59 protein-coding genes (2 of these 59 only partly in view) are annotated in these 57,671 nt (G+C 45.5%); 15 read left to right on the forward strand and 44 right to left on the reverse strand.

All coding sequences use genetic code 11. The annotated features are described in order from the left end of the window. From MNQ98_RS19035 to MNQ98_RS19095, 13 genes are all read right to left on the reverse strand, one after another. Positions 1-556, reverse strand: partial view of a serine hydrolase domain-containing protein gene (locus MNQ98_RS19035; protein WP_241929670.1) — the 5' end (the start) only. Its footprint begins 1,388 nt before the window's first position; only the first 556 of its 1,944 coding nucleotides appear in the window; the start codon lies at positions 554-556; the stop codon falls past the left edge of the window. Positions 557-745: 189 nt separating this feature from the next. Continuing rightward, complete coding sequence (locus MNQ98_RS19040) at positions 746-1,546, reverse strand: SDR family oxidoreductase (protein WP_241933975.1); 801 nt, start codon at positions 1,544-1,546, stop codon at positions 746-748. A 108-nt stretch (positions 1,547-1,654) separates the two neighbouring features. Next, on the reverse strand, positions 1,655-2,281 hold the full coding sequence (locus MNQ98_RS19045; protein ID WP_241929671.1) for an ABC-2 transporter permease: 627 nt from the start codon (positions 2,279-2,281) through the stop codon (positions 1,655-1,657). Beyond that, a complete protein-coding gene (locus tag MNQ98_RS19050) occupies positions 2,253-3,167 on the reverse strand; it encodes an ABC transporter ATP-binding protein (RefSeq protein WP_241929672.1) in 915 nt (304 codons plus the stop codon). The genes MNQ98_RS19045 and MNQ98_RS19050 overlap by 29 nt, the downstream gene beginning before the upstream one ends. A 2-nt stretch (positions 3,168-3,169) precedes the next feature. Further along, positions 3,170-3,547: a GntR family transcriptional regulator gene (locus MNQ98_RS19055; RefSeq protein ID WP_241929673.1), complete on the reverse strand. Its 378-nt coding sequence runs from the start codon at positions 3,545-3,547 to the stop codon at positions 3,170-3,172. 368 nt (positions 3,548-3,915) lie between these two features. After that, complete coding sequence (locus MNQ98_RS19060) at positions 3,916-4,653, reverse strand: hypothetical protein (RefSeq protein WP_241929674.1); 738 nt, start codon at positions 4,651-4,653, stop codon at positions 3,916-3,918. 104 nt (positions 4,654-4,757) lie between these two features. Then, positions 4,758-5,510, reverse strand: coding sequence for a vWA domain-containing protein (locus MNQ98_RS19065; protein ID WP_241929675.1), 753 nt, complete (start codon positions 5,508-5,510; stop codon positions 4,758-4,760). A 26-nt stretch (positions 5,511-5,536) separates the two neighbouring features. Beyond that, positions 5,537-7,645 (reverse strand): serine/threonine-protein kinase, encoded by a 2,109-nt coding sequence (locus MNQ98_RS19070; RefSeq protein WP_241929676.1) that lies wholly within the window; start codon positions 7,643-7,645, stop codon positions 5,537-5,539. Between the two features lie 151 nt (positions 7,646-7,796). Next, positions 7,797-8,072: a WXG100 family type VII secretion target gene (locus MNQ98_RS19075; RefSeq protein WP_208919036.1), complete on the reverse strand. Its 276-nt coding sequence runs from the start codon at positions 8,070-8,072 to the stop codon at positions 7,797-7,799. A gap of 147 nt (positions 8,073-8,219) precedes the next feature. Next, positions 8,220-8,732 carry a WXG100 family type VII secretion target gene (locus MNQ98_RS19080; RefSeq protein WP_241929677.1) on the reverse strand — a complete coding sequence of 171 codons (513 nt, stop codon included), beginning with the start codon at positions 8,730-8,732 and terminating at the stop codon, positions 8,220-8,222. A 27-nt stretch (positions 8,733-8,759) separates the two neighbouring features. After that, a complete protein-coding gene (locus MNQ98_RS19085) occupies positions 8,760-9,566 on the reverse strand; it encodes a hypothetical protein (RefSeq protein ID WP_241929678.1) in 807 nt (268 codons plus the stop codon). Positions 9,567-9,582: 16 nt separating this feature from the next. After that, positions 9,583-13,578 carry a type VII secretion protein EssC gene (gene essC, locus MNQ98_RS19090; RefSeq protein ID WP_241929679.1) on the reverse strand — a complete coding sequence of 1,332 codons (3,996 nt, stop codon included), beginning with the start codon at positions 13,576-13,578 and terminating at the stop codon, positions 9,583-9,585. Positions 13,579-13,668: 90 nt separating this feature from the next. Next, positions 13,669-13,980, reverse strand: a complete 312-nt coding sequence (locus tag MNQ98_RS19095) for a hypothetical protein (RefSeq protein ID WP_241929680.1) — start codon at positions 13,978-13,980, stop codon at positions 13,669-13,671. A 385-nt stretch (positions 13,981-14,365) separates the two neighbouring features. Here MNQ98_RS19095 and MNQ98_RS19100 point away from each other — a divergent pair, with 385 nt between their 5' ends. The 4 genes from MNQ98_RS19100 (at position 14,366) to MNQ98_RS19115 (ending at position 16,565) form a co-directional block, all read left to right on the forward strand. Continuing rightward, a complete protein-coding gene (locus MNQ98_RS19100; RefSeq protein ID WP_208919026.1) occupies positions 14,366-14,605 on the forward strand; it encodes a hypothetical protein in 240 nt (79 codons plus the stop codon). A 241-nt stretch (positions 14,606-14,846) separates the two neighbouring features. Next, positions 14,847-15,167 (forward strand): PadR family transcriptional regulator, encoded by a 321-nt coding sequence (locus tag MNQ98_RS19105; protein WP_241929681.1) that lies wholly within the window; start codon positions 14,847-14,849, stop codon positions 15,165-15,167. Position 15,168: 1 nt separating this feature from the next. Further along, the gene (locus MNQ98_RS19110) at positions 15,169-15,717 is read left to right on the forward strand and encodes an HAAS signaling domain-containing protein (RefSeq protein ID WP_241929682.1); all 549 of its coding nucleotides are present in this window, start codon (positions 15,169-15,171) and stop codon (positions 15,715-15,717) included. Continuing rightward, positions 15,717-16,565 carry a DUF4097 family beta strand repeat-containing protein gene (locus MNQ98_RS19115; RefSeq protein WP_241929683.1) on the forward strand — a complete coding sequence of 283 codons (849 nt, stop codon included), beginning with the start codon at positions 15,717-15,719 and terminating at the stop codon, positions 16,563-16,565. The genes MNQ98_RS19110 and MNQ98_RS19115 overlap by 1 nt, the downstream gene beginning before the upstream one ends. A gap of 100 nt (positions 16,566-16,665) precedes the next feature. Here the strand turns inward: MNQ98_RS19115 and MNQ98_RS19120 are convergent, their stop codons facing one another. Beyond that, positions 16,666-17,262: a DUF2087 domain-containing protein gene (locus MNQ98_RS19120; protein WP_241929684.1), complete on the reverse strand. Its 597-nt coding sequence runs from the start codon at positions 17,260-17,262 to the stop codon at positions 16,666-16,668. 226 nt (positions 17,263-17,488) lie between these two features. On the opposite strand from MNQ98_RS19120, the gene MNQ98_RS19125 reads away from it, so the two are divergent. From MNQ98_RS19125 to MNQ98_RS19155, 7 genes are all read left to right on the forward strand, one after another. Continuing rightward, entirely contained in the window at positions 17,489-18,466 is a 978-nt protein-coding gene (locus MNQ98_RS19125; protein WP_241929685.1) for a YpdA family putative bacillithiol disulfide reductase, read from the forward strand. A 42-nt stretch (positions 18,467-18,508) separates the two neighbouring features. Continuing rightward, complete coding sequence (locus MNQ98_RS19130; RefSeq protein WP_208919007.1) at positions 18,509-18,952, forward strand: DUF441 domain-containing protein; 444 nt, start codon at positions 18,509-18,511, stop codon at positions 18,950-18,952. Positions 18,953-19,114: 162 nt separating this feature from the next. Continuing rightward, positions 19,115-20,026: a decaprenyl-phosphate phosphoribosyltransferase gene (locus MNQ98_RS19135; protein WP_208919005.1), complete on the forward strand. Its 912-nt coding sequence runs from the start codon at positions 19,115-19,117 to the stop codon at positions 20,024-20,026. Between the two features lie 24 nt (positions 20,027-20,050). Then, complete coding sequence (locus MNQ98_RS19140; protein ID WP_241929686.1) at positions 20,051-20,686, forward strand: HAD family hydrolase; 636 nt, start codon at positions 20,051-20,053, stop codon at positions 20,684-20,686. Continuing rightward, positions 20,674-21,015: an EamA family transporter gene (locus MNQ98_RS19145; RefSeq protein ID WP_241929687.1), complete on the forward strand. Its 342-nt coding sequence runs from the start codon at positions 20,674-20,676 to the stop codon at positions 21,013-21,015. The genes MNQ98_RS19140 and MNQ98_RS19145 overlap by 13 nt, the downstream gene beginning before the upstream one ends. Next, a complete protein-coding gene (locus MNQ98_RS19150; RefSeq protein ID WP_241929688.1) occupies positions 21,005-21,325 on the forward strand; it encodes an EamA family transporter in 321 nt (106 codons plus the stop codon). Before MNQ98_RS19145 ends, MNQ98_RS19150 begins: the two co-directional genes overlap by 11 nt. Positions 21,326-21,432: 107 nt before the next feature. Continuing rightward, positions 21,433-22,659 carry a DUF6080 domain-containing protein gene (locus tag MNQ98_RS19155; protein ID WP_241929689.1) on the forward strand — a complete coding sequence of 409 codons (1,227 nt, stop codon included), beginning with the start codon at positions 21,433-21,435 and terminating at the stop codon, positions 22,657-22,659. A gap of 327 nt (positions 22,660-22,986) precedes the next feature. Here MNQ98_RS19155 and MNQ98_RS19160 read toward each other — a convergent pair whose 3' ends face one another. Then, complete coding sequence (locus MNQ98_RS19160) at positions 22,987-24,732, reverse strand: ABC transporter ATP-binding protein (RefSeq protein WP_277883669.1); 1,746 nt, start codon at positions 24,730-24,732, stop codon at positions 22,987-22,989. Positions 24,733-24,907: 175 nt separating this feature from the next. Here MNQ98_RS19160 and MNQ98_RS19165 point away from each other — a divergent pair, with 175 nt between their 5' ends. Then, positions 24,908-25,408 carry an ADP-heptose synthase gene (locus MNQ98_RS19165; protein WP_241929690.1) on the forward strand — a complete coding sequence of 167 codons (501 nt, stop codon included), beginning with the start codon at positions 24,908-24,910 and terminating at the stop codon, positions 25,406-25,408. Positions 25,409-25,514: 106 nt separating this feature from the next. Here the strand turns inward: MNQ98_RS19165 and MNQ98_RS19170 are convergent, their stop codons facing one another. Together MNQ98_RS19170 and MNQ98_RS19175 are read right to left on the reverse strand one after the other, a co-directional pair. Further along, positions 25,515-25,967 (reverse strand): NUDIX domain-containing protein, encoded by a 453-nt coding sequence (locus MNQ98_RS19170; protein WP_241929691.1) that lies wholly within the window; start codon positions 25,965-25,967, stop codon positions 25,515-25,517. A gap of 52 nt (positions 25,968-26,019) precedes the next feature. Then, complete coding sequence (locus MNQ98_RS19175) at positions 26,020-26,325, reverse strand: HesB/YadR/YfhF family protein (RefSeq protein ID WP_241929692.1); 306 nt, start codon at positions 26,323-26,325, stop codon at positions 26,020-26,022. 526 nt (positions 26,326-26,851) lie between these two features. Here MNQ98_RS19175 and MNQ98_RS19180 point away from each other — a divergent pair. Together MNQ98_RS19180 and MNQ98_RS19185 are read left to right on the forward strand one after the other, a co-directional pair. After that, positions 26,852-28,609: an ABC transporter ATP-binding protein gene (locus tag MNQ98_RS19180; protein WP_241929693.1), complete on the forward strand. Its 1,758-nt coding sequence runs from the start codon at positions 26,852-26,854 to the stop codon at positions 28,607-28,609. Continuing rightward, on the forward strand, positions 28,610-30,715 hold the full coding sequence (locus tag MNQ98_RS19185) for an ABC transporter ATP-binding protein (RefSeq protein WP_241929694.1): 2,106 nt from the start codon (positions 28,610-28,612) through the stop codon (positions 30,713-30,715). A gap of 89 nt (positions 30,716-30,804) precedes the next feature. Here the strand turns inward: MNQ98_RS19185 and MNQ98_RS19190 are convergent, their stop codons facing one another. The 9 genes from MNQ98_RS19190 to MNQ98_RS19230 all read right to left on the reverse strand — a co-directional run bounded on the left by MNQ98_RS19190 (position 30,805) and on the right by MNQ98_RS19230 (position 38,019). Further along, complete coding sequence (locus tag MNQ98_RS19190) at positions 30,805-31,725, reverse strand: S-layer homology domain-containing protein (protein WP_241929695.1); 921 nt, start codon at positions 31,723-31,725, stop codon at positions 30,805-30,807. A 61-nt stretch (positions 31,726-31,786) separates the two neighbouring features. Further along, positions 31,787-32,263 carry a hypothetical protein gene (locus MNQ98_RS19195; protein WP_241929696.1) on the reverse strand — a complete coding sequence of 159 codons (477 nt, stop codon included), beginning with the start codon at positions 32,261-32,263 and terminating at the stop codon, positions 31,787-31,789. Between the two features lie 75 nt (positions 32,264-32,338). Beyond that, complete coding sequence (locus MNQ98_RS19200) at positions 32,339-32,734, reverse strand: hypothetical protein (protein ID WP_241929697.1); 396 nt, start codon at positions 32,732-32,734, stop codon at positions 32,339-32,341. A 50-nt stretch (positions 32,735-32,784) separates the two neighbouring features. Further along, positions 32,785-33,072: a hypothetical protein gene (locus MNQ98_RS19205; RefSeq protein ID WP_241929698.1), complete on the reverse strand. Its 288-nt coding sequence runs from the start codon at positions 33,070-33,072 to the stop codon at positions 32,785-32,787. Further along, positions 33,069-33,968, reverse strand: coding sequence for an ABC transporter ATP-binding protein (locus tag MNQ98_RS19210; RefSeq protein WP_241929699.1), 900 nt, complete (start codon positions 33,966-33,968; stop codon positions 33,069-33,071). Before MNQ98_RS19210 ends, MNQ98_RS19205 begins: the two co-directional genes overlap by 4 nt. Before the next feature lie 75 nt (positions 33,969-34,043). After that, positions 34,044-34,409, reverse strand: coding sequence for a PqqD family protein (locus tag MNQ98_RS19215; RefSeq protein ID WP_241929700.1), 366 nt, complete (start codon positions 34,407-34,409; stop codon positions 34,044-34,046). A 5-nt stretch (positions 34,410-34,414) separates the two neighbouring features. Then, complete coding sequence (locus tag MNQ98_RS19220; RefSeq protein ID WP_241929701.1) at positions 34,415-36,328, reverse strand: OPT family oligopeptide transporter; 1,914 nt, start codon at positions 36,326-36,328, stop codon at positions 34,415-34,417. 266 nt (positions 36,329-36,594) lie between these two features. Beyond that, positions 36,595-36,933, reverse strand: coding sequence for a four-helix bundle copper-binding protein (locus MNQ98_RS19225; protein ID WP_241929702.1), 339 nt, complete (start codon positions 36,931-36,933; stop codon positions 36,595-36,597). Positions 36,934-37,008: 75 nt separating this feature from the next. Further along, positions 37,009-38,019, reverse strand: coding sequence for a CobW family GTP-binding protein (locus MNQ98_RS19230; protein ID WP_241929703.1), 1,011 nt, complete (start codon positions 38,017-38,019; stop codon positions 37,009-37,011). A gap of 123 nt (positions 38,020-38,142) precedes the next feature. Between MNQ98_RS19230 and MNQ98_RS19235 the strand changes: the two genes are divergently transcribed. Continuing rightward, complete coding sequence (locus tag MNQ98_RS19235) at positions 38,143-38,655, forward strand: MogA/MoaB family molybdenum cofactor biosynthesis protein (RefSeq protein ID WP_241933977.1); 513 nt, start codon at positions 38,143-38,145, stop codon at positions 38,653-38,655. Positions 38,656-38,730: 75 nt separating this feature from the next. Here the strand turns inward: MNQ98_RS19235 and MNQ98_RS19240 are convergent, their stop codons facing one another. The 18 genes from MNQ98_RS19240 to pgsA form a co-directional block, all read right to left on the reverse strand. Continuing rightward, on the reverse strand, positions 38,731-39,261 hold the full coding sequence (locus tag MNQ98_RS19240) for a hypothetical protein (RefSeq protein WP_241929704.1): 531 nt from the start codon (positions 39,259-39,261) through the stop codon (positions 38,731-38,733). Between the two features lie 74 nt (positions 39,262-39,335). Further along, positions 39,336-40,358, reverse strand: coding sequence for an acrylyl-CoA reductase family protein (locus tag MNQ98_RS19245; RefSeq protein ID WP_241929705.1), 1,023 nt, complete (start codon positions 40,356-40,358; stop codon positions 39,336-39,338). A gap of 225 nt (positions 40,359-40,583) precedes the next feature. Continuing rightward, positions 40,584-42,053: a nicotinate phosphoribosyltransferase gene (locus MNQ98_RS19250; protein WP_241929706.1), complete on the reverse strand. Its 1,470-nt coding sequence runs from the start codon at positions 42,051-42,053 to the stop codon at positions 40,584-40,586. A gap of 49 nt (positions 42,054-42,102) precedes the next feature. After that, positions 42,103-42,651, reverse strand: coding sequence for a cysteine hydrolase family protein (locus tag MNQ98_RS19255; protein WP_208918962.1), 549 nt, complete (start codon positions 42,649-42,651; stop codon positions 42,103-42,105). Positions 42,652-42,691: 40 nt separating this feature from the next. Further along, positions 42,692-43,477 (reverse strand): NUDIX hydrolase, encoded by a 786-nt coding sequence (locus MNQ98_RS19260; protein ID WP_241929707.1) that lies wholly within the window; start codon positions 43,475-43,477, stop codon positions 42,692-42,694. A 133-nt stretch (positions 43,478-43,610) separates the two neighbouring features. After that, complete coding sequence (locus MNQ98_RS19265; protein ID WP_481856776.1) at positions 43,611-44,024, reverse strand: YlbF/YmcA family competence regulator; 414 nt, start codon at positions 44,022-44,024, stop codon at positions 43,611-43,613. 75 nt (positions 44,025-44,099) lie between these two features. Then, positions 44,100-45,659 carry a tRNA (N6-isopentenyl adenosine(37)-C2)-methylthiotransferase MiaB gene (miaB, locus tag MNQ98_RS19270; protein WP_208918956.1) on the reverse strand — a complete coding sequence of 520 codons (1,560 nt, stop codon included), beginning with the start codon at positions 45,657-45,659 and terminating at the stop codon, positions 44,100-44,102. A gap of 194 nt (positions 45,660-45,853) precedes the next feature. Continuing rightward, a complete protein-coding gene (gene pduL, locus MNQ98_RS19275) occupies positions 45,854-46,426 on the reverse strand; it encodes a phosphate propanoyltransferase (RefSeq protein WP_241929708.1) in 573 nt (190 codons plus the stop codon). A gap of 110 nt (positions 46,427-46,536) precedes the next feature. Continuing rightward, positions 46,537-47,403, reverse strand: a complete 867-nt coding sequence (locus MNQ98_RS19280) for a 2-oxoacid:ferredoxin oxidoreductase subunit beta (protein ID WP_241929709.1) — start codon at positions 47,401-47,403, stop codon at positions 46,537-46,539. A gap of 2 nt (positions 47,404-47,405) precedes the next feature. After that, positions 47,406-49,160: a 2-oxoacid:acceptor oxidoreductase subunit alpha gene (locus tag MNQ98_RS19285; RefSeq protein WP_241929710.1), complete on the reverse strand. Its 1,755-nt coding sequence runs from the start codon at positions 49,158-49,160 to the stop codon at positions 47,406-47,408. A 163-nt stretch (positions 49,161-49,323) separates the two neighbouring features. After that, entirely contained in the window at positions 49,324-50,280 is a 957-nt protein-coding gene (locus MNQ98_RS19290) for a dipeptidase (RefSeq protein WP_241929711.1), read from the reverse strand. Between the two features lie 84 nt (positions 50,281-50,364). After that, positions 50,365-50,625: a stage V sporulation protein S gene (locus tag MNQ98_RS19295; protein WP_054956146.1), complete on the reverse strand. Its 261-nt coding sequence runs from the start codon at positions 50,623-50,625 to the stop codon at positions 50,365-50,367. Positions 50,626-50,756: 131 nt separating this feature from the next. After that, on the reverse strand, positions 50,757-51,551 hold the full coding sequence (locus tag MNQ98_RS19300) for a TIGR00282 family metallophosphoesterase (RefSeq protein WP_241933978.1): 795 nt from the start codon (positions 51,549-51,551) through the stop codon (positions 50,757-50,759). A gap of 83 nt (positions 51,552-51,634) precedes the next feature. Beyond that, positions 51,635-53,176, reverse strand: coding sequence for a ribonuclease Y (gene rny, locus MNQ98_RS19305; protein WP_241929712.1), 1,542 nt, complete (start codon positions 53,174-53,176; stop codon positions 51,635-51,637). A gap of 358 nt (positions 53,177-53,534) precedes the next feature. Continuing rightward, positions 53,535-54,275: a regulatory protein RecX gene (locus MNQ98_RS19310; RefSeq protein WP_241933979.1), complete on the reverse strand. Its 741-nt coding sequence runs from the start codon at positions 54,273-54,275 to the stop codon at positions 53,535-53,537. A 184-nt stretch (positions 54,276-54,459) separates the two neighbouring features. Continuing rightward, positions 54,460-55,521, reverse strand: a complete 1,062-nt coding sequence (gene recA / locus MNQ98_RS19315) for a recombinase RecA (RefSeq protein WP_208920194.1) — start codon at positions 55,519-55,521, stop codon at positions 54,460-54,462. A gap of 236 nt (positions 55,522-55,757) precedes the next feature. Continuing rightward, positions 55,758-57,020, reverse strand: coding sequence for a competence/damage-inducible protein A (locus tag MNQ98_RS19320; protein WP_241929713.1), 1,263 nt, complete (start codon positions 57,018-57,020; stop codon positions 55,758-55,760). Between the two features lie 103 nt (positions 57,021-57,123). Then, on the reverse strand, positions 57,124-57,671 hold the 3' portion of the coding sequence (gene pgsA / locus MNQ98_RS19325; protein WP_208918940.1) for a CDP-diacylglycerol--glycerol-3-phosphate 3-phosphatidyltransferase. It continues 40 nt past the right edge of the window; only the last 548 of its 588 coding nucleotides appear in the window; the start codon falls outside the window, past its right edge — the gene reads right to left on this strand; its stop codon occupies positions 57,124-57,126.

Genomic DNA, 57,671 nt, shown 5'->3' on the forward strand with positions numbered 1-57,671 from the left:
ACAGCGTTTCCTCCAATGATTCCACCCCCTCCGGTGACTTTATAAATGCGGGGAGCGGATGCTGCTCAAAACCTGCGGTATGACTCATAATATCCAGCATTGTAATCGGTTTGTCGTAACGTAGCTTCTCAGCAAATTCTTCGGGAAAATACGACCTGATGTCTTGATCCAGCTTTATTTTCCCTGCTTCAGCCAATTGGATAACTGAGGTCCAAACAAATAGCTTGTTGATTGAACCGTAGTCAAAGACCGTGCTTGCGGGATCTACTGGGATTTGTTTCTCGATATTGGCGTAACCGTATCCTTTGGAAAAAATCATCTCATTGTCCTTCGTAACTACAATTGCAGCACCAGGACTTGATGTTCCGATATACGAATTCACAAGCTTATCGATTTCTTGTTCAAGCTGGGAATAGGGGATACCTGATGGTGTTCGTTCTATGTTTGTGCTTGCATTTTCTGCGTAAGCGGGGATAGAAAAAGCGGTAAAGATCAGCACACTCATCAAAAGTACGATAAATTCGGCAATACCATTGTTGGTTTTTTTCTTATTCATAAAATTAAACCCTCCACACTTTTTAGTATGGATGCAGTATAGCGACGGAAAATGAACTCAATGTGAATTTTTCAAACTTCCTCTATTTATCACATCATACGAAGACAAAAAAAGAAACCGCTGTAGCAGCAGTTTCCTTTTTTAAAAGTGAAGTTTACAACCTCCCGTTGAACGGTCGGTTTACCCTCTTCAGCGTAGAAGTGATTCCGCACCATCGATAAAGATTTGAGAGCCTGTAATATGCCGGGATTCATCTGAGGCAAGAAACGCTACCAGATCAGCAACCTCCTCCGGTTTGCCCGGTCCTTCTGCAAGGGGCTGCCCGCCTTTCGGATACTCAATCGGAATGACGATTTTATCGAGATTCCCTTGTTTTTTTGTGCTTTGATCAATATTGGTCGAAATAGCACCGGGACAAATGACGTTCACGCGAATCTTAAACTGAGCAAGCTCCAATGCTGCCATTTTAGCAAATGCGACTTGACCGGCCTTCGTCGTGCTGTAGGCTATCATACCAAAGCCTGTAAACACGCGTGTGCCATTGACGGAGCTAGTAATAATAATGCTGCCCTGACCTCTTTTTTTCAAGTGAGGAAGTGCATATTTGACGGTCAGGAAGGTACCGTTCAGATTGATGTTCAGCGTCTTCTCCCAGTCCTCCAGCTTCATCTCTTCGATAGGTGCCAGAACACCGTTTATTCCCGCATTTGCGAACACGATGTCGATGCCTCCGAATATTTCTACGGATTCGAGGACAGCTTTTTCTACACGGTCCGGTTTCGACGTATCCACATCGAAAGAACGTGCACAGCCCTCACGGATCGCATTCAACTCCTGTTCCACTTCATTCGTACGATCATCCAACAAATCAAACAATGCGACGTTTGCGCCTTCCTTTGCGAGTTTTACAGCTGCCGCTTTGCCAATACCGGAGCCTGCCCCCGTAATGATTGCCGTTTTCCCTTGAAATCGAACATTTCCATAACTCATCATACCCATCTCCTTTTCCGTAACAATGTGAACTCATCTGTCACAAGATTACCCAAAAGGTGGATGTTTATAATCAATCGGATAAATTTTTTGGATAATACAGCAGCCTTATATATCTTTGCGAAGAAATATCGCTACAGAAAGGAGGTATGAAAGAATAACAAATAGACCGGCCAAACCCAAGACCAAGGTTAATCCAGCACCGCTATTTAAGAATAACTCGCTTGGGGTGGCTCCTCCTTCATCTACACTAAACATCGAACTGATCCCAATCGAGCCTCCAAGTACAATCATCCATATAAAATTAAGATACTGTCCCCCTTTGGGACCAAGCCAATAATAAAGAGGATAGTATAGTGCCATAAACATAACGAGCAAGAGGAGCGTTGGAACGATGGCTTGAACTGTAATTTCACCAGCATTGGTGCCACGTATGAAAGAACCTCCTAAATAGAAAAGAACCGCTAGAATAACGCCACCAGTCATATAAACTCCGGAAGACACATACTTGCCGAGGATCATTCCCTTACGAGAAACCGGAAGGCTCGTCAAATACTTATGGAATGGTCTGAGATCGACATTGGACACGATAATGAGCATCATCGCAGGTATAATGGTTACAAGGAAGCTGCTGCTTCCAGACACAGTAAGGAAACATAAATACAGTAAGACGACCCACAAGTATTTGCGTATCACAATCCAGTCCTTAATTATGAATAGCTTCAGACTTCTCAAAGCGCTTCTCTCCTTTCGATGTAAAATACATAATATCTTCAAGCGTTGGCCGCTCGTACAGTACACGATCCCCAAATAAATCTACGGCTCTATTCCGGTCCGGAGAAAGTCCCTCAAACCCGTGAGCCACTTCTCGGAGACCAACAAATTCATTCCGAATATCAGCATCTAAAAGATCCGTACTTCCTTTGATGACAACGTAGTGATCAATGACCTCATCCTTAATATCGCTGAATACCACATGTCCGCCGTTAATAAATGTCACATAATCAGCAATCCGATCAAGATCAACCGTGTTATGGGTTGAGAAAAGAATGCTTCGGCTCTCATCCAAAATGTACTCACTGAACAAGTCAAGAAGCTCTCTTCTGAACACAGGATCCAGTCCCGCTGTTGGCTCATCCAATATCAATATTTGCGGATCCCTTGCCATAGCCAGAGCAATAGAAAATTTCATCTTCATTCCCTTCGAGCAGTCCTTTATTTTCTTATTACCTGGAAGTTGAAACATTTTCATCATCTGACGTAAAGACTCATCGTTCCATCTTTTATAGAACGGCGCCGTCATCTTAATGATCTGATTTAATGTCAAATAGTCATAAAAAATGTTCTCATCCGAAACGTACCCGATCTTTTCTTTAAAAGCACCTGTGTCAGACGTATAACGTTTGCCATTCATTTTAATTTCACCTTGATCTGGAACGACCATTCCCATAATCATTTTGATGATTGTGCTCTTCCCTGCTCCGTTCGGTCCAATCAACCCTGTAATATAGCCTTTCGGCACGATCATGGAGACATCATCCAATTGAAAAGAATCGTAATTTTTGCTAATCCCTTGAAGCTCTATTGCCGGATTCACATCTATGATCTTCTCTTCTAACATATTTACGAATCCTCCCGGTCTAATAATTTAATCATTTCTACCAGCTCATTCACATCCAAAGGTATGCTACGGCACTCTTCCAACAGTTCTCTCGCTTTATCCTCCACCCAGCGCAACCGCTGCTCCCGTATCATTTCCTTATCAGAACCCGATACAAAGGAGCCTCTGCCGACCATCGAATCAATCAATCCCTGCTGCTCAAGTTCGTTGTACGCTCTCTTTGTCGTGATCACGCTAATTCCTAAATCTTTGGCCAACTGTCGTATGGATGGAAGTGAGTCCCCCGGCTTTAAGATCCCCTGCATAATGCTCTGCCGAATCTGCTTCTCAATCTGAGCGTAAATAGGCTCCCCACTTGAATGCGACAGCATAATATTCATTTGATTGGTTTTCACCGCCTTATGTTAGATGTTACGACTCAAATTCATCACAGAATTGTATATACATATTCTCCAATGTATATATACAATATATACATTCGCTGTGGATGTGTCAATGCAAAAAAGGGATGTCCCAAAAGGTCTGTTGGCCTGGGCATCCCTTTATTAGTTTTTAGACGCTACGCGTACGAATCATTCCTACAATCGCTCTTGTCCGAAGAAACTACATTGCGAGCAAAAAAAGTTCTGTCAGCGGATAAAGAACGGATGAGTCTGCTTATGAAGAGTAATGTGGAGCACAAAACCAAATCAGGCCACCAAAGATTCATCCTTGGACGGCCTGATTTTGCTTTTTATGAGAGATGTCTTTACCACACGATTTCGAGAAATGAAGCATCATCCTCGAGTCCACCCGTGTGGAGTGCATTCATTAACACCTGCACTTGATCATCCGGCACCCAATCACATATCGGATCCAGATCGTTTAATCCATCACTATACATTAATAATCGATATCCTGTAAGGTCATCTAATCTGCATTCATACACATGCGGTTTGCCACCGATCGGTCCACTGCGCGTAGACCAGCGCTCTGCTGTTCGGAAGTTGTCTCCGAATCGAGATGACATCTCCATATGCTGGTTAAACAACCGCAACCGAGAATCCCCTTGCCAAGCGAGCCACAGCTTCCCTTTTCGCTGAAAACGGCCAGGTTGCTCAATTCGTCCGCATATATACATCGCTTCACTGCCGAGACGCTGTTTCTCTTGCAGCACCTCCTTCAGCAGCTGGGGTGTGTTGTCTTTCACCTCGAAACGGTCAGACTCTTGAGAGGAGGCTGTTGCAAGTGCTTGCAGTTCACGTTCAAGGTGATGCTGTGAAAGTTCACTGCAGTTTCGGAGCCACGCTAACAGACCACGGCCCAGAAACCGGGATGCAAAATCCCCCCTGTAGCTCAATCCAACACCGTCGCACAGAACAAAGCTGCACACCCCGCCATCTATAGCAAATGCCATATAATCCTGGCCTTTCTCTGAGAGCATGACGGTTTCTGCCGCCCGGCCGTAAGCATACCTGCAGGTAAAATCCTGCTTAATGCTTGACAAAGGCTGTTCTCCCGACTGCTTGCACTCATAGAAATACGAATCTTGTGATTTTAAACGGCCACCTGTTCTCTGCTCTTGACTCGCACTGGAACATTTCATAGGCTCTACCTGACCGGGGTCGCTGCTGACATCTGAAAACCGATGGAGACCAATTCAGCACACGTCCCCGGAAGCATCATTAGTGCACCTGGACTTAACTGATAATCAGCTTCCACCAGCATTTCTCGATAACTTTCAGGCAGCACCGATGTCATCATTTTTAATTTGCGGGCGTGCTCATCCTCAAGCGTTGAGTCCGGCAGTATTCCCTTCCAGCGTCTTGGTTCACTCACCGGCTGACTCATCAGGTGATCAGAGATAAAAATATTCTCAACAAGCACATTTCCGTCAGGCACACTCATACTCATAATCCGCCGGGCGATAGGTTCAGGGTCTTCACCTGTGGCAACACCGTCCGTCATATGGCATACCAGTGGTGCCGGACAATCCTGCATATTCGGTATTTCTGCCTGCAGTATTCTCTCGGCTTGAAGGAAGGCCTTTGCCGAATCTGAAAAGCGTATCGGCGTCAGATCCGGCAGAGAACCGATGGCTGCAATTTCATCAATTCCTTTGATCCCATTCAACAAATCGTATACATCGTCACTATAAGCGAGTATGGCCATCCGGTAACGGGGGGTAAGACGATTGCCTTTCGTGGAACGGAACACCATCTGCCGGATGGCCAGAGAGAGGGCTTCATAGACAACGTCAATCCGTCTGCGCCCTTCCATTAGCATATTCATCGAAGCACTAATATCAATTAAGTATATAATGAGCGCTGGCGTGCGCTGCGATGCTTGTATCGTGTAATTCACGTATAACACCCCTGCATTCCATTATGTCATAGATTCGGCATCCAAAAACTGCTATCGTTGATAAAAATATTAATGTTATTTAAACGAGTTCTCATTTTGCCTACAGTGTTGTAATAGGCCGCATCTTTTTGATACATGCTGGCAAAATCGTATGCAAAGTTTTTGGCTCTGTCCTTATTTCCCGCAACCTGGGCGTTATAAGCTTTGTTATACATAGCGATAAGCTCTACAACATTTTGAGCACGTTGCTTTTTTAACCGCTCTGCCTTTGCCGCTTCAATTTTTGCCTGCGCTCTGCGTGCTTCTTCTTTTTTGGCAGCTGCAGCTGCCTTGTCTGCTGCTACCTTAGCGGCTGCTGCATCAGCGGCTGCCTGCTTCTTCTTCTTTTCAAGTTCTGCCAGATGTGCTTCATACTTCGCTTGCTTATCGTATTTCTCCTGAAGAAGTTTCTTCTTTTTGTTCTCCTCGACTTGCGCTAAATACGCTTCATACTTCGCTTGCTTTTCATACTTCTCTTCAAGTTTCGCTTTATCAGCAGCAAGTTTTTCCTTCTTAGCTTTTTCAGCTGCTAGAGCAGCTGCCTCTGCCTTTTTACGTTCCTCTTTCTGCTTGGCTTCTTCTCTGAGGCGAGCCTCTTCGGCTTTCTTTTCTTCAGCTTTCTTCTCTTCCGCTTCCTGCTCCTTGCGGGCATCTTCCGCCAGCTGGGCTTCCTTGGCTGCAGCCAGGCGCGCTTCCTCCTGCTGACGACTTTCCGCTTTATCTGCCAAAATACTGTTCACGGTAAAAGCGGATCCCGCGAGAATAGCAACAGCGACTGCCGTAGAAATCATAAACTTCTTGGAGCTGATAAGTGCCTGCCAGCCCTGTTTCCCTGGATCGGGCGGATATAATTGCTGTTCGAGTCCCTGAATAGCAGCTGCCAGTTCCACCTCAAGCGGACTGTCTTTCTTGACAAAGTGATACGCTGATCGGAATATTTCAAGCGCTCCTAACAGATTTCCTGCACTCTCCAGATCACGGGCTTGATGAAACAGGCGGCCTACCACATTGTCATTTACTTCCCGATTACCAGGAATAATGCCTAACATTTCACCGTCAGGCTCTGGGCTGGCGATCGGTTTAGGGGACTCTGCTCCCTCCGATCCAACAGCAGAAAGTGCTGCAGCGGTCGAGTCCTCCACAATTTCAACAGCAGCTTCTTCCTCAGACAATGTTGAGAGTGCAACCAACCATTCTCCGAAGGTTGGACAGCTGCTCAAGTCCTGGCTATCCCAAGCGCGGTTGAATAGATCTGAAATTCCGGTTCCCCAGCGCTGTCCTAATGATTTTTTAAGTAGAAAATACCGCTCACATGGAGTCTGCATCTCATGCTGGTCAAAATAACTTTCACCCCATGCCTTAGCCACAATGGCTTGATCGCTCCATCCTAACATTTCAGCGATAATAACGGCACCTGCAAAGCGGTCCGCATACGCACTCCATAGTCCGCTGTGCACCGTTCGATGTGCAGCATAGCCGGGCGATCCTGCAAGCAGCACATCAGGCCGGTCCATCTTGGGACTATAGATCTGCTCAACATCCACAAGTTCAACAGCTGCCGAGCCTTCTGGCAGCTTCACTTCCGAAAAAAACGGAAGCATGACGTTTGGTGCAGACAGGTCACAATGTGCCAGACCACGCTGCTCCATGCTTGAGCCAATGGCAGCCAGCGCCTTCGCCAACATAAGGCTTTCGCTGCGTCCGAGCGTACGCTGGTCGCTGATTAAATCGAACCATGTGACCCCATGAATCCATGGCATCACTACGGCGTACAGCAAGTCCGGGTATTCTGCAATCAAGTCTCCGTTTCTTTCGGGAGTGAGCACATCGCGACTGCACACTTGTAAGCCGGGAACTTCCCGGTAATTAGCCATATGTTCCGATTGATACACCATGGCTGGAATCCTGAATTTTGGAAAGAACACTTTTAGGGCTTTTGCCTCGTGCAATTCTCCGTTAATGGGCAGCAGTTGATATACGATGCCCTGCCTTCCAGCTTGAGCATAGGCCAATCCTGGGGCCGCAGGATGCTGTCCCACCGTATAGGCCGTTCCGTTTATGATGATCTCATCGCCCGGATTCGGCTGAAAAGTCATGAATATCCCCCTCTCTTCTTAGTTCAAAATTTAATAATACTAACTCCTATTAGATGAATTCTCTAGGATTGCAAGAAAACCGGGAGTCAGCTTGAACACCCGGTTTTCTGGTTTATGAACTTATTATATACCAATAAAACCCAATTGAAAATTAACGAGATTCGTCCGCCATGCGGAACTTTTGAGCGATCGCCTTCAGCTCTGTGCTGATGCTATCAAGCGTCTGTACAAAAGAGTTCATCAAACGGCTGGCTTCCTGGAACTCCTGGAAGAAGCGCTGCTTCGTCATACCGTCCCATTGACCTTCCATACCGTTTACAGATTGAGTCAGACTGTTAACGATTTGTTGACTCTGTTCACCGCTTTGCTTAAATTGGTTTGCCACTTGTTCAACTTGCTCCGGCGTAATTAAAATGCGTCCTGCCATGTATGTACCTCCTTTGAAATTTCGGTTCCGATTAACAATTGTCATCTTAGCTTATGTTGGTAAGATTTACAAAATGTCCTCAGACCTAAATTCCAATTACCCCCAATGACCCAGTAATGAAACACGTTCCCTCCATAATTTAGCGTATTAATTTGCAATACTTAGATTAGAAGGATCGGTAAAAGTCCATCCCTGGCCATTTAGAGCAGCTTGTTTGGCTGAATCGCCACCATCACTGCTATTCATCCCCACCGCGGCAGCAGCCGAGCTAGGATTGGAAATAATGGAACCGGAAGTGCCTGACTCCGGCAAAATGGAGTTTCCTCCTTCTTGCTTGGAGGCCGCAAACAAAGCAGTAGGTGAAACCTCACCTATAATGGCATGCTCAAGAATACTCTGATATTGATGATCAGCTTCCTGAAACTGATCGGCTTTCATTTGCAAATGCTTGCCCATTTGTGCCAAAAGAGCTCCCAAATTCTCTCCAAGCCTCTGGGCAGACTGCCACTCATCAATAACCGCCGCTTTCATTGAAGTTTCCCAGACAATCGAACTAATTGCCTGATGAAGTTGATTAGTTATGGCAACATACTGTTCGCCGGACTGCTGAAGCTGACGACTTAATGTCCGGAGCAACTCCGGTTCGACAGATATACGCATAGGTCCTCACCTTTCATACGGGTTCCGTTACTGTTTCAGCCACATGAGGAGCATATGATGAAATTGCTCCTTTGTTGCAGGTGCTGCGGTCAGCCAATCCTGATCGCCCTGAAGACTCATACGCAGCAGCCAGTTCATGGACTCATTCACAACAAACGCTGCATTTTGACTCTCCCAGTTATACCCATTCCATATTGACAGCTGAAGCTCCCCCGAAGAAACCCGGTTTTTCAAACATTTTGCCAGTGCAATCGAACCTTCGGCATCGTCCGTTAATCTGGCTAACCTGTCGCTGATCTCATCACAATTCATATCGGAAGCACAGGTGTAAATATCCGCAAATTCCTTACGGCTAAGCAGCAGAGCCGGTAATTCCCCTAGAGACTGATCACTGAGAGCCAACTCTTCTATCAACTTATTACATGTATCTTCAATCGAGCCAAGTTCACTCAACATATAAAATCGATCGTTTTCATCACACTTGCAAACTTGTATAACCTGTTCGCCGATTACGTGTAAATATCCTTCAAACGACTTACCTCTGTTCTCGTATTTCAACCAACAGGCACGCTCAGCCAGCCCCGCTATTGCCACACGGGAAAATACATCAGGCGGAATTGACAGTTCTCCGCTTTCCTCACGTATTAAATATCGCTTTTCAAGAAGCGAATTTTTCGACGCTTCCCACTCATCTGCAATCTCCTCAGTTAAATACCCGCTGAAGGGATCTTCGACCCCGAGCAGACGATCTGAACCAAGAATACCAGCCAAGAAAAAAAACTCCTTGTCAGTCAGCGTTACGGTCTCCTGTTTGGAAGCATGAATCGTCAACATTATGAGCCACCTCCCCTCAAACTACAACATGCCATCGGTCACGAATTTCTGCGACCCATTTTTGGGCGTTCCACACCTCATCAAACGGAACTGCGCCTTTAATTCTGGAAAATTTTCGTTTAACGTAGTACCCTTGACCCGGTGGTAGTATTTTTAGTCCTCCAGGACTATTCGTAGATTCCGAGAAAGGGATTCTAAAGAACGATAAATCGTTCGAATCGAGAGTCCCGAATAAAAATCCGGATTGTGACGCTTTGACGTCGGTGAACCAATCCACACCGTACGTTGGAAAGTCAGCCGGAACACCGGAAAGCACAACATGTACTTTCCGGTCCCTGCCCAGTCTCACAATCGAAGACAATTGATCTTTTATCGTAAAATCGTTTAATTGCTTGCTCATTACATCCGCATCATCAATCATAAGCAGAATGACTGGATCGTCCCCCTCTTTCGTCCGGCTCTGCACTTTCTCGTATAGACCGGCTATAAGTGGGCCCAGGTCCTCTTCATTCTCAGCATGACCTCTGACATGAGGCAGATGATTAAGTCTACTGAGACCACTGCTGCCATACCGGGTGTCTACTGTATATATTTCAAGTTCCTCGGGCGAGGCATGATACGCGAGTGAAAGCATCCAGCTGAGCAAAAACGAGGTTTTTCCGCCTTCCATGGGGCTGGCCACAACAAAGTGGGGACCTTCCTTCAGATTGACCAAAAACGGAGACAGGTCATCCGTCGACAGCCCTACAGGAACCTGGTACTTTGCCGTACAGGCTATCCGTTCGTAAGGCTGATCCATTTTCAGAAGCTCCGAAAGTCCGACCTTCTCTGGCAACGGATCAATAGACGGGGCAATATCCCCGTTCCAGGAGCTCTTCAGACGGGCAATCAGAACGCGCAGCTCGGCTGAACGTTCTCCTTCATCTTTACCTGTTGCAGGCAATGCCGTCTGAAACTCCAAAGGCGGTACCTGTCCCTTGACAAGACCTCTTCCCGGTGGAAGCTGGCTTGGTGCTCGGGACGGGCGACCTACAGCATAGTAATAATCCGCAGGATCTGCAAGTTCAAACGAAACTGCTTGTGAGATATTGCTCCGTACTTTTTCAAACATATCAGAAATCCGGTTAGCGGAAATAACAAAAGTTATGCCTAAACTGCCACCTTCGCGGAGTAGATACTCCAGCATATCATTTTCATCCGGATATGTATTCCGAAAATTAAGATAACCGTCGATGACAATCACCAGTTGAGGGACGTGAAGTGACATAGCTCGGCGGTAAGCCGAAATTGTCTTCACACCCGCATCTGCAATCAGGTCCTTCCGCTTCGCTGCTATTTTGGTCAGGAATCGGAATAAACGTTTAATCCGATCCTCCTCTTCAGCCGTCATAACACCGCCCACATGCGGCAATCCGGAGAAGTCCCGCATCATTCGTCCCATATCTATAATATACCCATGCCATTGATCAGGGGAATACTTCCTAGCCAGTGACATTAGAAGGGTCTGAACAAAGGTCGTTTTTCCCAACCCTGGCATGCCGTACACTGCCCAATGGCCCTGCTCCATATTTAACTTGAGCGGCCTTTGACATTGGTTTGGAAGGTCATCAACCATTCCTACCCGTGCAGTACGCGTATTATCTCCGTATGCCGACACGGAATTACCATCGGAAGCAGACAGTACCTCATCTAGGTCCAAGCTTTCAGGCAAAGGCGGAAGCCATGGTCCCTGCAGTCTCTCGATTCCTTCTTCCAGTGCTATATCCGCCAGTCGGTCAATAAAGACCTGTAGCTGCTTCGGGACCTCATCGCGGTGAACACCGGACAAGCTGACTGGAGCAAGCATCGGTTCCGTCTTTCCGTTCAGACGCACTTCACGAATAACGATCATACCTTCATTATCTTGTTCTTCTATATATGGAGCTCCGCTCCAGGCAAACTGCATTTCTTCAAAAACTTCATCACTACCGACCTGGAAATATCCGCGTCCCGGCTTATTTATCCATGCCGCATTTGGAATTTTCAGCATATCCCGGCTGTCGCCTTCACTTTGAACCCGCAAGCAGATTCGGAATCGAGAGTTGCTCCATATTTTGTCATCGACTACACCAGCCGGCTTTTGTGTAGCCAGAATAAGATGAACCCCAAGTGTTCTGCCAATGGCGGCGATACTAATCAGTTCATCCATAAACTCCGGCTGATCTTTTTTGAGTTGTGCGAACTCGTCAATAATGATGACCAGATGTGGGAGCGGCTCTTCATGTCTGCTGCGAAGAAGCTTGTAATATTCATCGATATGCTGCAGATTTCCAGCATCGTTCAATATTTTCTGCCTTCGGACCAGTTCAGCCTTTAAGGAAATCTTAGCACGTTCAATCAGGTTGTTGTCCAAGTTCGTAATCGTACCCACAACATGAGGCAAATGCAGGAATGTGTTGGACATACCCCCACCTTTATAATCGATAAGCATAAAAGCAAGATCATGCGGATGGAATTCGGCAGCAAGTGAAGCTACAATAGACTGAATGACTTCACTTTTACCTGAGCCGGTCGTACCGGCTATCAGTCCGTGCGGTCCGTGACCTTGTCGCTCAATTTTATCATGTAAATTCAGGTTTATCTTTTTGTTCCCCGCTCGAACCCCCATAGGTACAGGCAGTGTATCCGGATAACGGTTGTTCTGCCAGCGGCGTTTCACATCGAGCTCTGATATTTTTTGAATATCCATCATTTCAAACAACGTCAATACTGAAGGAATATCGGATGCAGATGACCGTTTTAAGCGAATAGGTGCCATGTAACGAGCAAGGATCTCCATCTGTTCACGACTCATTCCGTCAGTTCTAAATAACTGCTGTGAAACCATGCCGTCCTTTTTGATCGTGTAATTCGCCTGCTCCCGCTCAACCTCTACAATCAGTTGACAATGCATCGGAAGGTTTTCTTTGCGGTCCGATAAGATGATCGTTACAGCATCTACCGCCTCACCGTCTTCAAGCAGCATTGGCAAAAGCGGCTCTTCCTCTATTAATGAACTACTGGATAAAATAACGATATATGCCGGTATTTCGATTGATTTGTTGCCGTATTCCGAACGGTTGTTTCTGCGTCGGTACAACTGCATGAAGATTTCGTCTGCGAGCTGATGTGAACTGCTTCGACGATCAGCCAAATACCTCGTGGAGCGATCATCATCCCAAGTGTGCGAAAGCCAGCGAAGCCAATCCCAGTCATGGGCCTCCTTCTCTTCATAAAAAGCAGCCACTTTCACTTCGTCCGGAGAATGGCGTACCGCAATTTGCGCCATCATTACACGCAGTGTGTTCAAGACGTTCTCTCTTCCACCAACCACACCGATGACTTTGGATTGGAACAAAGGCAGTGTGATAGAGGCTTCATCAACAGTTTGAAAATCATCTGCAAGCTCCTGTGCAGCTTCAATCAGCGGATCCTTCTCGTATCCGTCTGCTCTCGGAGCTCGAACTTGTATGTGAAAGGGAACGGTTCCCTTGCCTACTCGGACCTCAAGAAAATCGATATCCTCGGGGGATCTTTCCCACAGACTACTGCTTCTGTTCTTAGCGATCTGAAAGCACACGTCAGGGTCCCCGTGTATCTCGAACATAATTTCTACTTGGTTTTGCTGCGCTTCTTTCAACTCTTCACGGTGAAGGTCCAGCTGTGTGCGATATTTGAGGTTTCGTTCAGCCAGCTTCTGTTGGTATGTTTTCTTGTTGCCTAAATACATAAAAAATGGCAGAGTATACGATGTCAGCATCATAAATATGGATAACATCTGAAACATCATCATATAATTGCTGCGTCCCATTTTCCCGCTCATATTCATGTAGACGTAAAAGCCAATCGTTACCACCGTCATTACAATAGGTATAATGAGGGAAATAATTGAGAAAGATGGCTTGTTGGGCTCTGAAGGAGGTCTAAGTATCTCCATCTCTTCTTTTTGCAAAGCCGGTTTAATTCGTGGCGAACGCTGATATAAGACGTTCATCGTTTCCTCCCCTTTATCCAGAGCATCATGTAAAAATCACTATGTATTTTTGTTGATTCCCGAAGAAATCAAAGGGTTATTTACCCAATTTCAGCTTTCTTGAAACAACATTCTACGGCCGTACACCGGAGCTTCTTCTTCTGTAGTTGAAAAAGCGCGCTGAAGTCTAATGAATGCGCCTTCTCTAAGGCCGGCTTCAACGACTCCTGGGTTCCCGTCCACCGTAAACCATAAACCTTCCGGAAATTTTGCTTCTAATATATATTGTATTCCGGGACTCGGTGGCTCTTGAAAAAGACGAAGTCCCAGCAGTTCATTCAGCCGTGTTACCGAACATTCATTCGGCACCGATATGTCAAACCAATCTCCTTCATTGCGTCCACTGATCACAGTAAGAATCATCTGTGTTTTCCTGCCCTTCTATAATATCGTAATTCTAGAGTATTCCCTATGAGAGGGCCGAACACCTATATCATAAGTTATAAAAATAGGTTACAGTATTGTAACTGTATCACTCCAAAGTCTATCCTGTCAATTTGTGTCATATTTCCTATTTCCTATTTTTCAATAGTTTTGGATGCATCTTAAGGACTAAATTTCTTTTGAAACAGGGAAATAGTCTTTACTTTCATTTTCAAAACGAATTATTTCACAAAAAAAGAGAGTTCACAGAAATGTCACTCTCCTAAAATGCTATCTTGATTAATTCTTTCATTTTAAGGTTATTTTAAGATTGGCCGTTTATAATGCAAATATCATGAAATAAAACTTTTCGTGAGGTGATTTGATGAAAACACTCATTATGTTTCAAAACAAACCGGTACCCGTATATTTTACAACAGATAACAAACAACCGGTACAGAAGGTGTTGAAGCTTTTAATCAGCGCGCTGGACAATAAAATCCACAACGGTAAAAAGGCGCTGCAAAAATGCCTCAATTCCCTCATAAGTATAGAAATCGAGGGCTCTGAGGCAATTCTTCACAGCAAAAGTGAAAACGACTCTCTTGCGCTATCTCTCTTTTAAAGGGGAGATAGCCCTTTTTGTGTTCAACAAGCGATAACCTGGCTCTACAAACAACGTCAGTCCTGACTCTGTCAATAAACGATGATAATAATGTTCTTGGTGAACACACATAAAATTGGAAATATTCCGCATCAGTACCTTGCATTATTCAGTACCTAATGTTATTCTCTGTATAACAGCTAATGAATAATAATCAGTACCGGTTCATGTTCAATTCTTATCGTGATTGGAGGAAACATTTTTGGATGTCAGTATTCAATTTAAAAAAGGAGTCCTTGAGCTATGTGTGCTTGTGCTCATCCACCGCAAGGACCAATACGGCTATGAACTGGCACAGTCCGTATCCCGTCACATCGAAGTTGCCGAAGGCGCACTTTACCCACTTTTGCGTAGACTTGTTAATGAAGGATACTGTACCACCTATCTTCAGGAATCATCAGAAGGGCCGCCCCGTAAATATTACAAACTGACGGAATATGGGGAGATTTACATGGACTCCATGATTAAAGAATGGAGAGCATTTGTCAGTAACGTAACCAACTTAATAGAGGAAGGACAATAGCATGAATAAAAAACAATTTATATCCATCTTAGAAACGAGGCTTGCCCCTCTTCATCCGGACGAACGGCATGAGCTTCTCAGTGATGTGGAGTCCCACTTTCAATTTGGCTTGCAAAATGGCCGCTCCGAAGAGGAGATTGCCCGCGAACTCGGGGACCCGTTCGAAATGGCGCGCGATGCGCTTGGTGATCGCTTTACGGAAATGCCAATTAAAATTCAAAGTTCACATTCGGCAGTTGGGCAACTATTTATTGGAATTGGCCTTTTTTTCTGCGCTTTGGTAGCCGTGCCATTTCAGATTGGACTCTGGGCAGGCGGGATTGGCTTGGCCGCTGGTGCAGCTGCCGCCATATTTAGTCCGGTACTGGTGCTAATAGAATATCTATATAATGGAACCTATTTTCCGGCGAAATTGTTTCTGTCCATATCCTTTATCGGTGTCGGAATATTGCTCGCCTACCTTGTACGTTGGATTTTCCTGGGGCTATTTGCTATGCTCAGAGGCTACCTACGATGGAATGCACGAATGTTGAAAGGAAGATCCGTATAATGAAACATAAATTGCTGGTAGGAACAGCTCTTGTTCTTATATTAATAGGCGTAGTTGGCATGGCGTATCATAAGTTCAAATTTGAGGATGAATATCCAGAGCATAAGCAATCCTGGGCCCTTCAGCCGGATGAAATCAAGAAGCTGCACATTACAAGCGACTATGATGTAGATATCTCGTTCAGTTCAAGCACGGGGGGAGAAGGATATGTGGAGTTTCAAGGAAATGTGCACCCGAAGGTCATAGATCGATTGAAGGAGTTGACTGCGGTTGGACCCGAGTTCTCCATAGACTTGACTCCCCCTTCTACCACTCAGTTTCTCAGCGTTAATCTGAAATCACCCAAGGGAAAAATCAATGTAGCACTTCCGAAAGAGACGGAGCTGGAGGATCTCGCGATCTCGACGATGTCAGCTGATATTAAACTTGAAGGAGCTACTTCTAATAACATCGATATTTCCTCCATATCTGGCAGTATCTATTTAACAAACCTTAAAGTAAATGAATTGAAGCTTGATACCCACTCTGGAGATATTAATGGAGACGATATCAGATCATCCGTTCAAGCATCAAGCCTCTCTGGGGGGATTGATCTTAAACAAATAGAAGGTGCCGCAAATTTAGAGACCTACTCAGGTGATGTAGAGATCAGTCAGCGCGGTATATCATCGATTACAGCAACAACACTCTCAGGAGATGTCGAGATCACACCAGATCCGGATTTTAACGGGTTTTATGAGACGAAGACTCTTTCCGGTTCGGTCAATATTCCGGAGTCCCCTAAGGAAAGCAAGCATACCATTAAAGCAGATACCCATTCCGGGGATATCGATATTAAGCTTCCTTAAACAAAAACCTATTAACTTTGAAACACCTTCCCCATTCGGTTGATCGAACCGCCCGGGAAGGTGTTTTGTTAATTAATCATACAAATGATCAACTACTCAGTTATTTCACTTCTTCCCAGTTACTCCACATTTCACGCGGGTTCAGCACATAGATCCCATTGTCCCGGTACATGAAGTGATGCATAATAAACTCTCGACGGATCGTTGCAAAATCTTCATGGTACTGTTTGATGAACTCATTTATTTCTTTCTCATTATATTCTTTACCGAACTCCAACTTCTCGACCAAATGCTCCAGTACAATCAGTTTTTTCTTGTATTGTGCCGGTATTTGACGCAGACTCCCGTCTTTCGCAAAAAAGTTTCTTAGAACGGTTGCCTTTACTGAGGATTGTTTATCTTCCATCGGAATATCCCCTCTCTCCTTCCCGAATATAAACATCAAGGACGCTTGATGAACCTGCTCAATAAATTCCGGATTCAGGGAAAAATATATGGTGTTCTTGTCCCTTCGTTCACGGATTAAAGCAGCCTCCCGCAGCTTAGTAGCATGGTGTGTAACCGTAGGCTGTGACAAGCTCAGTTTCTCGGCCAAGGCTTGGCCGTTTATTTCTCCTCTATTTAACAGCATTAAAATTTTCATCCGGTTAGGATCGCCTAGCAGTTTATGGACATTGACAATCTTTTCGAGCTGCATTGAAACATCCGCCTCCTTTCCAAGACGTCTGATAATGATAAAAAATATCAAAATTCGATGTTAATCTAATTAGATATTAATGAAATTAGAATAACCTGTCAACATCCTTTAATAATGATGAAATATCGTCTGAACTCAGCCGTTCAAGGTGGATTTATCTCCATAATTGCGGTAGGATTATTAGTGCTGATTGTTCATGTACGTTTATTTCTTAAGGAGGCTCATCATGCAAGACGTTCTAATCATCGGCGCCGGCCCTTGTGGTTTGTCCGCAGCTATCGAATGCGGCAAGCGCGGCCTGTCCTCTGATCTTATCGATAAACACAATGTAGTTCACTCCATCTATCTGTATCCGACTCATATGCAATTTTTCAGTACTGCTGAAATGCTTGAGATCGGAAATATTCCATTTGCCATATCCAATGACAAACCCTATCGGGACGAAGCACTCGCATACTACCGCAGAGTCGCCAAGCACTACAACCTTAACCTCTCACCATACGAAGAAGCTACTTCCATTGAGAAGCTTCCTGACGGATCCTTTCGGGTACATACCCGCAAACGCAGTGGCGTAGAAAGCTATCGTGAAGCCAAAAATGTCGTCATTTCCACCGGATATTTCGATCATCCGAATTATATCGGCATTCCTGGTGAAGACTTGGAAAAAGTGACCCACTATTTCCGGGAAGCACACCCCTATGCCGGCATGAAAACAGCGATTATCGGCGGTAGCAATTCTGCCGTAGATGCAGCCATGGAACTGATTCGCGTTGGGGCGGATGTATCGGTCATTTACCGGGGCAAGGAAGTGTCCGAGAATATCAAGCCATGGGTGCGCCCTCAGTTCGAGAGCCTGGTCACTAAAGGAAAGATTAAGGTTTACGTGGAGTCCAGTGTAACGGAGATTCGCGAAACGTCCATTACCGTTACTTCTAATGATGGTAATGAGCAATCGATTGATAATGATTTTGTGCTCGCTCTGACCGGCTTCCGGCCGGACCGTAAACTACTTGCTTCTTCCGGTGTGGAGCTGGACGAAGACATGGAAAAACCGCACTACAATCCGGAGACGATGGAAACTACAGTTCCCGGACTGTATGTTGCCGGTGTTATTGCATCCGGACGGAATGCAAATGAAGTTTTCATCGAAACCGGACGTTTGCATGGACGTTTAATCGCCGAGCACCTCATGACCAAGTCATAAACTGCAAATATTATTAGTTTACCAAAGGAGTTTGCGTACACCATGGATGTCACCTCACTCATCCTGCTGGCTATGGCCGCACTTGGAATCATCAGCAGTAACTCTCCCATAACCATTGCGATGTTGGTACTGCTGTTTCTTCGGGTTACCGGCTTCCAGCAAGCTTTTCCGTGGCTGGAGAAATACGGCCTTACGATCGGTATTATCATTCTGACGATTGGGGTCATGTCTCCATTAGCCAGCGGAAAAATGAGCCTACAGGTCATTGGTGAGTCCTTTCTCAACTGGAAATCCCTCCTCGCAATCGGCATAGGTATGCTAGTTGCTTATTTAGGCGGGCGCGGAGCTACGCTAATGGGAACCAATCCAACGATCGTTGCCGGCCTATTGATCGGAACGGTCCTTGGTGTCGCTCTGTTCCGCGGTGTTCCGGTAGGACCACTCATTGCAGCCGGTATTTTATCGCTGTTAATTGGCAAGTCATAGAAATCACTGAGTACAAGAGGCTGTCCCACTTGGGAGTAAACCTAATGGGACAGCCTCTTGTTTATGTTGTGTATATTTATGGTATGATAACGAACATATTGGAAGTATATCTCTATTTTACCGACCCACTATATTTAGAAGATTTATAGGAGGCTAAAGCTCGTGCAACACCCTCAAAACAAACACGCTAGCCAACCGGTTTTTCACTCACAAAGTCCAATTCTGCTTATTAAACAGCTGAGGCCGAAACAATGGACGAAAAACTTACTTATTTTTGCAGCACCCTTATTTTCTTTCGAAACGGTAAGTGCATCTACTCTGATTGATAGCATTATTGGATTCTTCCTTCTCTGCTTCGTATCAGGCTGCGTTTATATCGTGAATGACTACATGGATCGAGAGGCTGACCGGAATCATCCGGTGAAGCGGCATCGTCCCATGGCTTCAGGAAGACTAAACCCTACACTAGCCTTGATGTTTGGAGCTTTGCTGCTAACGTCTTCTCTGGTGATCTCTTATGTGCTTAACCCTTTGTTTACCGGCCTTCTCGGACTGTACTTCGTAATGAACGTGGGTTATTCTTTACGGTTAAAGCATGTGGTCATTATCGATATTATGATCATTGCTGCAGGATTTGTTCTGCGTGCTATTGCTGGCGGATTAGTCATTCATGTTCCGTTTACACCTTGGTTTTTATTGTGTACCATGCTGCTTTCTCTCTTTCTCGCGATTGGAAAACGACGTCATGAACTCGTATTGCTTCAAAATGAAAAGGGCTCCCATCGAAAAGTGCTCGATCACTACTCCCTGGAGCTACTGGATCAATTTAGCGGAATTGTTACAACGGCCACCATCATCAGTTATTCTCTGTTCACCTTTACATCCGGCAGAACGATTCATCTGATGTGGACCATACCGCTTGTTATTTATGGGATGTTCCGATATCTGTATCTCATTCATATTGAAAAAAAGGGCGGCTCACCAGACCGCATCCTGTTTGAAGATATGCATATACTGGTTACCGTGCTCATTTATGTGGCAAGTGTAATCGGGATTTTAGCTTATTTTGAATAATTAAATGATATGGGGTATGTACTAATGACTCATAAGGTTGCCTTATTTGATGTCGACAAGACTATTATCCAGAAGGATTCGATGTTTCAATTTTTGCTTTTTGGCCTGCAAAAAAAACCTTCTTCCTTTTATCTCATATTTCTAATCGGTATCTATTCTGTTTTCTATAAACTCAAATGGATGAAGGCAGAACGGGCAAAAAGCTCTTATTTTCGTTTTATAAATTATATGAATGAACAAGACTTGGAACATTTTTTTAATACGATGGTCAAGCCTTATATCTACCCGGAAGCTTTAATGGAAATGAATAACAAAAAAGAGGACGGCTATCATATCCTCCTGGTCACGGCTTCCCCTTACGCTTACATGAAATATTTTAACCAGTTTGACGAGGTGGATGGGGTGATCGGTACGAATTTGGTCAAACGTGGTGAGCAGTTTACCCATATGATTGCAGGAAACAACTGCAAGGGTCAGGAAAAGGTTACTCGCATTAAAAGTTATCTCAAGGAAAAGGGAATCATGATCGACTACGATCAATCCTGCGCATACTCTGATTCCGTCTCGGATATGCCTATGCTGCAGCTAGTGAACCAAAAGTATATGATTAATCGTCATAAACATACAGCGGGGTGTGAGGGGCTAACATGGAGCTTATAAACAAGAACGGCCAGCGCCGCCATACCGGTAAATGGTTGATGGTAGTGTCCGCATTTCTGACCGCAACAGGTCAACTGTTTTGGAAATGGGGCCACAGTGACCTGATATATATGGCTATCGGATTTGTTTGTTATGGTCTTGGCGCTATTTTTATGATTAAGTCATTAGCTCTCGAAAAACTCTCCGTTGCTTACCCGCTCATGTGTATTAGCTATATTGTTGCTCTGTTTTACGGAGACCTGTTTCTTGGAGAGCCTATTACGATAAAAAAGACGGCGGCTGTTGTCCTTCTCGGGATCGGGGTGACTTTAACCTCTTATGAAAAATGAACCGCTATTGTACATGCTTTTGCTCGCGATGACCTTGTTCGGCTCCCTTGGCAGTGTATTCTTTAAAGGCTACACCTCCAAAAAACAACTCCTCCTGCTGTTCTTCGGCTTTGCGTCTTACGGAATCGGCGCACTGTTGAACATATATCTGCTGAAAGAGCTCCCGTATACGATCGTTATGCCCGCTAATGCCTTAACCTTTCTGTGGGCATTGTTGTTCGCCAAGGTCATTTTTAAAGAATCGATCGGAATCATCAAGATTGCAGGTATTGTCTTTATTATCTCAGGTTTGCTGCTCTTAATATCGTAAAATATTAAATCGTTTAGAGATTGGTGGTTAACATGACTTTTAACAATTATTTTTTTAGGGACAGGAAAGATAATTATACAGCCCTATTTTTATGGATCATCTTTTGTTTGTTTTATATCTTTTTAAATATGCCTTATGTGCAGTACATTAAAGATAACGCGGAGATGTTAGGTACTTACAGTCCGTTTTACGGTGCACCATTTCCGGTGAATCTGTTTAATTTTGATCCATCTATGGAATACGGAAAACAGGCGTCCACGATCATTCATCCGCTTATCAATCTCCTTACAGCACCACTGACATACTTATCAAGCCACTCCATAGGCAACATGCTATACCTGCTACTGCAATCTGGGATCAATGCACTTACAACGACAATTGTTTATTTTATGCTGCGCAGAAACGGTTCGGATATGTCGGTTTCGCTGCTGTTCTCGGCCTTTTTCGGAGTAAGCTCGTATAGTATCTTTACGTCCTTAATTCCAGACTCCTATTCTTACGCTCAATTTGTAATTGTACTCTCAGCTGCATACTTACAGAAGTGCCGGGAAGAACAGTCTTTCTCAATCATTCCGAATGCTTCTTTTACACTGATTAATTTCGGGATCACCTCAACGAATGTGGTCACCTTTGCCGGTGCTCTTTTCTTTAGCCTCTTTGACTTCAGAAGCAAAAAAGAAACGTTCCGGCGGTTTATGATCATTATGATCAGCACCCTGCTGATGATCATCGGTTTTACAGCGCTACAATATGTGCTGTTTTCCGGTAAGACATGGTTATCGAATGTTTTTGGCGGACTATCGAATGGCGCTCTAGGCTATGTAACACCATTCTCGTTCGCGCAACACGCTAAAGCATTCTATATGCTCGTTGTGAGTCCTGTTCTGACACCAGACGTTGCCTTGATTGACCCAGGAATCGTTGCTTTTGCAACCGATCTTAGCAAGCCTTATCCCTTCTATGTACATATTGTAGGAATTGGCCTCTTCTTGCTTGCAGTGCTTGGATTTATAAAAGGAATTAAGACTCGGGAAACATGGGCTATTGCTACGTATATCTTGTTCGCGTTTGTTCTTCATATCGTTGTTGGATTTGGCCTTACTACATTTCAATATGACTTGTATCTATACGCTGGGCACTATTTGTTTGCTTTCTTTATTCTTGCTGCTGGCTTCATTTCTGGGATTCGAAGTGTGACTGTCAAAAGAATCATGCTCGGCGTGGTCGCCCTCTTTCTGCTCACTACAGTTGCTAACAACATCGTTAAGCAGAATGCAACGCTGGACATTATCCAGTCCTCGTATACAGATGTCATTACGCAGCAGGATAAGTAATCCTTTGATGCTTCGTCCTTTCCGCTGCGTAATCTAACAGTGTTCAGTCGGTGTTGTATAAACTGCAACTTTATTCCGTCATATTGCGACCAAGGACAAATTGTTGTATACAATACAATAATCCGGATAGGAAATCACTTATATGCCTCTTTCCAAGAGGGATTGTTGTAGAATATACAACAATCTGAGCAGGTTCAGACATTCTGCTTCTCCAATGTTGTATCACATACAACATTACAACACAAAATCAAACGTGCCGGCCAAGAATCATTGGCCGGCACGTTTTTCTGTTAAACCTAACATTGCTACAATTCCATCACATTCACCCTAGGACTCCAAATGCTGCACATTATACAGCCTCGCGTAGCTTCCGTTCATTTCCATCAACTCGTTGTGAGTCCCCTTCTCTGTAATCTGCCCATTCTCCAGCACGACAATCATATCGGCATGAGTAATCGTAGACAAACGGTGAGCAACGATCAATGTCGTCCGGTCCGTCGACAGCGATTGAAGCGCCTGCTGGATCAGATGCTCGGACTCCAAATCCAGAGCTGAAGTAGCTTCATCCAGGACAAGTATATCTGGGTCCTTCAGAAATACGCGTGCAATCGCGAGCCGCTGTTTCTGTCCACCGGACAGCTTCACTCCCCGCTCCCCGACCTCGGTGTCGTATCCTTGCGGCAAGTTGGTTATAAACTCATGCGCGTTAGCTGATTTTGCAGCTGCAACGATTTCTTCTTCACTTGCATCAGGATTACCAAACAAAATGTTCTCACGGACGGAACCGCTAAACAAGAAGTTGTCCTGCAGCACCATTCCGATGGAGCCGCGCAGGCTATCTAGGGTGATCTCACGAACATCATCTCCGTTAATTTTCACACTGCCCTGCTGGACATCGTAAAACCTTGGTATAAGACCGATCAAAGAGGATTTTCCTCCCCCACTCATCCCGACAAAAGCAATTGTCTGACCCTGTTCTATCGTTAGATTAATATCCTTCAGCACCCAACCCGCATCGTCATTATATTGAAACCAGACGCGGTCGAATTCAATCCGGCCAGCGGATGAAAGCTTTTTAGCATGAGGTGAATCCACGATATCATACGGCTCGTCCAGCAGTTCCTTAACACGCTCCAATGAAGCCGTTGCCTGTGTTAACACTGTAGAAGAATTAATAAGTCTGCGTAAAGGTGCATAAAGCCTGTCCAAATATCCGAAAAACGCAACGAACGTACCCAAAGTCAAATCCCCTTGAATGACCCGATAACCCCCATAACCTATAACGAGTATTGGTGCAATGTCCGTCAAGGTATTAATAATAGAGAACGTCAATGCGTTCCATCGTGTCTGAGCCATCGCTTTCTCCAAGAAGTTGCCGTTTATCTTTTCGAACTTTGCCTGATCATAACGCTCAAGCGTAAAACTTCGGATGACCGAAATGCCTTGAATTCGCTCATGCAGATAAGCCTGGATTCCCGCAAGCGCCTGCGATCGGTCTTTTGTCAGCTTTTTAAGGCGTTTGTACAGCAGGTTAACCGCAATGGCGTACAGCGGCAGAACCGAGATCGCAACGAGTGTCAAAACCGGGCTCATCAAGAACATCACAACAAGGACAAATATCAAAGTGAACATATCCAGCCAGATGTTCATCATTCCAACTTCAACGAGGTTCTTCGACTGCTCCACATCGTTAATAAATCGGGATATCGCTTCCCCTACTTTCGTATTCTGATAGTATCTCAGGGACAAGCGCTGAAGATGAGCGTATAGACGATTCCGCATATCAAATAAAATACGGCTCGTAATAAAGGAGGAAAAATACTGCCGGAAATATTCTACCGGGCCACGGACAACGATAAATAACACCAAGGTACCCCCGAGCACAAGCATGAGCTGGTCCAGCTTCTGCTGCACGTCCATCTGAGAGCTGATGAGAAGATCATCGACCACATACTTCATAATCATTGGGAGAAGCAGCGGAATTGAAAACTTGATCATCCCGATGATGAGTGTCAATATGATCCATTTAAGATAAGGCTTAACGAATGGATAGTAAATTTTCCATGATTTCAAAGGCAATAACGACCCCTTTCTTGTGCATCTTTCTAGCTGCGGTATGTAATAATCACAAGCCAAAGGCTTCACCTTTCATCACCCGAATAAGACCTACTGTTGACTTTTGCCCGCTTCAATGCTTTATTATCTTTAAACTTACTTTACAAATGCATTGCCCAGCAGGAGGATAAACATGAGTACACTATTTGTTACAGAAGCCGTTATGCTCGCAATTTATGGACAACTTCTGGTGCCAACAAAGCCCGTAGAATACATCATTCCCTATAAAACAGTCCTGGAATTATACGAGTTGAAAAGCAGCGACGAGCCGCTCATGCATACCGGTCCGGATGACCAGCATGTTCGGACGAAGATTAATGAGCTCATTCAATATTTCGAAGAGCCGCTCAACAAGAAAAAGATTGACCGGGCCCTTCAGCTACCTTGGGCAAAAAGCCCCTCTATTCCAGTTGGTGACATGACCATCGTAACCATTCTGAACGCTCTGGACACGGCTCCTTATGGGGAATTGTTTGATCCCGTAGAAACCGAGCTTATCATGGCAGCACAGCGAATTGAAGCCCCTATACTTACAGATCAGTATGAGTTGATCCAACGTATTATAGATGCATCTATCCCAGTTCAGGTTTATGACATTGATGACTTTGACTTCGCTCTAGAAGAACCAACATAAAATAGTACCCCTTGCTCTTTGAAAAAGCAAGGGGTACTATTTTACACGAAAAAATTCCCCTTTCGGGGAATCGCAACGCCAGATGGTACTACCATCAAGCAGAACTTCAGCGTATCTGTTTTTTGATTTTTTCCATCAGATGAACAGAAATGGGTTCCATGATCGGCAGTTTCTCCAGATTATAGTACTTTAGAGATAACTCACTCTCAAAAGGGAGTTCAATGGCGCTGCGCAGCCCAATTGCAGCGTAAACACCGATGACATAATACACTTCATCTCCGCCTGAATTTTTTTTCAAATACTGTGGACCTGATAACAGGTCGATTAACCGCATATCATCCGCAATAAGACCGCTCTCTTCCCATAGTTCTCTCGATGCGGCGTCCTCCATAGATTCGCCTGGCTTCATACTGCCAATCGGAAGGCCCCATTCCTCCTTCCCCTGTCGTTTCAGAAGCAAAATCTCTCCATCGCCATTCTGTACGATAACAGCCGCTTTAACTCCGACCGTCGTCCTCTTGCCGATGTACTGACGGACATCACGGTGATATACGCTCATCCCGGGAACCTCCTTTCCCCTAGGGTAGCGCGCCACGAGCTCACAACACTCGTCAGTTTACTGCGCCTTCTTCTCTATACACATAAGAAATATCATCCAAGGACTCTTCATATTCCACATGAAGATCATATCCCTGTAAATACCACATGTCGTGTTCTTCCATGTAAAACGTTAGATCCTCTGCCTGCTCCGTAATTCCTGGATCATTCGGCTCTTCTACGGAAATGCCGAGAGAAAAACCGGGATGCAATCCGCCGCCGGAGCTGTAGCGTGGATAGAAGCGAATGAACGTGCCGGCGTTCAGTTCCAGTTCTCTCTTGTACCAACGCGCCGCGTCATTGCTGACCTCTATAATCATGCTAACACACTCTCCTTTGAGTTAGTTGCCTGTTCCCAGGTCTTTTATTTTGTATTGTATATGTATCATAACGCATATCCGAACGGGGTTACAAATCTTTTATGAATGATAAATGAATAAATCAGGCTGCACGGCTTTTTCCGGATATTTCAAAAAATAGGTTTGACATTTTCGGGTTTGCGATGATAAAATTCAGTCCATACGAAGTCTTCTTCAATTAATTGTAAATTCAAACGAAAGGGTGGTTAAAGTGTTCAATCAATTTATTGTTTTTGCTCATCGTCCTATGGGTCATAACTCACAACTGAATACTGACGACACCCTGCCGGTGAACCCTCAATTCTGAAGTGTAATCATGATTGATGTTGAACTGTAAGTATCTCTGACGCACGGTTGCCGTTACTATAACCGCGCGCATGATAAGTTAATGATTGAAGCATATCGTCCGTTTTCGGGATGATATGCTTTTTTTGGTTTAACAAGAGAACTTCATTTACAACCCGGCATACGAAAGGAAGGGATTATTTTGTTCGCTGTACTAAAAAATTTAGGATGGTTTTTCAAGCTTGAGAAGAAAAGATACCTGATTGGTTTGTTCTTTCTCATCTTTTGCGGCTTGCTTGAACTGATACCGCCGCTTCTGCTTGGCAACGCCATCGATGATATCGTAACCAGCACGATATCATGGGCATCTCTCGCCAAGTATTTACTGATGATTATGGGAACCGTTGCAGTCATCTATCTCGGTACATACATATGGATGCACCGTATTTTTGGCGGTGCCAACCTTGTGGAACGACTGCTTCGCACACGTTATATGAACCATCTTCTCGGAATGCTTCCACCATTCTTCGAAAAGAACCGTACCGGAGACCTGATGGCAAAAGCAACAAACGACCTTCGTTCCGTTGCTGCAACCGCTGGTTTCGGCATGCTGGTTATGACCGATTCAACGGTCTACCTCGTTGTCATTCTTTTCGCTATGGGATTCATCGTCAGCTGGAAGCTGACGCTAGCTGCCATTCTTCCACTTCCTATTATCGCAGTAGGCATGGTTATCTACGGTAAGGCGATCCACAAGCGTTACACTGCCGCTCAGGATGCTTTTGGCGTTATGAACGATCAGGTGTTGGAATCCGTAGCCGGCATCCGTGTTGTTCGTGCATATGTGCAGGAACGCGAGGATCAGCAACGTTTTCAGGAAATAACAGATGATGTTTACCGCAAAAACCTAGCTGTCGCCAAGGTAGATGCCCTATTCGAGCCTACCATTAACTTCTCCATTGGCTTAAGTTACGTGATTGGCCTTGCTTATGGCGTATATATGGTATTCCAGAATCAAATCACCTTAGGAGATCTCGTATCCTTCAACATGTACCTCGGGATGATGATCTGGCCCATGTTCGCCATCGGAGAACTCATTAATATCATGCAGCGTGGTAACGCTTCGTTGGATCGTGTGAACGACACTCTATCCGTGCCAGCTGATGTTGTAGATCCTGCAGAACCAGTTGATATCGTCTCGCCGGATTCGATCGAGCTTAAAGAAGTAACGTTCCGGTATCCGACCTCAACAGTCGATAATCTGAGTGATGTTTCACTTACGCTCCAGAAAGGCCAGACACTCGGAGTTGTCGGACGTACCGGCAGCGGCAAATCAACACTTCTGAAACAGCTATTGCACGAATATCCTACCGGATCGGGAGAAATTCTCATCTCCGGCGCACCTATTGAAATGCTGTCCAAGGACCGTCTTCACAGCTGGATTGGTTATGTTCCCCAAGAGCAAATCCTTTTTTCGAAAACGGTAAGACAAAACATTCAATTCGGTAAAAAAGATGCCTCAGACGACGTGATTATGGATGCCATTTCAACAGCAGCTTTTGACCGGGATCTAAATACTCTCTCTGAGGGTCTTGACACTCTTGTCGGTGAAAAAGGCGTTGCTCTTTCCGGCGGTCAGAAGCAGCGCGTGTCACTAGCGCGAGCTTTCATTTCTGACCCGGATATATTAATTCTGGACGATGCTCTCTCCGCGGTTGATGCCCGGACAGAGGCAAGAATTATCGAGAATATTCGCTGCAAACGCGCAGGAAAAACAACCTTAATATCTACCCACCGCTTATCCGCTGTCCAGCATGCCGATTGGATCGTTGTGCTTGATGATGGACGCATTACTGAGCAGGGTACTCACGAACAGCTGCTGGCAATGAATGGTTGGTACCGTGAGCAATTTGAACGCCAGCAAGTCGAAAACAATCTGACCTCTGAGGAGGTGTCTTAATTGACTCCGACCGATCAAACGATATCGAATGAATCTGGAATTGCCAAAAGGCTTTTCAGGTATGCATTAACTGCTAAAGGAACTTTTATTGCCGCATTGATCATGCTTGCCATTGGTGTGGCGGCTGAACTCGCTGGTCCTTTCATCGCCAAGAACATGATCGACAATCATGTCTTAGGCATTGAGAAACCCTATTACGAAACAACGAGCGCCGAACAGGCTGCCTCCTATAACGGCAAGTACTATAAACGGGGGGATCGCTTCAAGGAGGGTGAGTCTCAGGGCCAGGAAGTTCGTATTCTTCAAGCCGGAAAAAGCTTTTATTTCATTAATGAACAAGTTGTTCGCGCGGAAGGTGAACGTACATTTCGTGACGGAACAATGACGATAACTTATGGGAATGAAAGCGCTCAGTACCCAGCTGGCAAGCTGTCCACCTCCGAATTGTTCGCATTTTATGAGCCGGAGTTACCTGACATTTACAAGCTGGTGGGACTATTTCTGATCGCCATACTTGTATCCATGATTACGGTGTTTGCCAAAACCTATTGGCTGCAGTCTTCCGCCAACCGTGTCATTCAAAAGCTTCGTACCGATGTGTACGCCCATATTCAGCGGCTGCCCGTACATTTCTTTGATAACCTTCCGGCAGGAAAGGTTGTTTCACGGGTAACCAACGACACGGAAGCGGTCAAAGATCTTTTTGTTGCCGTACTCTCGAACTTCGCGTCTGGCACCATTTATATCACTGGGGTTTACATTGCCCTGTTCCTCCTGGACGTGAAGCTTGGACTGATCAGCTTATTCGTCATTCCAATGCTTATCATATGGACAGTGCTCTATCGTAAATTTGCAACAAAGTACAATGTTATTATCCGATCTCGCTTAAGTGAGATCAACGCCATCATCAACGAATCCATTCAAGGAATGCCGATTATACGTGTTTTCCGCCGCCAAAAAGCGACTCAGGAAGAGTTTGAAGCTTTAAACGAAGATTATATGGCTCATCAGAACAAGATGCTGAATCTGAACTCGCTAACAACTCACAACCTGGTGAATGTACTTCGCAATATTTCGCTTGTTGTCATCCTGTGGTATTTCGGAGCAGCTTCTCTGGATGGCACAGGCATCGTCTCCATCGGTGTGCTGTATGCCTTCGTGGATCTCATGGGCCGGATGTTCCAGCCTATTACGGGTATGGTCAATCAGCTCGCTGCATTGGATTCATCCATTGTATCCGCGAAACGGGTGTTTGAACTGATGGATGAAACGGGCGAACAGGTAACCGACGGCTCTATGCCCCGCTATTTGGGCAATGTGGAGTTCAAGAATGTGTCTTTTGCCTATAAAAAAGACTATGTTCTGAAGGATATTTCTTTCGAAGCAAAACAGGGACAGACGGTTGCCCTCGTAGGACATACGGGATCAGGCAAAAGCTCCATCATCAACCTGCTGTTCCGTTTCTACGATCCCCAGAAAGGGACCATTACCATTGACGGTCAGCCTGTTACCGACATTCCGAAGCAGTGGCTTCGTCAGCATATGGGGATCGTTCTGCAAGACCCGTATTTGTTCACAGGCACGATCGCTTCCAACGTAAGTCTTGGAGATGCAGAAATCACCCGTGAACAGGTCAACAAGGCGCTGAGTGATGTTGGAGCGGATAGACTGCTTGCACACCTTCCGCAGGGCTTTGATGAACCTGTCATCGAAAAAGGCAGCACGCTTTCCGCTGGGCAGCGGCAGCTGATCTCCTTCGCACGTGCCTTAGCATTTAATCCGGCAATTCTTATCCTGGATGAAGCGACAGCCAATATCGATACAGAAACAGAAGCACTGATTCAAGATGCTCTTGAAGTTCTCAAGAAAGGACGCACCACATTCATCATCGCTCACCGCCTGTCTACCATCCGTAGCGCGGATCAGATTCTCGTCCTCCACCGGGGAGAAATTGTTGAGAAAGGTTCGCATGATGATCTCATGGAGCTTCGCGGCCGTTACTATAAAATGTACCAGCTTCAGCAAGGATCTGTGCAGCAGCCCAAAGACGACAAAGAAGCAGTCGCTGCAGGCACAGCTGTAAACCTTGCAACCGGAAATGCTTAATACGTATTGAAAAAGAAAAAGGGGGTGTCCCAAAGGTCCATTGACCTGGGACACCCCCTTTGCCTGTTGTAAGGCGCTACGTGTACGAATCAAAGATTCCTCATCGACACTCCTTTAACCTTGATGTCGTATTGTGATGACACATAAACTTCTGCCGATGATTTAGAAATAACCTGTGGGTACATTTTGCCCGGATCCGGCTGAACTACCCTATAGTAGACAATCGCCTGCTTATCACTTATAAAATCAATCGATGTAACAGCAATTCCGTAACCTGGATTAGGAAGATTGTCTTTTGTAATGACAACTTTATTCACCTTATCGTTGACTTTGACAATTTGAGTCGAAATATCGTCTCCATCCTGCTCTACCTTACCGAGGTTATCCTGCTTATGATCTTTAATAAACTGCATTGCTGCATGAGTTAACTTGGCCGCTTCCATACGAGTTAATTTCTGTTGCGGCTGAAACTTGTCTCCCTTATCCAGCTCAGCAATTTTGGTCAGAAGCAAAAATTGCACAGCACCGCGGTTCTCTTCTTTCATCTGACTTTCGTCCGCAATATTGATGTACATCATAATAACAGGATAGTTCCCCGTCTTCTGAACCGCAGTAGCGAGCAGATTTGCAAAATCCTCACGGGCCATCGGCTCGTTCCACTTCGTATCAGCCGAAATCGGTAGACCGTGCTGGGCGGCAATACTAACGGCATCCGCATACCATGCGCCGTCCGGAACGCTGCTGAATGACTTTCCGCTGAAATTCGGTAACTCTTTAAGTCCTGTGGCCTTTACGACCATTTGAACAGCCTGTGCTGACGTAATCGTTTTTTGTGGAGCAAACTTATCAGCGGTTATGCCCTGAATGATCCCTTTATCCTGCAGAGATTTCACAATAGCTTGGTTTCCACTATCCTCGATATCTGAGAACGTCGATGCTGAGGCAGCCCCTGCGCCAAGAAGCGAAGATGTGATGAGTAAAGCTGATATTATTTTTGTAGTTTTTGTCATAACTTACACCTCCTATAATCTCTGACGCAAGGTTCATGGAAATTGTTTCATAAAAATACAATTAAAACAGGGGGCCTTCTTTATCCGCTTCTAATCCTAGTTTGACATACATTTCTCTGGAGTAGCCCTGTAGCTTCTGTTCCAGAGCCTGGGCTTGATCTTTAAAGGCCGTTAGCTCCCGGATCATCCGCGACCGTCCGGCAGGACTGAATGTTTCGTGAATCCGTTCTTTAAAATAGTCATGAACGATATGATTACGCTGTTTCCATACTTCTTTCAGCTGTAGAGTTTCTTCTTCAGAAAAAGGGAAGTAATGCTGTATTTCCTGAACCAGCTGACCTAAGGAGCTGCTCAGTTTACGTTGATACAATTGTGTAATGTCCTCTTCCGAAGGTACCTTACCCTTCGACAGCTTGATAAGCATCAGCAGGTTCGCCAACTGCTGCTCCAAGGCCTGAGAGTAGTATACCGCCAATCCGAAATAGGCAAACAGCTCTTTGGAGTGGTCACTGTCCAGCAGTCGTGTCTGTTTCATCATTTCCTCCTGTTAAATAGGCTGCTTTTTCGTGTTCACCTTTCCTACTCTTTATCGTAAAGGAAGATTCATCCTCTATCAACCTGCTTTTCTAATTAATTCCGCAGCATCCTTCGCTAGAGCGGCTTTAAGATAAATTATGAGCAGTACAGCTGTATATCCGAATGAAAAAAGAAGCGTGTATGCGCTACGGGCTATCCCGCGCTGATCCGAATGCATCAGCATATCAATCATCGGCGATGCCGGAGGAAGTAAATATACGAGAATACTGATACTAGTCGGCAGCGAATCGGCAAGCGAAAGTCCTGCGATAGACAGCACAATTAGAATTAACATTAGCCCTGCTGCTCTTCCCTGATTCTCGATCCACCCGGACTGAAAAAATAGTGCAACTGCCGCTCCAAGCCCTGAAAGTGAAATATGAGCCATAAGAGCAATCACGAAACGTGACCAGCCTACCGGCTCATCAAACATACCTGTCACCATCGGATAGACAACTGTTGCAGTGCTAATGATACTGCATATCAGAACAAGTACAGCATACTGCGTAGCATAAAATACTTCGCACTTCCGGTATGTAAAATAAGCAGAACATTCTGTCGGCCTTGATCGTGATTGAGAAAATTTGTGCCTAACCAAGAGCAGCCGATAAACAGCAAAGAAGACGTCACTGCATAACTGTCCATCACCGGGTTTGGCTTATAGGAATACAAAATCAATACGGATATAATCATGAAAGCGATCGGTGGAAAATAACGATTTGATCGAGTATAACTCGCCAGCAAATATCGAAGCAGTGGCCAGCTGATCATCCCTCCACCACCTCTCTTAAAGCGGGAGGTGTATACTCCAGCCGTTTAGCCTGTTCCTCAGGCAATGGCTGCAGCGATATCACGGAACCGCCTGCGCTAAGCACATATAGTAAAAAATCATCCGAACTTTCTTTTTTAACCACGGCTTCAAACGGAGATCCTCTCGATATCCAGTACAAGAAACCGTTCATCATCTCCAGATTCCGCATTGCCTCAGGTGAAATGCCATAGAAAGCCAATTTTGTTCCTGCTGCCACTTCACCATTTTCATAAAATGCATCACGTATAATCAACCCTTGCTTCATGACAACAACTCTATCAGCCAGTGCTGCGGTCAGCAGCGGTTCGTGTACTGACATCACTATAGCGGTCCCTTGATTTTTGATTTCACCCAGAACCGTGATCATATCATGCTGTGAAGGCTCGTCCAAACCGGACAGCGGCTCATCTAACATTAACAAGTCAGGTGTACCCAACATGGCCTGCATGAGGTTCACCTTTTGCAGCATTCCTTTAGAGAATTGATTCATCCTTCGCTTGGCATGTTGTTGCATTTGGAACAAAGACAAGACACCTTCTACATTGCGAAGTGCTTCCTGTCTGCTCATTCCTTGAATCCTTGCCGCATGAACCAAATATTCTTCAGGGGAAAAGCGCAGACCTGGGAAACGCTCGGGCACGTATCCAATTCGCAGGCTGCTCACACTTACAATTCTCTTTCCGCGAGAAGGAACCGCAAGACCTGCAATCAGGTGCAGAAGAGTACTCTTCCCCGCTCCATTGCTACCGGTAACCGCAACACATTCTCCGCGGCTTATGCGCCAGGAAACATCCCGTATCGCCTCATGCCTACCAAACAATTTACTGACCTTGTCTAATACAATTAATTCCTCCATAGATCCTATTACTCCTAAATCGTCTTTTTAGCTTATTGTACCTTTTTATTCCAGACAGATACAATACCTCGTCAATCATTGCCCCGAACTCCATTCGAGCCAGTTGTTTACTTCCATAAGTTCGATAAATTTGACTAGGCGGGGCAAAAGAGGTTCTGCGTCATCCCCGAATTCGGCTTGGATTGCAGCAGCAATATCGGATACGGAGTGATTTCCATCGCACATCGTAGTCACCGCTGCCCCCAAATCATCAAGCCTCACCTGAATAACAGCCGGTTGCTTTAGAAATCGAACGGCTTGGCGTTCGACCCAGGACTGACGTGGAACAAAAACAATCATATTCCCGTTGCGTTTATCCATAGTCAAACCATCTTTAAGTAAAGGTACCATACTGAGCAGGTTCTGAACTTCTTTGTGTTTTTTGTTTCGATTTATACCCAATAGACTCACTCCTGACTATGGGATACAGGTGATTTCTTACTGGCTAAAGTACTCCAAGTCAAGATTATTGTAACAAGCAGGAATATTAGGAACGGTAGCCAGTTGTTTTCGATCAATATGCTGCCAGGAATATCCACATTCATCCAGATTAGCACAGCAATAATGACACCAATCAGCGACTCTCCAGCAATAAGACCGGAAGCCAGCAATGTCCCTGTTTCTACTCTTGCCTTCAGCATTTCTCCGTCTTTACGTGAAATCTTCTCAATGAACCACCGGACAACACCACCTGTCATAATTGGTGTACTCACATGGATGGGCAGATAGATGCCGACAGCAACCGTCAATGAGTTCAGACCGAGCAATTCGAAGACTATGGCTGATGCCGCCCCTATAAATATCAGTTCCCAGGGAAGATTACCTGCCATAATCCCTTCGACAATAATCCGCATCAGTACTGCTTTCGGTGCCGGAAGGTCCTCTGATCCCAATCCATAACTTTCATTCAGCACCGACAAAATAAAGCCAATCACAAGACCTGAAACGAGTACGCCGATCATCATAGCAACCTGCTGCTTCCATGGTGTACCGCCAACCAAATAACCGGTCTTTAGATCCTGTGAAATATCACCAGATACTGCAAGTGCGACACACACAATGGCCCCAACAGTCAAAGAAGCAATCATACCACTCATACCTGTCATACCTGTCACTTTGAACACAAAGGTTACGACAAGCAGTGTTGCAATCGTCATGCCCGATACCGGAGAAGACGAACTACCTACAAGTCCGACGATACGTGAAGCTACCGTCACAAACAGAAACCCAAAGATGGCAATAGCTAAAGCGCCCACAATCCCCACATCGGTTAATGGAGCAAATGCGATGATGACAATCAGCACAGCGATCATAGAGAATACCCATATGCCTGGAATGTCATGATTGGTACGATCTAGCGTCACTTTGCCGCTGTTTTTATTTTGTAAACCTCGCAGTGTCGCCGCAAGTGAACTGAACAGCATAGGAAGCGTCTTTACAAGCGTTATCAATCCGCCTGCTGCTACTGCCCCTGCACCGATATAACGGATATAATCACTCCAGATTCCCCATGCATCTAATTCGCCAATCGGACTAGCCGACGGGATTACGACAGCATTGCTGCCAGCGCCGATAAATCCGATGACTGGGATGATGACCAACCACGCAAGAACACCCCCAGCGAGCATCTGTCCGGCAATCCGTGGTCCGATAATATACCCGACCCCTAGCAAAGCCGGGAATATATCCATGCCCACTACCGCATTTTTAAATCGGAAAATGGTACTTTCGATTTCGGTTCGAAACCATTTAAATCCATCACCCATCGCTTTTACCGCGCCACCAATCAAGAAGCCGTACACAACCATTTTTGCGCTTTTTCCTCCGGTATCCCCGGACATCAACACTTCAGCACAAGCCGTTCCCTCCGGATAAGGGAGAGTAGCATGCTCATTTACGATGAGTAATCTGCGCAGAGGAACCATCATGGCTACGCCAAGGAACCCACCAACGAGAACAATAAAGCTGATGGTCGCCATGGAAGGGATATGACCCCACATATACAGAGCCGGTAAAGTGAAAATAGCGCCAGCAGCAACTGCTTCACCCGCAGTAGTCATGGTCTGTACGATATTGTTCTCAAGAATCGACTTGCGACGGAAAATCCCTCTTAACACACCAAGAGAGATGACGGCAGCCGGAATGGACGCGCTAACGGTCAAGCCGATTTTTAATCCCAGATAGGCATTCGCTGCTGCAAACACGACGGCTAGAACGATCCCCAACACGATCGCAAAAGCAGTCAGCTCGGCCATTGATTTTGAAGCGGGTACGTATGGGACAAATGCTGAAGGGGTGCTATTTCCTTTTGAATCTTGCATCCCGTTATCTCCTCTCTTCGTTGAAAAAAATGTGTATGGAACTGGTTAGAAAAGCATCCTTATATTGTCCCTTTCACTCCATTTTCAAACCGGATTTTCGTAAGAAATCAGTCTAATTCAGTCCATCATTGCTTATATCAACATAAAAAAAACCGCTCAATAGCGAACACCTTCGCTAAAGAACGGTAACGTATGTAATTCATTTTTCTTAAAAACAGCCCAATGAGTAGAATGCCGAAATGGCATCAATGATATTATATGGTTATTTAAGCAACGTAACACATTCCACGGCATATCTGAGCACATTTTCGGCAAACTTCTGCACAATGTTTGCAGTAATCCTGCATTTGTTTCTCACATTCATCCGCGCAAGACTCGCACATCTTAATGCAAAGAGCACAAATATCAGTAACATATGGGCTCATTCGGGTCATAGCCTCAGCTGCAAAAGAACAGATGTCCGCACATTCCCGGGTTAGAGTAATACAATCACGCAGCATGGCAATATCATATTCTTTTAGACAGGAGACGTAGCACACATTACATGCATTCATGGTTTGGAGACAAGCTTCAATACAATCTTTATATTGTAGTTCGTTATTCATTACGTATACCTCCTAGGCACGATTTCGCTCTGTCATTGTAGTGAACTATTTGGCTGCTGGCTGAACCAATCACTTCTATCTTGATTCCTGTGAGATCGCTTTTGCTTCCAACTCAACTAATTGTTCTTTAATCCATGTCTTACTGAAATGCTCACCGATAAACACGACCACATCAGACAGTTGACCTTGAGGATTGATTTTCATGAAATCGGATTCTCGATATGCATATTGGAAAAGGAACCTGCTGGCCGTATCGTTAAATGTTAAGATCCCCTTGGCACGATATATTTCTCTCGGAAGACCGGCTACAAGAGCTTCAAAATCATTGCTATTGACGGGTCCCTTAAAATAATAGGTAAATGACATAACGTGATCATGTGTATGGTCGTGATTGTGCTCGTTATCAGGGGCGTGATGTTTCTCAGTGACTTCAGTATCTGTTCGATTATCAGAATTTCGATCTTTTGCGATAACCGATACTTCCTCGAGAAGTACATCCGGGTTTACATCACAGCGTACGGCAGGAATCATGGATGCAACAGCGTTCCACCCTCGTACAATCCGGGCCGCCTCCTGCTGTTCTTCTTCGTTAATCCGATCTATTTTGTTTAGGATCAATGTTGAAGCACAACGAATCTGCTCTTGCATCAAACGGTATGTCTTCCCTTTCTGCACTTCATGCAAGTGAAGAAGATGTGCGGAATCCACTACGGTGATCAAATTTTTAACATCAATGTTGATATACAGTGATGCTTCAGCGACTGCATCCAGAATTTCCATAGGATTGGCTGCCCCTGTAGCCTCAATGACGATGACATCAGGCTTCTCGTTTTGAATCAGCATTGCAATCTCTGAAGACAGGTCAGCTCGGATTGAACAGCATATACAGCCACTTAGCATTTCTGCGGTTGGTACATCCTCTCCAGCAATCATTCCATCTATATTTACTTCGCCGATCTCATTCATCACGATGGCAGGCTTTAATCCCTGCTGTTTCCAGTATGCTATCATCCTCGTTAACAGGGTTGTTTTACCACTGCCTAAAAAACCTGATAATATATATATGGGTGTAACTCCGTTTTTCATATGTAATCGTCCTTTCTGCAATGCTCTATGTTAGCGAGTGTACTACACTTAAGCTTCTGTCAGCAAGGAAGCGGGTAGACTTAACGAAAATCAAAAGTTTAAAAGATTGGAGTTGTATACATGATGAACTCTGTTGATGAACATCGGCTGCAATCGCCTGAGACCATTTCGTGCATGATTGTTACGGTATCCGATACAAGAACGCCCGAAACTGACGAGAGCGGGCAATTGATAAAAACTTCCCTTGAAGAAGCCGGTTATAGCGTAGTTAAACATATCATTGTGAAGGATGACTATGATGCTATACGTGAGTTGATCTATGAGGCCTCCAGCAATCCGACCGTTGAGGCTCTTCTATTAACCGGGGGAACAGGAATCTCCAACCGTGATAGTACTTATGAGGCGGTGTCATCCTTGCTCGACAAAGAATTGAGTGGGTTTGGCGAGATTTTCCGCTATTTAAGCTATGAAGAGATCGGGGCTGCCGCGATCCTGAGCCGCGCCATCGGCGGAACAGTCGGTAACACAGCTGTCTTTTCCATGCCTGGTTCACGTGGAGCTGTCCGGCTTGCGATGGAGCGAATCCTTCTGCCAGAGCTTCGGCATGTCGTACGAGAAATGAACAAGCAGCGATAAAAAGCTAAGCTCCGAATAGACAGTAAAAAGGCGAGCACTGGTTAACCTCAGTTGCCCGCCTTTATTTCAGCGTATTCATTTGGGTTTGTCATTGGATCGACGTGGCAGTTGGTTAAGCACGTCAGCAGCTACTTTTTTCACTTGCTCCGTGTATTGGTCTTTCTTTTTTCCTGCTGATGTATATACCAGCGCGGCCTCACGTTGCGCGAAAATCATATTATCCATTGTTCCGGTTTCGTTCAGTCCGCCAGCACCATATAATTCTTTAATGCCATTAATTCTTGCCTGTTCATCTGTAAAGATGTGCACTGTAATTAACTGGCTAGAGTCACCATTCATTCGGTATAGGTACGACATGTTTCCAGCGTCATCTTCTGCATACGTGTCATTTGTCAGACGAATATTATGGTCCTTAAATAAATCCTTCATCGTATTCAGAAACTGCCCGTTAAGTCCGGATCCTTCCGTTTTTGCCTCTTTATTCCCTTCCTGATACGCTTGCATGTTATATTTCTTCATTTCTTCTTTGGCTGCATCTCTCGTACATCCCATGATTACAGCCAGCAAAGAAAATGAAAGCAGCCCTATCGCCCATCGATTCACCAAGCTTCATCCATCCTTTCCAGTCACGCAAAGCCTGCATGACGTCTTAGGGATAGAATGCCTGACGGAGAAGCTGATTATTCGACTTCAGATTCTTCGAGGAGAGATATAATACTTCGGCCGGTCGCCCCGCCTTTCAGTATATTGGATAATATTTCCGGAAGCTCATGTAGAGCATGCACATGTATCCCGGACTTCAGCGCGGTATCGGGTTTCCATTCACCGGCCAGTCTGCTCCATATTTCCTTACGTATGTTCATCGGACAAAAGACGGAGTCAATGCCCAAAAGCTTTACGCCTCTCAAAATAAACGGATATACCGTAGCCGCAAAGTCGCCACCGCCTGTTAGACCTGAGAGTGCAATTGCACCACCGTATTTGACGTGTTTCAACAGTCCTGTTAACTGAGCGCCGCCAACCGGATCAATTACAGCAGCCCATTTTTCAGCAGCGAGCACGCCCCTTGACTCTGCTGACGTTTCATCCCGCGAAATAACCGTATGAGCGCCAATTCCTCTCAACCAGTCTCCTTGAGAAGAAATTTTGCCGGTAGATGCAACCACTTCAAATCCTAGCTTAGACATAATAGACACCGAGAAGCTGCCTACGCCACCTGACGCACCCGCAACCAGGACCGGTCCATCCGAGGGTTGAACGCCGTTCAGAAGCAGGCTGGCTGCCGATAGAGCGGCAGTGAAACCGGCCGTACCGATACCCATCGCTTCTTTATGGCTAAGCCCCTTTGGCAACGGAAGCAGCCAGTCTCCTTTAACTCGTGCGTACTGGCTATATCCTCCTTCGTGAGAAACACCCAGCTCATAGCCGGTACAGAGTACCTCATCGCCTTCTTTAAAAGACGGATGAGATGATTCCACTACCGTTCCCGCCAGATCGATCCCCGGAATAAACGGATACCTTCTGACGATCCTTCCTTCCGGAGTGCTGGCAAGGCCATCCTTGTAATTGACACCGCTATACAGAACACGGATGGTTACATCCCCTTCCGGCAGCTGATCCATACGCCAGTCTTCTACGCCGCTACGAAAACCCTGATCATCATTACGGACAACAAACGCCTGAAATATTGTGTCTGCATTCATATTTTTACCCCTTTCTTTCACCATTCTATGATAAATACTACCCGATCCCATCGCTATTAAAAATGTCCATTGTCGAAGCGTGTGATTATGTAGGACGTTTTGACATCTCCTGCGCTTTCCCGAGAAATAATTGTGTCTTCCAATCAAAAATAGCAGGCCAAGAGCTGCTGTCTTGACCTGCCATTAGCATATGATTTGCTCACAATCCTAAATCACTATCTGAATTTAATCGTCGTGATTTTCTTCTTGATGTTCTTCCATATACTCCGCGATGAGCTTTTGCTTCATTTCCCATACAGCCTCACTCAGATTGACACGGTAAATCTCCGGGTTGAGCTTTCGCAAATATTCCGGCCAGAACTGGTTCAACTGGCTGTTGTGGTAAGTACGAATTTCTTCCAAGGTTGGAAGCTCATAGACCAGCTCTCCATTGTCGTAAATAGGTGCAAGCATAGGAACAGCATCAAAATCTCGCACGTTTTTGCGCATGTAAGGATGCAGCGGATTAAATAGTTTTAACTTTCCGTTTTCCGGCGGCATTTTTTCTTCAGGGAAGCTGATATAATCAGCAATTGCTTTACCGCTACCCTTGGAAACAATACGATACACATCTTTTTTCCCTGGTGTCGACACCTTTTCAGGATTTCCGGAGATCTTGATTGTCGGTACCATAACACCATCTACTTCACGTTCCACCAGTTTATATACTCCACCAAGTGCCGGCTGGTCCGCAGCAGTGATAAGCTGTGTGCCTACGCCCCAAGTATCAATCCGGGCTCCTTGTGCCTTTAGATCGAGGATCGTACCTTCATCCAGATCATTCGATGCAACAATTTGAACATAATGGAGTCCGGCATCATCTAGCATTTTACGTGCCTGAATGGACAAGTAAGCCAAGTCGCCGCTGTCGAGGCGAATGGCATTCATCCGCTTGCCTTGCGCTTCCAGCTTTTTCGCTGTCATAATGGCATGGGGAACACCGCTCCCCAATGTATCATAGGTATCGACCAAGAGAGTCACCTGATCCGGCATCACCTTGGCAAAAATGTCAAAGGCCTCCTGTTCACTGCGGAACGTTTGAACCCATGAATGCGCATGAGTACCTTTCGTCGGAATTCCGAACTTTTCACCTGCAAGCATGTTGGAAGTGGCATGAAATCCGGCTAAATAGGCCGCTCTTGCTCCCCAGACCGCAGCGTCTGCTTCCTGAGCCCGGCGTGTACCAAACTCTAGCAAAATATCATTACCTGCCACCTGACGGATTCTTGAAGCTTTCGTTGCGATCAACGTTTGAAAGTTCATGAAGTTAAGTATCGCTGTTTCGACAAGCTGGGTTTCAAATATGGTACCTTCCACAGTAATTAAGGGCTCATTCGGGAATACGAGTGCACCTTCTTTCATGGCATGAATACTGCCTCCAAACCGGAAGCGACGCAGTTCATCCAGAAAAGCCTTGTCATATTTCTCTTCCTGTTTGGAGAGGTAGAAGATGTCTTCTTCTGTGAAATGAAGTCCTTCAATATAATTTACGATTCGTTCAAGGCCTGCAAATACAGCGTAGCCGTTGCCAAAGGGCAGTTTTCGGAAATAAGCTTCAAATACCGCTTTGGTATGGTGGGAACCATTAATCCAATGTGCATACATCATATTTATTTGATATTTGTCGGTATGCAAAGCCAGTCCTGCTGTCTTCATATGTTCCTCCTCCTGTCATCCGGCCAGACATGCCGGATTCCTCAAGCTGTCATTTATGTTCACTCCGAACGACTTCCGCACCCAGACTGCCTTTAAAATGACTGAGTGCCCATTGGTGACCTTCCGGATTAAAACTTGCAACCGCATCTTCATATATCTTGAGGGAATACCCGCGGTTATATGCGTCAACTGCTGTATGCAGCACACAAATATCCGTACAGACCCCAATTAAATGAACCTCCGTTATGCCACGCTCCCGCAGCTTAATGTCGAGATCCGTTCCACAAAAAGCACTGTAACGGGTCTTATCCATCCAGTAAATAACGTCCTTACGAGACTCGTACGCTTCCTCAAGCTCGCCATATAAATGACGTCCGCGAGTGTTTCTAATGTTATGAGGAGGAAACAGCTTCACCTCAGGGTGATAAGGATCTCCTTCTTCGTGCAGATCTACGGCCATCACGACAAAATCCCCACGGTCAGCATACCGCTTGGTCAGCTCAGCAACGGTATGTTGAATCTCTACTGCTGGTTCGCCTACAGGAAGACTACCGTCAACAAAATCATTCGTAAAGTCAATAACAATCAACGCTTTCATTCCGTTCACTCCCTTTGATTTTAGTCATATCAAGACATCATCAGGTATAAATCGAAAGCAGAGGGGCATGATCTGTAAAACGGTACAGCTGGGCAGGACGCTGGGAATATTGATTGGAGTTCAGCGGTTTACCGTTCTCATCCCGCACCTCCTCCAAAATGCCTTGTCGGCTTCGTGTGGAGGTAATCTTACGGATGAAGTTAGGTTCCTTAAATTCCGGTACCACCGTCTGAATAACCTGGTACAGCTCGCTCAGTGTAAAATGTTCGGGTAGAAATTGTTTGGCAATTGTAGTCTGCAGCATCTGATGTTGAATTTTTCGGTAGGCGTCCAAAATAATATCTCTGTGGTCGAAGGCAAGTTCCAACTCTTCAAGCGCTTCTTCGATGGTAAACAGTCCTACCTCTTCCGCATCATCAGCAGCCTGCCTGTGTTCAAGCATCCATTCCTCAACAAGAGCATAAAACGCCTGGCTGATTATCCAGCCCCGCGGATCGCGACCTGGAGCGCTGTAAACGCCGAGATATTCGAGGTGTCCACCGTCCACTCCGGTCTCTTCTTTCAACTCCCGCTTCGCCGCATCATAAATAGACTCACTCTCGCGGCAAAATCCACCAGGCAAGGCCCACATACCTGCACATGGCCATGATCTGCGCCGGATCAGCATCACTTTAAGTTCTCTAATAGGAAGTGTCTTAGTCACCGTCTTACGTTCCCGTTTCGTCAGTGTAAACATAACGATATCTGCAGGTACTCCGTCCGGTGTTCTATATTTCTTCGTATTACTGTTCGGTTTCTGTTCGTTATCCGTCATATTCATCACCATTATTATTCATTTTGATAATATCATTATGACATATTGAAATTCGATGTCAAGGTGTTCCTGGATATTTTTTCTGCATTTCCTTTTTTGGAGCGTGTTTCAATAGAAAAGGCGCGGAAGATAATCCGCACCTCTCTTATCCGCAGCTGCTCGGCGGTGTGTCTTTGCCTGTCTCTACGTTTACTTTTTGTGAAACCGTATCGTGAATTACAGATACAACCAACTGCAACAAATAGTTAATATCGCTTTGACTCTGCTGGAATTCCACAACGAGTGGAATGCCATCGATCTCGTCTTGAAGCTCTTCGATTTCACGCTCGATTTTTGCAACCATGTCATTATTCTTGAAAGTCTCGAAAGCGACAATTTCCTTTTGTTTTTTCTTAATGGTCTTAATTAATTCTTGAACGCGCTCGTGATTACGGATTTTCTCTTCCGCCTGTTGAAACATCTTCACTTCTTCACTCGTAGAGATTAATCCGGCAAGCTCTTCTGCTTTAGCCATGATATCCTCACGAATAATTAATTCACGAGTATTGAACGTCGGCATCCCATGTTTATTTACACGACCCTGCTCCTGTGTCAAGTTCATCGCCCCAATTCATCATTATGAAAAATATATTGGTTAAACCGCATCCGTAGCCGCAAACGGCTCAGTAATCATATCACCTTTAATGTACCAGGTCATCGGGTCTGTAATTCGAACGTGAACAAAGCTGCCGATCAGATCAGCCGATCCTTCAAAATGAACCAACTTGTTGGAGCGTGTCCGCCCCGATAGCATGGAATCATTGTTCTTACTAACTCCTTCAACAAGCACTTCTACCGTTGCGCCAAGCAGGCGGTCATTACTCTTACGGCTGTGCTCATTGATCGCAGCATTCAGGCGCTGAAGGCGTTCACTTTTCACTTCCATCGGAACGTTGTCCTCCATTACTGCTGCTGGAGTACCCTCACGTGGCGAGTAAATATACGTGTAAGCAAAATCATAGCCTACCTCACGCACCAGGGACAGTGTCTCCTCGAACTGCTCGTCAGTCTCTCCAGGGAAACCAACAATGAAATCGGTAGTCAATACAACGTCCGGAATGGCTTGCTTAATCTTGCGAGAAAGTTCCAGATACGTTTCACGCGAGTATTTGCGACTCATTTTCTTCAGTACTTGGCTGCTTCCTGACTGTACTGGAAGATGGATATGCTCGACCAGATTTCCGCCCTTCGCCAGAACCTCAATCAAGTGATCATCGAAATCCCTTGGATGGGAAGTGGTGAACCGCACACGCGGAATATCAATCTTATGGATATCATCCATTAAATTCGCAAAACTGTACGTAATATCAGTGAAGTCCTTACCATACGCGTTAACGTTCTGACCAAGAAGAGTGATCTCTTTGAAGCCTTGACGTGCAAGCTCACGGACTTCTGCGATCACGTCCTCTGGTCGGCGGCTGCGTTCCTTACCCCGTGTGAACGGAACAATACAGTAGGTACAGAACTTGTCACACCCGTACATAATGTTGACCCAACCACGAAGTCCTTCCCGTTTCTTAGGCAAGTTCTCAACAATGTCGCCTTCCTTAGACCAGACTTCCACGACCATTTCCTTGCTGAAGAGCGCTTCTTGGATGAGGTGAGGAAGACGATGGATATTATGTGTACCGAACACCAGGTCTACGAACCCGTGTTTCGACAAAATCCGTTTAACGACCCCTTCTTCCTGTGACATACATCCGCAAACACCAAGCAGCATATCTGGTTTCTCGGTCTTCAGATGCTTCAAATGACCCAACTCACCAAACACTTTATCCTCTGCATTCTCACGAATGGCACAGGTATTAAGTAAAATAATGTCAGCTTCCATGCGGTCTTCCGTAGCTTTATAACCCATCTGCTCCAGCATTCCCTTGATCGTCTCGGAATCATGCTCATTCATCTGGCATCCGAATGTGTACACAAGGTAGAATTTTCCTAAACCGATGGTCTTGAATTCCTCCGGTAAAGCCGTATCGTACAGCACCTGAACGTCCTGTTTACCGCGCTGTTTTTCTTGTCTATGATTAGGCTCCGATAGTATATTGATTTCCCGTCCCCGGATTCGGATTCTCTTACCGTTTTCGTCCTCGGACAAAATTTTGGCATCCGAAAAATCAAAATACTTGGAGTAGTCCTTCTTATCTTTGGACATACGCTAGGTCACTCCTTAAAATCCGCTATAAATCAATGTTTATTTCATTATCTGCCATGTAGGCACTGCCTTTAATTATATCATGATCTTCCATGCTAAGCTACTATCCTGGGGTGATCTGTTAACATCAATAACAAAGCAAAAAAAGAGTCAGTCACAGAATGATCCTGTGATTGACTCTCTTATATTGCATCTTAATCAATGATTTCTGCAGTATCCCCTGTTTTGGCACCAGCGGCATTCGCTTCGTCGGTATCAATGTGCATGTCCAGTGCAAAATTGTCGGAAACGCGTGCAACGACGTTTTCGAGCACTAGGCCGCGTTCTCCACCGAGACGCACTTTAAGCATTTGCTTATCTTTAATGCCCCATTTTTCAGCATCAGAAGTATGGAAGTGAATATGACGCGCAGCCACAATAACACCTTCGTCCACGGTAACTTCACCAGCAGGGCCCTTAATTGTAATACCAGGTGTACCTTCAATGTTTCCAGATTCGCGAACAGGCGCTTTTACACCAATTGCAAAAGAATCCGTACGGGAAATCTCCAGCTGTGATGCTGGACGAGCAGGTCCCAAAATTCTGACTTTATCGAATTGTCCTTTCGTACCAATCACAGCCACCGTTTCGTTAGCTGCAAATTGCCCCGGTTGGGACAACGGTTTAAACTCGGTCAATTGGTAACCGGGTCCGAACAATGCTTCAATATGTTCTTGAGTTAAATGAATATGGCGGGCCGAAACACCCACAGGTACAGTTTTGTTCATCTGTCTCACTCCTTGTTTTCTCTATAAGCTGTACATGCCAACATCTATTATACTCTCAATTACCCAAAAATAAAAAGGCAGTGCGGTTAATCCGCCTGCCTGAATCTGTCTTATTTGAATTCTGCTACAAGATTGTCAAATTGTTCCCGGGTTAGCTGAAGATCCTGATGGGCCAGAGGTGTATCCTTGAATCCGGAAATTTGGTCCTCATAGCTTTTTCGGCTATGATCCTGATAGATCAGCCCTGTGACCAAACCATCCGTTTCCATCAGTTTAGTCATAGCACTGATCCGGTTCGAAGAATCATATTCCGGAAAGCTGTCCAAATTAACGATATGATCTTTAAACCACTCATAGGTATTCACTTTGTTAAACGTAACGCATGGACTGAACACATTTATAATGGAGAACCCTTCATGCTTAATCCCTGCCTCTATCAAAGCGGTTAGCTGTTTGATGTCACTCGAAAAAGACTGAGCGACAAAAGTAGCGCCTGCTGAAAGCGCCAGTTCCAGCGGTGATAGTGTCGACTCGATCGAACCTTCAGGTGTACTCTTGGTAACAAAGCCTTCCGCACTTCGCGGTGAGGTTTGACCTTTGGTCAGGCCGTATATCTGATTGTCCATGACAATATACGTAATGTTGATGTTTCTGCGGATAGCATGAATCGTGTGTCCCATACCAATCGCAAATCCGTCGCCGTCCCCACCTGAAGCAATTACGGTCAGATCACGGTTTGCAAGCTTAACCCCTTGTGCGATTGGCAGTGCCCGTCCATGAATGCTATGCATTCCATATGCATGGATATATCCCGATATCCGGCCCGAGCAGCCGATACCTGAAATGACAGCAAGCTGATCCGGCTCAAGGCCGCAGCTGGCTGCTGCACGCTGTATAGCGGCTTGTATAGAGAAGTCGCCGCAGCCAGGGCACCAGTTCGGTTTGACATTGTTACGGAAATCTTTGAACGTAGCCATCTTTATACCAGCTCCTTACTGTCGACGTAGACAATTTTGCATTCGTTATAAATAATAGACGGCAGGAACGGATTACCATCATATTTGAGCACACTGCTCAGCTTCTCACTACCGCCAACATGCAACTTGATCAGATTGGCGAGTTGGGCAGTTGCGTTATTTTCAACAACGATGACCTGTTTTGCTTGGTCAACATACGGTTTGACAGCATCTGCAGGGAACGGGTGAAGCAAGCGGATAGTCACATGGTTGGTAGTGACTCCATCATTTTCAAGCAACTCACGCGCCTGATCGATCGTTCCACCCGTAGAGCCCATTCCGATAATGAGAAGATCGGGTTTTTCATACGGAGCGTCTGCCAATATCGGATTAGTTACTCTTACATGGTTTAGCTTGCCTAGACGCTTATCCATCATTTTTTTTCGATTATCCACCGACTCTGATGGTCGTCCTGATTCATCGTGCTCGACACCGGTAACATGGTGAATCCCGTTTTTCTCTCCAGGTAGAACACGAGGTGATATCCCGCTGTCTGTAAACTCATATCTCTTAAACAGACTCTTGTCCTCTTGCTCCGGCACGTTGCTCACAAGATTTCCGCGATCAATCACAACCCGGTTGTAATCCAGTGATTCACATGACTGTTTACCCAGTGACAGCTGTAAATCCGTTACAACGATAACCGGAACCTGGTATTGCTCGGACAAGTTAAACGCCTCTACCGTATCATAAAAACACTCTTCTATAGAGCTTGGTGCTAGTACGATTTTCGGGATTTCCCCATGCGTTCCATGAATCATGGCGTTAATATCACTTTGTTCCTGCTTCGTCGGCAGACCAGTACTCGGACCTCCACGTTGTGTGTCGACAATAACAACCGGCGTTTCCGTCATGCCAGCCAGACCGATGGCTTCCATCATGAGGGACAGTCCTGGCCCAGCAGAAGCCGTCATGGTACGAACGCCAGCATAGTTAGCTCCGATAGCCATCGTTACTGCAGCGATTTCATCTTCTGTCTGAACTACGGTACCGCCGAATTTAGGCAGCTTTTTAATTAAGTATTCCATAATTTCGGAGGCAGGAGTTATCGGGTAAGCGCTCATTAATCGGCAACCTGCAGCCACGGCACCAAGACCGATAGCATCGTTTCCGATCATAAACAGCTTCTGCTTTCCGTCAGCCGGATTCAGTTTGAACTCATCCAGCGGACCACCTGCAAGCTCAAGTACATAATCTGAGCCCCGTTTTACGGCCTCTAGATTCTTCTCTACGACAGCTGCACCCTTACGTCCGAATTCTTCTTCAACGGCACGGTTGAACACATCAAGAGGAAGGCCAAGCAGCGCCCATGATGCACCAGAAGCTACCATATTTTTCATAAGTGAGGTTCCAAGCTCCTCCGCTATGGCTGTTATAGGTACAGCAAATAGCCGGATGTCTGCATCTTCCGGAACTACGGGGTTAAACTTCGTGTCCGCTACGACAACACCACCCGGGCGAAGCTCGTGCGCATTCAGGTCAATACTTTCTTGATCAAATGCAACCAATATATCAAGATCATCCGCAATGGACCGGATCGGTTGTGTGCTGATACGTATTTTATTATTCGTATGTCCACCTTTAATACGGGACGAAAAATGCCGATAACCATAAAGGTAATATCCCAGCCGGTTTAAGGCTGTCGAAAAAATACGGTCAGTGCTTTCGACCCCTTCTCCCTGCTGTCCCCCGATTTTCCAAGATAATTGACTGATCAAGCTCTCCACTCCTTTTTATATAAAAGCATCTTACTCATAATACAGTGTAATTTGAATTCAGTGTAATTTCTGATAAAATAAGGACTTATTTAATTACGATAAAGTTTATCGGTTTAATGGTGAAATGGCAAGAAATATTTTCTAGACTTAAGTCTATTATAAGTTATGATCGCGATCCCTGCTGCACAGGCAGATATTGTTCAAGAAAATTTAACGCATTATCCGACATCCATCCTTGCACCAGCTGTTCAGGGTAATGCTTTAACAATGTATTTACCCAATCCTGGTATTTACCAGGGCTCTCTAGCCCTTCAACCCATTGCTCTATTCCATCAAAATCAGACCCGAACATCATGTGATGCTCTCCTCCAAGTGAACAAATTCGTTCAACATGGGGCAGCAAATCCTCCGGTTTGACCGTAGGAGTGTCACGCCGGATAAACCAGGGGACAAATGTCAGTCCAATTCGGCCATCCATCGCAATAAGTGCGCGAATTTGTTCATCACTCAAGTTACGTGGATGCGGGCAGACCCCATAGGCGTTGGAGTGGGAAGCAATCAGCGGACGGGAAACAAGCTCAGCCAGCTCCCAAAACCCTGCTACAGATAAATGGGATACGTCTAAGATGATCCCAAGTTCATTACACAATTGAACCATCTCTCTCCCTTTATCTGTCAGACCGCCTCCACGTTTCTCCATCACGCCATCAGCGGCCCAGTTGGCATGATTCCAAGTCAATCCCATCAATCTTACCCCAAGCTCGTAACAGAGGCGGACATAGAACAGATTACCCTCCAGCCCGTCCACTCCCTCAAGAGAAAGAAGCCCCCAACGTTTACTTCCACTTCGTACTTCTCTTATCTGATCACGCCATTTCAACCATTCCAGTTTTCCCGTCCCATTCAGTTTGGCGCGAAAGATATCAATTTGTGCCATCACGCGTTCAAACGATGGGCGTCCGTATTGTTCTGACAAAAACACAGCAAATACCTGCAGCGCCACATCGCCTTCTTCCATTGACTTCAGCGTCACATCCAAATCCGGACTATTGTCAAAAGAAGCCTTAGGATTTTCCCACAGCTTGCTCAGTGCGTCACAGTGAAAATCTACAATCTTCATGTACACTATCCCCTCTCTTCTAACCCATAGCAAAAAGCCTGTTTACTTTGATAGGTAAACAGGCTCACCCTCAACATTCCATCATTATCTAGGTTCTACGATCAACTTAATCGCTGTTCGGTCTTCGCCATCAATCACAATATCCGTAAAAGCAGGGATGCAGATCAAGTCCACCCCGCTTGGTGCCACAAATCCCCGGGCAATCGCTACGGCTTTAACAGCCTGGTTCAGTGCTCCCGCCCCAATTGCCTGAAGCTCGGCTCCGCCGCGTTCTCGAAGAACTCCAGCCAGCGCACCTGCAACTGAGTTCGGATTGGATTTTGCTGAAACTTTTAATACTTCCATGGTAAGTACCTCCCCTGGGAATGTTGAGTGATGGTTTGCTTCCGTTTATTAGATGTTATTCGTGAGTGGGGAAAAGATTCCTTCTTTTTACCAAACGTTCCTTATTTACTCTTAAACCGTTGCACACTCTTTTAATCCATTCTCCATTCATCTTCATACATCCGAATTTTTTCGATTTTCTTCGCTTTGCCAGTCGTATCGTCAAGCTGCACATAAACCGCATGGAAGTGCCATTTCCCTTCATCCACTTGAAAACGTGCGGGAAGCTGGGTCTTAAATTTATAAAGAACTGCATCACGCTGCATCCCCAGTACCCCTTCTTTGGACCCAACCATGCCCGTATCTGTCAGATATGCCGTTCCGTTCGGCAAAATTGTATCGTCGTTGCTCTGCACATGTGTATGTGTACCCACGACGATCGACGCTCGTCCATCCATATGCCAACCCATCGCGATCTTCTCTGATGTGGCTTCCGCGTGAAAATCAACCAGAATATGTTTATGCTTTATCCGAAGCTCATCCACAATTTCGTCTGCCGCCCGGAATGGGCAATCTATCGCAGGGAGAAATGTCCGGCCCATCAGATTGACGATAGCGAGCTCCTTGCCATTCGCCTTAATCACCGTATGACCACGCCCTGGTGTTCCTGGAGGAAAGTTAGCAGGCCTTACCATCCGGGATTCATGATCTATAAATTCAAAAATGTCACGATTATCCCATGTGTGATTCCCCATTGTAATCCCATGAATACCCCAGTTGAAAAATTCATTGGCGATTGCGGATGTTATTCCCCGCCCCGATGCTGCGTTCTCGCCGTTTGCTATAATGATATGCGGATTATATTTGGACTTCAATTCTGGCAAGGAAGTTTTAAGAGCCTTACGGCCAGTGCTGCCAACAATATCGCCTATGAATAAAACGTTGATGCCAATCAACTCCTCTAATCGTAAAAATTTCGGTATGAAAGATAAAAAGTGGCCGGGAAGCGGCCACTTTTTTATCTGGAACTTTATTTCGCGTAATCAACCGCTCGAGTTTCACGGATAACGGTAACCTTGATATGACCAGGGTAATCCAGTTCATTCTCAATCGTCTTCGTAATGTCACGTGCCAAGCGGAAAGCTTCAGCATCATCGATCTTATCAGGTTGTACCATGACACGGACTTCACGTCCGGCTTGAATGGCATATGATTTCTCAACACCCTCAAACGATTCGGTGATAGCTTCCAATTTCTCGAGACGCTTAATGTAAGTCTCCAGTGTTTCTCTCCGTGCTCCCGGTCTTGCCGCAGACAATGCGTCAGCCGCACCAACTAGCATAGCAATAACGGAGGTCGCTTCGCAGTCGCCATGGTGGGAAGCAATGCTGTTGATAACCACCGGATGTTCTTTGTACTTCTTCGCCAGCTCCACGCCGATTTCAACGTGCGACCCTTCCACTTCGTGATCCAGCGCTTTACCGATGTCATGCAACAGCCCGGCACGTTTCGCCAATGTGATGTCTTCGCCAAGCTCTCCAGCCATAAGACCGGTCAAGTAAGCTACTTCCATGGAATGCTTCAGCACGTTTTGTCCATAGCTTGTACGGAATTTCAAGCGGCCCAGAATCTTGATCAGGTCCGGATGCAAACCATGCACGCCAACCTCAAAGGTTGCCTGCTCTCCATATTCGCGGATCCGTTCGTCCACTTCCTTGCGGGATTTCTCTACCATCTCTTCGATACGAGCCGGATGAATCCGACCGTCTGCCACCAATTTCTCCAAAGCTGTGCGAGCAATTTCACGGCGAATCGGATCGAAGCCCGATAGTATAACCGCTTCCGGTGTATCATCGATAATGAGGTCAATCCCTGTAAGGGTTTCAAGTGCACGGATGTTACGACCTTCACGGCCGATAATCCGGCCCTTCATTTCTTCGTTCGGCAGTGTCACGACGGAAACCGTAGTTTCCGCTACATGATCAGCTGCACAGCGTTGGATGGCAAGCGTAATAATTTCACGCGACTTCTTGTCTGCCTCTTCCTTAGCCTGCTGCTCAAGTTCTTTGATCATCTGCGCGGTTTCGTGGCGAACTTCCTGCTCTACGTTGCTCAAAATGATGCTTCTGGCATCTTCCATGGTCAGATTGGAAATTCGTTCCAATTCCGTCACCTGGTTTTTGTAAATCAAATCAATCTGCTGCTGGGTTTCTTCAATTCGTTTCTCTTTGTTCGCCACTTGTTCTTCTTTACGTTCCAAAGATTCCAATTTTTTATCCAGCGATTCTTCCTTTTGCAACAATCTGCGTTCCTGTCGTTGAATTTCATTCCGACGTTCGCGAGTGTCTTTTTCAGCCTCGGCCCGAATTTTGTGGACTTCATCCTTAGCTTCGAGTACCGTTTCTTTCTTCAGCGCTTCCGCTTCCTTCTTTGCGTTCTCAACGATCTGAATGGCGGCATGTTCTGCGCTAGAAATTTTAGCTTCTGCAAGGGATTTGCGAATAAAATAACCGAACCCAAAGAATATAGCGGCTACAACGAGAACGATTATGATCCAGATCCAGGTTTCCATCTGTTCACCTCCTCGTTGGTTCCTCCAAGGCATTCCTTGGGAAATGTTCAATTGTCATGTCACTCTAGCTTCATTCATACATAAAATTCCGGCAGCTTATTCTGCCGTCAACATTGCGTATGGTGTAACATACGCATAGCCCGCCGATACCGGCAGATTACATTTCACTATGAATTGGCGAATCATGAATCGAATCTTTCATAAAAGTAACTTTTTTGGAAGGAAAAAGGCACCTATAAATGATAAAGATTCATTTTCATTTTAGTATTTAAGAAAAGAAATTGTCAAGGGAAAGCACTTGATTAATGACCATGATCATCCAAAAACAGCACTTTAGAGTCCTAATAAGCAATATTTGTCAATTAAACACTTCAGGCTCTTCAAGATACTCTTCCGCTTCACGGTCCTCTGCAATCAGTTTGTTAATAACTTTGCGTACCTGTTCGCCCGTAAAACCCCGGCGCATCAAGAAAGCTCCCGTCTTACGCTTGCGCTCCAGGGCATCTCCTTTGATCTGGTACCATTTCTTCTGTCCCACAGTATAAGCGCTCTGGAATTCATCCTCTTCGCTCACCTCATTCAAAGCATCGGCAATGAGTTCAGTTTGTATCCCTTTCTGACGAAGTTCCTGCCTGACCCACATCCGCCCTTTCTTTTGCCTTGTGATCCGCTGCTCTGCCCACTGTTTGGCATATAATTCATCATCAACTAAACGTTCCTGCTGGAGTCGAATAATCGTTTTCTCTATACCGTCAGCTGTCATTCCCTTCAGGTTAAGACGCTGCGTAATCTCCTGAGCCGTTCGAGGTTTCCGTTCCAAAAATCGCAGTGCTTCAACATAAGCCTGCTGCCGCTCATCTGCAACAACGATCTCCTCCAGCTCTTCCTTCCGGAATATACTCCCCTTCATCATCCGGTATTTGATCATGACATCTTCATGTACCGACATGCTGTATCTACCAAAGGTAATTAGATAGCGGTGCTTGGGCTTCCGCAGCATTTCCACAGAGGTGATCATCAAATCCTCACCATTCGGAAAATGAGAGACACCATTCAATTCTTCTTGTGGTACTGGCTGGTGATTGTATTCTTCTTCCATCATTTCCCTCCTACTCTTCCGTAGTAAACAAGTAGAAACGCTTGCCGCCCGCACTATACAGACGGCAAAACGTTTCTACTTGAAATACAAAATTCTTAAAACAAATAGATTCATATACTCAAGAAGACCGCTCGGTGATGTATTAACACCGGCGGTCTTTCAGACACCGCAAATATACGGTGAACTATTCTGCTTTAAACAATTCTTGCTCTTCCTGCTCTTCCTTCGCTTTATCGCTTTCACTAGGAACAGGCACATTGGTAGTCAGGTTGCTTGACTCCCGGATTTTATTCTCAATAACATCTGCGATTTCCGGATGTTCCTTCAGGAATTGCTTCGCATTTTCACGACCTTGGCCCAAACGCTCGCCTGTAAAGGAATACCATGCACCGCTCTTATCTACAATATCAAGTTCTGTACCGATATCAATCAGGCTTCCTTCTTTCGAAATACCTTCACCATACATAATATCGATCTCAGCCTGCTTAAACGGAGGAGCAACTTTATTCTTTACAACTTTAACACGTGTGCGGTTACCCACAATGTCATTGCCCATTTTGATGCTCTCAATACGACGGACATCAAGACGAACTGTAGAATAGAACTTCAATGCACGGCCGCCCGGAGTCGTTTCCGGATTACCGAACATTACACCGACTTTCTCACGAAGCTGGTTGATGAACACCGCAATTGTCTTCGATTTGCTGATCGCTCCAGACAATTTACGAAGAGCCTGCGACATCAGACGGGCTTGCAGACCCACGTGAGAGTCACCCATGTCACCCTCGATCTCCGCTTTCGGAACGAGTGCCGCTACGGAGTCAATAACAATAATGTCAACAGCACCACTGCGAACAAGTGCTTCAGCGATTTCAAGAGCTTGTTCTCCCGTATCCGGCTGGGACAACAAAAGCTCGTCAATGTTGACACCTAATTTGTTGGCGTATGACGGGTCCAAAGCATGCTCGGCATCGATAAATGCAGCTTGTCCACCCGCTTTTTGAACTTCAGCTATAGCATGAAGTGCCACTGTTGTCTTACCAGATGATTCCGGCCCATAGACTTCAATGATCCGACCTTTAGGCAGACCGCCTGTTCCTAATGCTATATCCAATGCCAACGATCCGCTTGGCACAATTTCCACTTGCATGTGGGTTGATTCACCCAACTTCATAATTGAACCTTTACCGAACTGTTTCTCTATCTGACGAAGCGCCATATCCAGCGCAGCACGACGATCTGACAATTCTTCCACAACCCTTCAACTGTTGATAGTAATATAATACCTTGTTTTTACACGTTTGCCAAGCCTTTTTTCGAACATACATTCGTTTTTTTTGTTGGACGCTCCCTCCCTCGGCTTCAACCGCGGCAGCTCCTAAAACAGCAAAAACCGCGGCCACATCATCTGATATGCCACGGTTCTTCCGTATACCAATTATACTTCCAGTAAACTTATGATTCAAGTCTGTTGTTAATTTTTTACTGGAACTCTACTGCCGTAAGTCTGCGCCATAAACGATATAATAGTGCCTTGGTCGCGCGGATGCGCACCATCTCTCTGTTTCCTTTTAAGTGAAGCTCATGAACTTCTGTCTTCTTGCCCCGTTCAGACAATCCGATATACACAAGCCCTACTGGCTTGCGCTCGGCATGCCCTGGACCTGCGACACCTGTCACCGACAAACCGAAGTCACTGTCTGTCACCATCCGGATCTGCTCGGCAAGAACCTCAGCAACTTCAGGTGAAACAGCACCCGGAGCATCTTCGCCATCAAGCAGTTGTTGCGGCACATTGATCAGCTTATGCTTGATCTGGTTCGTATAGCAGACGATTCCGCCAAGCAGCATCGTCGCGCTGCCAGGAATGGATGTGAGGGTCTCCATAACAAGACCGCCCGTACAGCTTTCCGCAGCGCTGAGTGTCCAGCCCCGATCAGCCATCATATCAACAATTACTTGTTCAATCGGAACATCTTCACTCGCATACATATGTTCAGGCACGATGCTTCTTATCTGTTCTTCAAGCTCATTCAGCTTCTTCATAGCTTCTCCCTCGCTGGGAGCCTTTGTAGAAATTCGAACCGTCACTTCTCCTTCTTTTGCATATAGCGCTATAGTTGGATCGGTCTGGGCACTGATCAAATCCGAAAGACGGTCATCTAGCGCAGATTCGCCGATCCCCGCAAATTTAAGCATTTTGGAGTAGAGTGGTAACTCATTCGTAAGTACATGTTGCATGAGCCATGGCATGGCCTGCTGCTCAAACATGGGCACCAGCTCTCTCGGTGGTCCCGGAAGTACGATATAATGAGTTCCTTCATGCGTAACGGCATTACCAACGGCAAGTCCAGTTTCATTCGGTAGCGGAGTTCCCCCATCAATAGCCAGTGCCTGACGCTTGTTGTTCTCTGTCATTTCCTTACCACGGTCCATGAAAAATCGGTCAATGCTATCCATGGCCATCCGGTCAATATGTAGAGAAGTACCAATGAATTCCGCCAAGGCATCCTTCGTAATATCATCCTGTGTCGGTCCAAGGCCTCCTGTCAGTACGATAATATCGGCACGGCTACAGGAAAGCTTCAACGTTTCTTTTATGCGCTCTATGTTGTCACCAACAACGGTCTGGTAGTACACATCAATCCCCATACCCGCCAATTGTTTGGATAAGTATTGTGCATTTGTATTAACAATTTGGCCGAGCAGCAATTCGGTCCCGACCGCAACAATTTCAGCTTTCATACCACGACAACCTCCTGATTATATCTCTCTATTGATTTTATTACCCCTATCCTGATCTATGTGAAAATGGAAGAAAAAAGCAATAGGATTTCTCCTATTGCTATTATGCCCCAGTACCCCTGAGAAGGTGTTTGTTTTTCACAAAATATTCTGCACCGGAATAGATCGTGATCAATGCTGCCGCCCAAATTGCAATCTGATCAAACGGAATTCCAAAGAACACAAACGGAAAGTTGTTAATCATCAGAGCCACAATAGCCACGATCTGAATCACCGTCTTTAACTTACCCGAGTTCCCTGCGGCTACAACAGCTCCGTCAAGAAGGGCAATTTGACGCAATCCGGTCACAGCAAATTCACGGCTGATAATCACGACCACGATCCAGGACTCCACCTTTCCCATCTCAACCAATGAGATGAGCACAGCAGCAACAAGCAGTTTATCTGCCAGCGGATCCAAAAGTTTGCCAAGATTGGTTACCATATTGTTCTTACGCGCCAGGTAACCATCAATTCCATCCGTGCTGGCCGCCAGTATAAAGATCAGCCCAGCGATGAGTTGGTTGTATGGTAGCTTAAAACCGTTCCATACGATCGGATCCGGGTAAAAACCGAAGTCCACCAGCAAAAAAATCATCATTATGGGTATTA

The organism is Paenibacillus sp. N3/727 (assembly GCF_022637315.1).
GTDB classification, from domain to species: domain Bacteria; phylum Bacillota; class Bacilli; order Paenibacillales; family Paenibacillaceae; genus Paenibacillus_AQ; species Paenibacillus_AQ uliginis.

What these genes read in the sequence shown, in the direction of transcription:
- MNQ98_RS19175 (WP_241929692.1), bottom strand. Translation starts at nt 26,325, where the DNA reads ATGATTATAGAGGTCAGCAATGACGCGGCGCGTTGGTACAAGAGAGAA.
- MNQ98_RS19120 (WP_241929684.1), bottom strand. Translation starts at nt 17,262, where the DNA reads ATGCAGCTCGAAAAGATTGTCAATGTCCATAAACTGCTAGGCGATCCT.
- MNQ98_RS19190 (WP_241929695.1), bottom strand. Translation starts at nt 31,725, where the DNA reads ATGACAAAAACTACAAAAATAATATCAGCTTTACTCATCACATCTTCG.
- MNQ98_RS19085 (WP_241929678.1), bottom strand. Translation starts at nt 9,566, where the DNA reads ATGTTGACGATTCATGCTTCCAAACAGGAGACCGTAACGCTGACTGAC.
- MNQ98_RS19235 (WP_241933977.1), top strand. Translation starts at nt 38,143, where the DNA reads ATGAACTCTGTTGATGAACATCGGCTGCAATCGCCTGAGACCATTTCG.
- MNQ98_RS19245 (WP_241929705.1), bottom strand. Translation starts at nt 40,358, where the DNA reads ATGAATGCAGACACAATATTTCAGGCGTTTGTTGTCCGTAATGATGAT.
- MNQ98_RS19115 (WP_241929683.1), top strand. Translation starts at nt 15,717, where the DNA reads ATGAAACATAAATTGCTGGTAGGAACAGCTCTTGTTCTTATATTAATA.
- MNQ98_RS19100 (WP_208919026.1), top strand. Translation starts at nt 14,366, where the DNA reads ATGAAAACACTCATTATGTTTCAAAACAAACCGGTACCCGTATATTTT.
- MNQ98_RS19250 (WP_241929706.1), bottom strand. Translation starts at nt 42,053, where the DNA reads ATGAAGACAGCAGGACTGGCTTTGCATACCGACAAATATCAAATAAAT.
- MNQ98_RS19310 (WP_241933979.1), bottom strand. Translation starts at nt 54,275, where the DNA reads ATGGAAGAAGAATACAATCACCAGCCAGTACCACAAGAAGAATTGAAT.
- MNQ98_RS19205 (WP_241929698.1), bottom strand. Translation starts at nt 33,072, where the DNA reads ATGATCAGCTGGCCACTGCTTCGATATTTGCTGGCGAGTTATACTCGA.
- MNQ98_RS19320 (WP_241929713.1), bottom strand. Translation starts at nt 57,020, where the DNA reads ATGAAAGCTGAAATTGTTGCGGTCGGGACCGAATTGCTGCTCGGCCAA.
- MNQ98_RS19280 (WP_241929709.1), bottom strand. Translation starts at nt 47,403, where the DNA reads ATGGCTACGTTCAAAGATTTCCGTAACAATGTCAAACCGAACTGGTGC.
- rny (WP_241929712.1), bottom strand. Translation starts at nt 53,176, where the DNA reads ATGGAAACCTGGATCTGGATCATAATCGTTCTCGTTGTAGCCGCTATA.
- MNQ98_RS19150 (WP_241929688.1), top strand. Translation starts at nt 21,005, where the DNA reads ATGAAAAATGAACCGCTATTGTACATGCTTTTGCTCGCGATGACCTTG.
- MNQ98_RS19290 (WP_241929711.1), bottom strand. Translation starts at nt 50,280, where the DNA reads ATGAAGATTGTAGATTTTCACTGTGACGCACTGAGCAAGCTGTGGGAA.
- MNQ98_RS19140 (WP_241929686.1), top strand. Translation starts at nt 20,051, where the DNA reads ATGACTCATAAGGTTGCCTTATTTGATGTCGACAAGACTATTATCCAG.
- MNQ98_RS19210 (WP_241929699.1), bottom strand. Translation starts at nt 33,968, where the DNA reads ATGGAGGAATTAATTGTATTAGACAAGGTCAGTAAATTGTTTGGTAGG.
- MNQ98_RS19255 (WP_208918962.1), bottom strand. Translation starts at nt 42,651, where the DNA reads ATGAAAGCGTTGATTGTTATTGACTTTACGAATGATTTTGTTGACGGT.
- MNQ98_RS19080 (WP_241929677.1), bottom strand. Translation starts at nt 8,732, where the DNA reads ATGCGTATATCTGTCGAACCGGAGTTGCTCCGGACATTAAGTCGTCAG.
- MNQ98_RS19265 (WP_481856776.1), bottom strand. Translation starts at nt 44,024, where the DNA reads ATGCCGACGTTCAATACTCGTGAATTAATTATTCGTGAGGATATCATG.
- MNQ98_RS19070 (WP_241929676.1), bottom strand. Translation starts at nt 7,645, where the DNA reads ATGACTTTTCAGCCGAATCCGGGCGATGAGATCATCATAAACGGAACG.
- MNQ98_RS19295 (WP_054956146.1), bottom strand. Translation starts at nt 50,625, where the DNA reads ATGGAAGTATTAAAAGTTTCAGCAAAATCCAATCCGAACTCAGTTGCA.
- MNQ98_RS19145 (WP_241929687.1), top strand. Translation starts at nt 20,674, where the DNA reads ATGGAGCTTATAAACAAGAACGGCCAGCGCCGCCATACCGGTAAATGG.
- MNQ98_RS19055 (WP_241929673.1), bottom strand. Translation starts at nt 3,547, where the DNA reads ATGAATATTATGCTGTCGCATTCAAGTGGGGAGCCTATTTACGCTCAG.
- MNQ98_RS19200 (WP_241929697.1), bottom strand. Translation starts at nt 32,734, where the DNA reads ATGTTTGATGAGCCGGTAGGCTGGTCACGTTTCGTGATTGCTCTTATG.
- MNQ98_RS19075 (WP_208919036.1), bottom strand. Translation starts at nt 8,072, where the DNA reads ATGGCAGGACGCATTTTAATTACGCCGGAGCAAGTTGAACAAGTGGCA.
- MNQ98_RS19230 (WP_241929703.1), bottom strand. Translation starts at nt 38,019, where the DNA reads ATGAAAAACGGAGTTACACCCATATATATATTATCAGGTTTTTTAGGC.
- MNQ98_RS19225 (WP_241929702.1), bottom strand. Translation starts at nt 36,933, where the DNA reads ATGAATAACGAACTACAATATAAAGATTGTATTGAAGCTTGTCTCCAA.
- MNQ98_RS19040 (WP_241933975.1), bottom strand. Translation starts at nt 1,546, where the DNA reads ATGAGTTATGGAAATGTTCGATTTCAAGGGAAAACGGCAATCATTACG.
- MNQ98_RS19260 (WP_241929707.1), bottom strand. Translation starts at nt 43,477, where the DNA reads ATGGTGATGAATATGACGGATAACGAACAGAAACCGAACAGTAATACG.
- MNQ98_RS19110 (WP_241929682.1), top strand. Translation starts at nt 15,169, where the DNA reads ATGAATAAAAAACAATTTATATCCATCTTAGAAACGAGGCTTGCCCCT.
- MNQ98_RS19195 (WP_241929696.1), bottom strand. Translation starts at nt 32,263, where the DNA reads ATGATGAAACAGACACGACTGCTGGACAGTGACCACTCCAAAGAGCTG.
- pduL (WP_241929708.1), bottom strand. Translation starts at nt 46,426, where the DNA reads ATGAACAAAACTGTACCTGTGGGTGTTTCGGCCCGCCATATTCATTTA.
- MNQ98_RS19170 (WP_241929691.1), bottom strand. Translation starts at nt 25,967, where the DNA reads ATGAGCGTATATCACCGTGATGTCCGTCAGTACATCGGCAAGAGGACG.
- miaB (WP_208918956.1), bottom strand. Translation starts at nt 45,659, where the DNA reads ATGTCCAAAGATAAGAAGGACTACTCCAAGTATTTTGATTTTTCGGAT.
- MNQ98_RS19050 (WP_241929672.1), bottom strand. Translation starts at nt 3,167, where the DNA reads ATGTTAGAAGAGAAGATCATAGATGTGAATCCGGCAATAGAGCTTCAA.
- MNQ98_RS19165 (WP_241929690.1), top strand. Translation starts at nt 24,908, where the DNA reads ATGAGTACACTATTTGTTACAGAAGCCGTTATGCTCGCAATTTATGGA.
- MNQ98_RS19125 (WP_241929685.1), top strand. Translation starts at nt 17,489, where the DNA reads ATGCAAGACGTTCTAATCATCGGCGCCGGCCCTTGTGGTTTGTCCGCA.
- MNQ98_RS19095 (WP_241929680.1), bottom strand. Translation starts at nt 13,980, where the DNA reads ATGATTCTTACTGTGATCAGTGGACGCAATGAAGGAGATTGGTTTGAC.
- MNQ98_RS19220 (WP_241929701.1), bottom strand. Translation starts at nt 36,328, where the DNA reads ATGCAAGATTCAAAAGGAAATAGCACCCCTTCAGCATTTGTCCCATAC.
- MNQ98_RS19130 (WP_208919007.1), top strand. Translation starts at nt 18,509, where the DNA reads ATGGATGTCACCTCACTCATCCTGCTGGCTATGGCCGCACTTGGAATC.
- essC (WP_241929679.1), bottom strand. Translation starts at nt 13,578, where the DNA reads ATGAACGTCTTATATCAGCGTTCGCCACGAATTAAACCGGCTTTGCAA.